This is a genomic window from Lysobacter spongiicola DSM 21749 (assembly GCF_900167055.1).
Taxonomy (GTDB): Bacteria; Pseudomonadota; Gammaproteobacteria; order Xanthomonadales; family Xanthomonadaceae; genus Novilysobacter; species Novilysobacter spongiicola.
Genome location: NZ_FUXP01000011.1, coordinates 1 through 56,152 on the forward strand (window position 1 = coordinate 1; position 56,152 = coordinate 56,152).

A 56,152-nucleotide genomic window follows, 5' to 3' on the forward strand; every position below is an offset into this window, starting at 1 on the left:
TGCTCCAGCACCTGATCCACGATCCGTGGCGCTGTCGCGTGGGGACAGTGCCGCGGTCTCGAGGATCGATCGGTTAACCCGCCCGAACCTTCTTCCTTGAACCGTTTCAGCCACTTGTACGCTGTTCGAACGCTCACGCCGGCGGCGTGTGCGGCTTCTTCCACGCGCAGGCCCTGAATCAAGATGCGGTCCACGAGCAGGGCTCGACCGCGAGGGCTAAGGCGGGCATGTTTATGCAGGTTCATCCGGGGCTCCTGGAGGGGTGGCTGATTCGCACCTCCAGTCTTCCGGGACCACCCCGGATGAACAACCTACTGAGAGATCACATCTAGGGGTTCAAACATGTCCGCTACCCGATCCGCTGCCAAGCCGACCACTCCCGTGCGCCGTGCCGAGGCCGCGACGATGTACGTCTGGGAGGGCACCGACAAGCGCGGTGTCGTGATGAAGGGCGAACAGCCGGCGAAAAACGCGAACTTCGTTCGTGCCGAGCTTCGCCGGCAAGGCATCACCCCGAAAATCGTGAAGGTCAAGCCGAAGCCGCTGTTCGGCAGTGCGGGCAAGCGCGTTACGCCGCTCGACATCGCCATCTTCAGCCGGCAGATCGCCACGATGATGAAGGCAGGCGTCCCGATCGTGGGGGCTCTCGAAATCATCGGAAGCGGTAACAAGAATCCGAAGATGCAGCAGTTGGTCAATGCCATCCGCAGTGATGTAGAGAGCGGATCGTCGCTTAGCGAAGCGATCAGTAAGCATCCCGTCCAGTTCGACGAGCTTTACCGCAATCTGGTACGTGCGGGTGAGTCGGCTGGCGTGCTGGAGACAGTGCTCGATACCGTTGCCACATACAAAGAGAACCTCGAGGCACTAAAAGGCAAGATCAAGAAGGCGCTGTTCTATCCGGCAGCCGTTGTGGCGGTGGCGCTAATTGTTAGCGCCATTCTGCTGATCTTCGTGGTTCCGACGTTTGAAGAAGTGTTCAACGGCTTCGGTGCAGAACTGCCGGCCTTCACCAAGATGGTCATCGCGCTCAGCGATTTCATGGTCGCGTGGTGGTGGTTGATCCTGTTCGGTCTGGTCGCCGCCGGAATCGCCATCGTTATGGCGTTCAAGCGTTCACCAGCGTTCCAGCACTTTTTCGACCGGATGATCCTTAAGGTGCCGGTGATCGGGCAGATCATGCACAACTCAGCGATTGCGCGCTTTTCACGCACGTTGGCGGTGACGTTCAAAGCGGGCGTCCCGTTGGTGGAGGCGCTGGACACGGTCGCAGGGGCAACAGGCAACACGGTCTACGAGAAGGCGGTATTCCGAATCAGGGATGACGTCGCCGTCGGCTACCCGGTGAACATGGCAATGAAGCAGACCAACCTCTTCCCACACATGGTGGTACAGATGACGGCCATTGGTGAAGAAGCCGGCGCGCTGGATACCATGCTGTTCAAGGTGGCCGAGTTCTACGAGCAGGAAGTCAACAATGCAGTCGACTCGCTGTCCAGCCTGCTCGAGCCGATGATCATGGTCTTCCTGGGCGTCGTGGTCGGCGGTATGGTCGTTGCCATGTACCTGCCGATCTTCAAGCTCGGCGCGGTGGTCGGCTAAGCTCCGCGGATGGCATTCCTCGATCAGAACCCCGAAATCGGCTATCCACTGGTGGCCGGTTTCGGCCTCCTGTTGGGCAGCTTCCTCAACGTGGTCATCCTGCGCCTGCCCAAGCGGCTGGAGTGGGAGTGGCAGCGCGACAGCCGGGAGGTGCTGGGCGAGCCGGACACCTACGATCCGCCTCCACCCGGCATTGTGGTGGAGCGGTCGCACTGCCCGCACTGCAAGCACCAGCTGTCGTGGTACGAGAACATCCCGGTCTTCAGCTGGCTGGCGCTGCGCGGCAAGTGCCGTAACTGCAAGGCGCCGATCTCGCCCCAGTACCCGCTGGTCGAGCTGCTGACCATGGTGTTGATGGTGGCATGCGTGTGGCGCTTCGGCTTCGGCTGGCAGGGCTTCGGGGCGATGGTGTTCACCGGGTTCCTGATCTCGCTGTCCGGTATCGACCTGCGCACGCATCTGCTACCGGATCAGCTGACCCTGCCGCTGATGTGGCTAGGGTTGATCGCCGCCGTCGACAATCTGTACATGCCCGCGAAGCCAGCGTTGATTGGCGCGGTGGTGGGCTATCTGAGCCTGTGGGTGGTCTGGTGGGTGTTCAAGCAGATCACCGGCAAGGAAGGCATGGGCCACGGCGACTTCAAGCTGCTGGCGGCCATCGGTGCCTGGACGGGGCTGATGGGGATTCTGCCCACGATCCTGTTCTCGTCGCTGGTTGGGGCCATCATCGGTTCGGTGTGGCTGGCGATGAAGGGGCGGGACCGGGCTACGCCGATTCCGTTCGGGCCTTACCTGGCGATCGCCGGTTGGATCACCTTTTTCTGGGGTGAGCAGATCGTCGGTGGCTATATGCGGTACTCGGGGCTGGGCTGAGGCCGGTCCCTTCGCGACGACTCGGGCTCTTTGTCCCCAAGGGGACTTCCTTCGGGGCGTGGGAGCGGCTTCAGCCGCGATCGGGACCTGGCGGGCGCGAACAATCATCTGATCGCGGCTGAAGCCGCTCCTACAGGGGCGATGGGTCGCGACTTACGTCGCTCCTACAGGTGGTAGGTGCCGCGGGGTTGGCCGGGCGTGGCATCCTGCGCGGCATGAGTGATTACATCATTGGCGTGACTGGCGGCGTGGCCTCCGGGAAGAGCGAGGTCACGCGCCGGTTCGAGGCGTTGGGCGTGTTGGTGGCCGACGCCGATATTGCGGCACGGCAGGCGGTGGCGCCCGGCTCGGAAGGGCTGGCCGAGCTGGTGCGTGTTTTCGGGGCGGAATCGCTGGATGCCACCGGGGGGCTTGATCGCGCGGCGATGAGGCGGCGGGTGTTCGCTGATCCCGCAGCCCGGTCCGCGCTTGAGGCGATCATCCATCCGCGGGTCCGGTCCTTGCTGCGTGCGCAGTGCGAGGCGGCCAGCGGAGCCTATGCGATCGCGGCGATCCCTCTACTGGCCGAAGGCGGCGGGCGCAGCGCCTATCCGTGGCTGGACCGGATACTGGTGGTGGATGTACCGGAGGCGGTGCAGCGCGAGCGGTTGATGCGCCGGGATGGCGTGGACCTGGCCCTGGCAGAGTCGATGATCGCGGCACAGGCGACGAGGGCCGAGCGGCTGGCGGTGGCGGATGACGTGCTGGTCAATGATGGGCCGCTGGAGGCGCTGGATGCGCACGTGGCGGCGTTGGATCGGCGGTGGCGGGTGTTGGCGGAGATGGCGGTTGGCTGACGGCTCGTTGAGCTGTTGTAGGAGCGACGTGAGTCGCGACCGCCCGAGATCGAGAAGAAGGTGCGGGTCGCGACTTACGTCGCTCCTACAGGGGTGGCGGGCTTGCGTCGGGTATGTGGGTTTGGGTCGCGGCTGAAGCCGCTCCTACAGGGGAGGCGTCTCACCGGGCTGGGGTCATCAGGTGGCCCGGGGACCGGCGGAAGTCACTCCGGCCAGAGGGCGCGGATGGCGGCGATGCCTTGGGCGCCTTGTTGACGGGCTGCGGGGATGTCTTCGGGGGTGAGTCCGCCGATGGCGTAGAGGGGGATCGAGACGTGTTCGCGCATCCTGGCGAAGGCGTCCCAGCCGATGCCATTCTGGCCGGGGTGGCTCGGGGTTTCGCGGATGGCGCCGACCACGGCGAAATCGCAGCCCAGGGCTTCCGCGGCTCGGAGTTCTTGCACGCTGTGGCAGGACGCGGCCAAGGGGACCCCAGCCGGGACTGGGCGCTCGCCCTGCCCCGCCAGCTGTAAAGCGGTCAGGTGCACGCCGATACGGTGCTCGTTCGCAAGCTCCGTGTCGGCATTCACCAACACCTCGGCGCCGGCACGGCGACAACGGTCCACGGCTTCTTCCACCAAGCTGCGCCAGTTGCCGAGTTGGGCTTCCGCCGCCACTTGGCCGTCTCCGCCACCGGTTGGATTTGCACCTGCAGCGCGCAGCTGGACCCGCCGCACACCTGCCGCCAAGGCTCGGTCCAGAGCATCCAGCCACGCGTCTTCCTCGCCGTGCCGGGGAGCGGGCGTCACCAGGTACCGGTCGGGCTGCAGCAATGCCGCCACCACCGGCACGTCGGCCGGCGGCATCGAGTAGTTCGGCAGCTTCTGCATCGGCACCCAGGCGAGTGCCTGGTTCTCGCGGCCACGGGCGGGGCCGCGCCAATGCCGGATGTCCCGCACGTCCAGCCGCAGGCGCTTGCCCGGGTAGTCCTGGGGCACGGAGATCAGCGGCTCGCCAATCTCGACGGTAATACCGAGCTCCTCATGCAGCTCGCGCGCCAGTGCCGCCTCGGGCGACTCCCCCGGCTCGACCTTGCCGCCGGGGAATTCCCAGCGGCCGGCCAGGTCACGGCCCTCGGTCCGGCGGGCCAGCAGCACCCGCCCCCGGTTGTCGCGGATCACTCCGGCGACGACGTGGACGGGGCGACTCGGAGGTTCGTCACTCATCGGTGGGGCGCGGGGCTCCTCAGGCCAGCTGGCCGTGGCAGTGCTTGTACTTCTTGCCACTGCCGCACGGGCACGGGTCGTTGCGGCCGACGTTCGCGAACGCCTGCCTGTCGGCCTGCGCCGCCTGGGCCGCCTGGGCCTGTTCGGCTTCCTCGTCGGCGCCGTAGCCGCCAGCATTGGCATGCTGGAACTGCATCTGCCGGGCCTGGGCCTCGGCCTGCGCGCGCTCCTGCGCTTCCAGTGCGGCGACCTCTTCCTCGCTGCGAATGCGCACCCGCGCCAGCATCGTCACCACCTGGTGCTTGACCTTGTCGAGCATGCCGCTGAACAGTTCGAAGGCCTCCTTCTTGTACTCCTGCTTGGGCTGCTTCTGGGCGTAGCCGCGCAGGTGGATGCCCTGGCGCAGGTAGTCCATCTGGGCCAGGTGCTCCTTCCAGGACTGGTCGAGCACGTTGAGCATGATGTGCTTCTCGAGCGTGCGCATGGTCTCCGGGCCGACGTTCTGCTCGCGGGCCTCGACGTGGCGTTGGACCTCGGCCTCCACGTGCTCGGCGATGCCCTCGGCATCGATCTCCTGCCGCCCGGCGACCAGGCCCTGCAGGTCGAGCTGCAGCCCGAAATCGGAGGCCATCGCGGTTTCCAGGCCAGGCAGGTCCCACTGCTCGTCGATCGAGTTCGGCGGCACGAAGCGGGCCACCGTCTCCATCACCACGTCCTCGCGGATGCCGTCGATGTTGTCCTTGACGTCGTCCGCCTCGAGCAGCTCGTTGCGCTGGCCGTAGACCACCTTGCGCTGGTCATTGTTGACGTCGTCGAAGTCCAGCAGGTTCTTGCGGATGTCGAAGTTGTGGGCCTCGACCTTGCGCTGCGCGTTGGCGATCTGCTTGCTGACCAGCGGGCTCTCGATGATGTCGTCTTCCTTCAGGCCCATGCGCTCCATCACCTTCTGCACCCAGTCGGCGGCGAAGATGCGCATCAGGTTGTCTTCCAGCGACAGGTAGAAGCGCGAGGAGCCCGGATCGCCCTGGCGGCCGGCACGGCCGCGCAGCTGGTTGTCGATGCGGCGGCTCTCGTGGCGCTCGGTGCCGACGATGTGCAGGCCGCCGGCAGCCTTCACCGCGTCGTGGCGCTCACGCCACTCGGCCTTCAACCGCTCGCGGGTGGCGTCGTCGACCGGCTCGCCGGTGGACGCCTCGAGCTGCTCGACCTCGTTCTCCCACGAACCGCCCAGCACGATGTCGGTACCGCGGCCGGCCATGTTGGTGGCGATGGTGATCGCCCCCGGACGGCCGGCCTGCGCGATGATGGTCGCCTCGCGCTCGTGCTGCTTGGCGTTCAGCACCTCGTGGGCGATGCCGGCTTCGGTCAGCTGCTGGCTGAGCATCTCGGACACTTCGATCGAGGTGGTGCCGACCAGCACCGGCTGGCCCTTCTCGTTCGCTTCCTTGATCTCGCCCAGCACCGCGCGGTATTTGCCGGCGCGGTTGAGGAACACGGCGTCCGGGTGGTCCTTGCGCTGCACCGGACGGTTGGGCGGGATCACCACCACCTCGAGCGAGTAGATGCTCTGGAACTCGAACGCCTCGGTGTCCGCCGTGCCGGTCATGCCGGCCAGCTTGTTGTACATGCGGAACAGGTTCTGGAAGGTGATGCTGGCCAGCGTCTGGTTCTCGCGCTGGACCGGCACGCCTTCCTTGGCCTCGACCGCCTGGTGCAGACCGTCGGACCAGCGCCGCCCCGCCAGGGTGCGGCCGGTGAACTCGTCGACGATGATGACCTCGCCGTCGCGCACGATGTAGTCGACGTCGCGCTGGTAGATCGCGTGGGCACGCAGCGCGGCATTGAGATGGTGCACGACGCTGAGGTTCTGCGGGGCGTACAGGTCGTCGTCCTCGGACTGCAGGATGCCGGCCTTGCGCAACAGTTCCTCGGCGTGCTCCTGGCCGGCCTCGGAGAGGTGGACCTGCTTGCCCTTCTCGTCGACCCAGTAATCACCGACACCATCCTCGACCTGCTGGCGGGTCAGCGACGGCACGATGCGGTTGACCTTGATGTACAGGTCCGGCGATTCGTCGGCCGGGCCCGAGATGATCAGCGGGGTGCGCGCCTCGTCGATCAGGATCGAGTCGACCTCGTCGACGATCGCGTAGTTCAGGCCGCGCTGGTGGCGGTCCTCCTTCGACAGCGCCATGTTGTCGCGCAGGTAGTCGAAGCCGAACTCGTTGTTGGTGCCGTAGGTGATGTCGCTGGCGTAGGCGGCCTTCTTGTCGCCGTGCGGCATGCCCGGGTAGACCACGCCGACCGACAGGCCCAGCCAGTTGTACAGCTTGCCCATCCAGGCGGCGTCGCGGCGGGCGAGGTAGTCGTTCACGGTGATCACGTGGACGCCCTTGCCCTCGAGCGCATTGAGGTAGACCGGGAGCGTGGCGACGAGGGTCTTGCCCTCGCCGGTGCGCATCTCGGCGATCTTGCCCAGGTGCAGCACCATGCCGCCGATCAGCTGCACGTCGTAGTGGCGCATGCCGAGCACGCGGCGGCTGGCCTCGCGGCAGACGGCGAACGCCTCCGGCAGGATCTGGTCGAGGGTCGCGCCATCCTTCAGGCGCTGCTGCAGCTCCGGCGTCTTGGCCTGCAACTCGGCGTCGCCGAGCTTCTCCATCTCCGGTTCCAGCTCGTTGATCCTGGTGACGGAGCGTTGCAACTGGCGCAGCAGGCGGTCGTTGCGGCTGCCGAAGACACGGGTAAGCAGGTTGTTGAGCATGTGCGGTCCGAAAGAGGGTCCGAAGATCGGTCGCCAACGAAAACGGGGCGCCAGGCGCCCCGTCGTGGCGAAACGTTCATTGTAGCGTGGGGGGGCTGGAGGCGCCTATCAAGGGGGGCGGCGTCGGATGCGGGCTGTTGTAGGAGCGGCTTCAGCCGCGATCGGGACTCGGCGCGGGCAGACGATCATCCGATCGCGGCTGAAGCCGCTCCTACGCCCCGAAGGAAGTCCCCCCGGGGGACAAAGAGCCGGGAAACGAAGCGACGGGGCAGATCGCCACAAACGAAAAAGGCCCGCGATTCGCGGGCCTTCGGGCAACTCCAGGCTCAACCGTACAGCGGCGAGCGCTGGGCGAGGAACTTGCGCGGGTCGACCACCTTGCCTTCCTGCCACACCTCGAAGTGCACGTGGGCACCGGTGGAGCGACCGGTCGAACCGGCCTTGGCGATCTCCTGCCCGGCACGGACCAGCGAACCGACCTTCAGGGTCAGCCGCGAGTTGTGCGCGTAGCGGGTTACGAAGCCGTTGCCGTGGTCGATCTCGACGGTCTTGCCGTAGCCCGAGCGGCTGCCGGCATAGCTGACCACGCCGTCGGCAACCGCCAGCACCGGATCGCCGGTACGGGCCTTGAAGTCGATGCCCTTGTGCATCGCCCGGCCACCACGGAACGGATCGGCGCGGTAGCCGAAGTTCGAGGTGATGTAGCTGTCGATCGGCTCGCGCGAAGGCACCGAGTTCATGTCGAGCTGGCGGTTGAACAGCAGCGATTCGAGTACCGAGAGCTGCTCGCCGGACGCTTTGAACCGCGCATCGAGCTCGGACATGTCGCGGGTGAGCTCCCCGTGCGGCATGTCTTCCACCAGCCCGCCGCCACCGACGCCGACCGGCTTGTTGAAGTCGAACTCGCCGTCCTGCAACTGGCCGATCCGGGTGAGCCGCTCGCCCAGGGCGTTGAGCCGGTTGGCTTCGGCCTGGAGTTCGCCCAACCGGGCGGCAAGTGCGTTGATTTCGCGCTGGGCGTCGGCGCGGGTGGCGTCGATGCTGGCCTGCTGCTCGGCTACCTTGGCCTGCAGCGAGAGGTTGGCAACGATGCCGCCGCCGGCGCCCGCCGCCAGACCCGCGCCCAGCAGGAGGCTGGCGGCGATGCCCGGACGTTGCACGCCCTTCTGGAGCATCCGGTGCAGCAGTGAAGCGAACCTGCCCCGGGAATTGTTTACGATGTCTTGATAGGTCATGTGTACGATGTCTGATTTCAGGTCCAACCCGCCGCGCCGCCCTTCGGCCCCCACCGCCGCGCTCGATGCGCTGCTGGCGGAGCCTGCTGGCGACCCGATTCGTCGTGCCCTCTGGCTCGACGAGCTGGACCGTCGGTTACGCCCCCTCCTGCCGTTCCCGCTTGCCGCGCATGCGCGGCTGGCGAACTACGAGCGCGGCAGGCTCGTGTATGTCGTCGACGCTCCGGTCTGGCGGGCCAGGTTGCGCCTGCTTGCCCCGGAACTGCTCGACGCCACCCGGTCCATCGGGTTGGTCGTGGCCGAATTCGTCATCAAGACGAGCGTGGATCCCATCGCGCCCCCAAGGGAGGCGCCGCGGAAACCGGTGACCATGTCGCCGGCTGCGAAGGAAGCCCTCGAAGCCGCGCTGGCATCACTGAAACCCTCTGGAACGACCGGATCCGGCGACGCCAAGTGACCGCTTGGAATGCCCTTCCGCGTTATCCGCGTGAAGGCCGAGTGATCACCGACGGGGCATCCTAAGACGCACCATGCGGCCGTTTGTTAAGAATCAGGAAGCATTTCGTAAATAAAACGTTACGAGCTCACGGAGGATTCACATCCGTGACGAGGCGCACACTGCCTGTTTTTGACGCCAATGATGTGGTTGTGCCCCGGCGGGGCACCCCCCAAGGGCTTTCAGGCAGCCGGCACCGGAAGATAGCCGACAGGCGCCGGCGTGGCTTCGTCGCCGCTGAAGCTCACCAGCTCCCAGGCGGACTGCTCCGCCATCAGCGCACGCACGAGCTTGTTGTTGAGGGCGTGGCCGGATTTGTAGCCCTCGTAGGCGCCAATGATGGCGTGGCCGGCGAGGTACAGGTCGCCCACGGCGTCGAGGATCTTGTGCCGCACGAACTCGTCGGCATAGCGCAGGCCATCCTCGTTGAGGACGCGGAACTCGTCCAGGACGATGGCATTGTCCATCGAACCGCCGAGGCCGAGGTTGCGCTCGCGCATGTATTCCAGGTCACGCATGAACCCGAAGGTGCGCGCCCGGCTGACTTCCTTGATGTAGTTCGCGGTGGAGAACTCCACCTCGGCCCGGGACTGCGACTCCGGGAAGGCCGGGTGGTCGAACTGCACGGTGAAACCCAGGCGGTAACCGTCATAGGGTTCGAACCGGGCGACCTTGTCGCCGTCGCGCACTTCCACAGGATGCTTGATGCGGATGAACCGCTTGGGTGCCTCCTGCTCGGCGATGCCCGCAGATTGCAGCAGGAACACGAAGGGACCGGCGGAGCCGTCCATGATCGGCACTTCCGGCGCCGACAGTTCTATATAAGCGTTGTCGATGCCCAGGCCGGCCAGCGCCGACAGCAGGTGCTCGACCGTCTGCACCTTGGCCGGGCCGCAACTGAGGCCGGTACACAGGGTGGTCTCGGTGACCAGATCGGCGCGCGCATCGACCTCCACGACCGGATCCAGATCGACGCGTCGGAACACGATGCCGGTATCGGCCGGGGCCGGCCGCATCGTGAGGAAGACCTTTTCGCCGCTGTGCAGCCCCACACCGGTGGCGCGGATGACGTTTTTCAATGTGCGCTGGCGCAGCATGGGCTATTGAAAGGCCTATCGGAAAATCGGCGCAAGATTACCACGCAAGCACCTGAACCTGAACGGAAAACGATTATCCACCGGCGCTACCGGCAGGGATCGTGAAAGCCGGCCGGCCGCCTGCCCCTGAGGGCAGGCACCGGCCGAAACGTGCTCCCCGAAAGGGCCGGGGAGCAAAAGGGACATGGTGGCGCAGCGTCGGGAGGGCCTCAGTCGGCCTGGCGACGCAGGAACGCCGGGATGTCCAGGTAGCTGCTGTCGTTGCCGAAATCAGCCGCAGCCGGTGCGGCCGTTTCCGCGGCGGTGCTCGCGCTGGCGCGCAGGCTGCCTCCGAAGCTCGGGGCCGACGGGGCGACGGCGTCGTCCATCGGGAACTCGGGCTGGCCGGTGGTGGCGTTGCGCACCAGCTGGATCGGGGCGCGCTGGCCCTGCTCGTTCGGCGCACCCTTGCGCACCGCCGCCCGGTTGAGGCCGGTGGCCACCACGGTGACCTTGACCTCGTCCTGCATGTCCGGATCGAGCACGGTGCCGAGCACGACCGTCGCGTCCTCGGAGGCGAAGGCTTCGATGGTGCGGCCGACTTCGTCGAACTCGGCCATCGTGAAGTCCGGACCAGCGGTGATGTTGACCAGGATGCCATTGGCGCCGGAGAGGTTGACGTCGTCGAGCAGCGGGTTCTGGATCGCCGCTTCCGCCGCGGCCTGGGCGCGGTCATCGCCGCGTGCCGAGCCGGTACCCATCATCGCCAGGCCCATCTCGCTCATCACGGTGCGCACGTCCGCGAAATCGACGTTGATCAGGCCCGGGCGCACGATCAGGTCGGCGATGCCCTGCACGGCGCCGAGCAGCACGTCGTTGGCGGCGCGGAAGGCCTGGATCATGGTCGCGTTGCGGCCCAGTACGGTGATCAGCTTCTCGTTGGGGATGGTGATCAGCGAGTCGCAGTGGTGGCTGAGTTCCTCGATGCCCTTGAGCGCGACCTGCATGCGCCGGCGGCCTTCGAACGGAAACGGCTTGGTGACCACGGCCACGGTCAGGATGCCCATCTCCTTGGCCAGCTGTGCCACCACCGGCGCCGCGCCGGTCCCGGTGCCGCCGCCCATGCCGGCGGTGATGAACACCATGTCGGCGCCCTCCATCGCATCCATCAGGCGCTCGCGGTCCTCGAGCGCGGCCTGGCGGCCGACCTCGGGGTTCGCGCCCGCGCCCAGGCCCTTGGTGACGTTGCTGCCCAGTTGCAGCTGCAGCTTGGCGCCGCAGTTCTTGATCGCCTGCGAGTCCGTGTTCGCGGTGATGAACTCCACCCCGTCGACGTTGCCGCTGACCATGTGTGCCACGGCGTTGCCGCCGCCGCCGCCGACGCCGATCACCTTGATGATCGCGTTGGGGGCCATGCTCTCTACCAGTTCGAAATGCGCCATGTCCGTGTCCTCGATGTCTAGTTATGTGGTGCTGTGTTGATGCTTGTCGCTGCCGTCTTGTCGCGTGTCGCGTGTTGCCGCCCCCAATGCGTCACCCGGACATCGTCGTCCGGGCTGTTTCCCCTTCCGTCCCGCGCGGTCCATCAGAATTCCCCGCGGTACCAGTTCTTGAGCTTGTTGAAGAACGAACCCGCGCGGCCGGTGGAGATCACCGGGCGCCGCGGGTTCTCGATCTGGCTGCCCATCAGCAGCAGGCCGACACCGGTGGCGTGCACCGGGTTGCCGACCACTTCGCCCAGGCCGGTGACGTGCTGGGGGATACCCACCCGCACCGGCATGTGCAGCATTTCCTCGGCCAGTTCGACCACGCCTTCCATCTTCGAGGCGCCGCCGGTCAGGACCATGCCCGCCCGCACGTGCTGCTCGAATCCGCTGCGCCGCAGCTCGGCCTGGACCATCTCGAAGATCTCCTCGTAGCGGGCCTGCACCGCCTGCGCGAGCGATGCGCGCGGCATGCGCCGCGGTGGCCGGTCGCCGACGCTCGGCACCTGGATGCTTTCCTCGGCGGTGGCCATCTGGGCCAGCGCGCAGGCGTAGCGCACCTTGATCTGCTCGGCCTCTGGCGTGGGGGTGCGTAGCATGTGCGCGATGTCCTCGGTGACCTTGTCGCCGGCGATGCCGAGGCTGGCCGAATGGGCGATCGCGCCATTGACGAACACCGCGATGTCGGTGGTGCCGGCGCCGATGTCGACCAGCACCACGCCGAGCTCGCGCTCGTCGGAGGTCAGCACCGCGTGGCTGGAAGCGAGCACGCCCAGGATCAGATCGTCCACCTGCAGGCCGCAGCGCTGCACGCACTTGCTGACGTTGGTCGCCGCCGACTGCGCGCAGACCACCAGGTGCGCGTGCACCTCCAGCCGCACGCCGCTCATGCCGACCGGGTTGCGGATGCCTTCCTGCGAGTCGTCGAGCACGTAGTCGCGCGGGATCGCATGCAGGATCTTCTGGTCGGCCGGGATCGCGACCGCCTTGGCCGCCTCCAGCACCCGGTCGAGGTCGCCGAAGGTGACCTCGCCATCGCGGATCGGTGCGATGCCCTGCGAGTTCCGGCACTGCACGTGGCTGCCGGAGATGGAGGCGTAGACCGAGCGGATCTCGCAGCCGGCCATCAGTTCGGCCTCTTCGATCGCCCGCTGGATCGACTGCACCGTGGACTCTATATCCACCACCACGCCGCGGCGCAGGCCGCGCGATTCGTGCGAGCCGATGCCGATCACCTCGATCGGGTTGCCCGAGCGGTTGTCTTCGGCCGTGTACTCGCCGACCAGTGCCACCACCTTCGACGTACCGATGTCGAGGCCGACGATCAACGATTTGTCACCCTTGCGATTCATGACTGTCCTTGCGTGTTCACTGGCGGGGCCTCCGGGAGCGGGGCCCAGCTCAGTGCGAAACCATTGGTGTAGCGCAGGTCGGCGCGTACCAGCCGCTGGACCTGCTGCGCCAGCAGTTGCGGCATCAGCCGGACGAAGCGGCCCATGCGTGCGCGTGCGGCGCTGCGTCCCACCACCACCTCGGCGCCGTTGTCCAGGCCGAGCGTCCAGCTGCCGCGTGCGTCCAGCTTCACCGCGCGCACGCCGACGCCGATCGGCTGGAACATGGACCGGGCCTCGTTGTAGATCTCGACGACTTCACCGGTCCGGGTATCGGGGCCGTCGAGCAGCGGCAGCCCTTCCGGCACTTCGATGCCCTGCGCCGGGAACAGCCGCCCGTGTTCGGACAGCAGCCGGTCCTCACCCCAGCGTGCGAACGGCACGTGCTCGACCACCACCACTTCCAGCACGTCCGGCCAGCGCTTGCGCACTTCGGCACTCTCGACCCAGGGCAGGCGGGCGACGGCGGCCTGCGCATCGTCCAGCCGGATCGCGAAGAAGCCGGAACGGGCGTGCGGCAGCAGGGTCTCGCGCAGCAGCGCCTCGTCGACACGGTCGAACTGCCCGGTCGCGCGCAGCTTGGTCAGCGGCCAGTGGTTCGCGCCGACCCAGCCGTTGAGCACGGCCACGACCGGCAGCACGACCAGCCCGACCGCGAGCAACCAACCCAGCAGGCGCAGGAGTGGCATCACGGCGTGAGGCCCTCCCCCGTGGTCCCTTCAAGTACCCGCCAGCACAGCTCCTCGAAGCCGATGCCGACCTGCGCCGCAGCCTTCGGCACCAGCGAGTGGCTGGTCATGCCGGGGGCGGTGTTGATCTCCAGCAGCAGGAAGGCGCCGCTGGTGCGATCGCGCATCACGTCGACCCGGCCCCAGCCGCTGCATGCGGCCGTTTCGAAGGCGGCCAGCGCCAGCCGGCGGATCTCGTCCTCGGCACGCCCCTCCAGCCCTGGGCAGAGATACTGGTTATCGTCTGCAACGTACTTGGCGTTGTAGTCGTACCACTCGCCCGCCGGCACGATCCGGATCGACGGCAACGTGTGGTGGGTGGTGCCGTCGGCCAGTATGGCGACGGTGAATTCATCGCCCACCACCATCTGTTCCATCAGCAGTTCGCCGGGATAGCTGGTGGCAACCTCCACCGCGTCGTCGAGGTCGGCTTCGGTCAGTACGCGCGAGACCGCCACGCTGGAGCCCTCGCAGGAAGGCTTCACGAATACCGGCAGGCCGAGCTCACGCGCCGCATTGCGGATGTCCTCCGGACCACGGTCGTCACCACCGGGCAGACGTACGTAGCGCGGCGTCGGCAGACCGGCCGCCATCCACACCTGCTTGGTGCGGATCTTGTCCAGCGTCAGCGCCGAACCCAGAACTCCGGGGCCGGTATAGGGCACGCCCAGCGCCTGCAGCAGGCCCTGCAATACGCCGTTCTCGCCGTCACCGCCGTGGAGGATGTTGAACACACGGTCGACCCGGCCCTTGCCGATCAACTCGACGAGCGCGGGCACACCGTCGACCCCGAAGGCATCGACGTCGCGCGAGCGCAGTGCTTCCAGCACGTTGCCGCCAGATGCGAGCGACACCTCGCGCTCGGCGCTGGTGCCGCCCATCAGCACGGCCACGCGGCCGAACACGGCGGGATCGCTCACCCTGCAGGGGCCCGGCATGGTGCTCATTCGGCGCCCTCCCGTGCAGTGAAGCCTTGTGTCGCCACCTGCTGCGCCGCCTGTCCGATGTCGCCGGCGCCCATCATCAGCAGCAGGTCGCCGTCCTCGAGCACGTCGGCGAGGACGGATTGCAGTTCCTCGGCGCCACCGACCACCACCGGATCGACCCGGCCACGGGTACGGATTGCGCGGGCGAGCGCCTTGGCGTCGGCACCGGCGATGGGCGCCTCACCGGCGGCATAGACCTCGGTCAGCACCAGCGCATCGACGGTCGACAGCACGCCGGCGAAATCATCGAACAGGTCGCGGGTGCGGCTGTAACGGTGCGGCTGGAACGCGACGACGACACGCTTGTCCGGCCAGCCGCCACGGGCCGCCGCGAACACCGCCTCCAGCTCCTTGGGGTGGTGGCCGTAATCGTCGACCACCGTCACCATGCCGCCGCGCGGCAACGGCGTCTGCGAGAGCAGGTTGAAGCGGCGACCGATGCCGGCGAAACCTTCCAGCGCGCGCGCAATCACTTCCGGCTCGACGCCGAGCTGCCAGCCCACGGCGGCCGCGGCCAGCGCGTTCTGCACGTTGTGGCGGCCTGGAAGCGCAAGGGTGACGCGGCAGCTGGCGTCGTCGGGCAGGCGCAGGGTGAACTGCATGCGTCCGCCCTGCTGGGTCACGTCCTCCGCGCGCACGTCGGCCTTGGGATCGAAACCGTAGGTCATGACGTGGCGGGGCGTCCGGTCGGCCAGCTCGGCGACTTCCGGATCGTCGATGCAGAGCACTGCGAGTCCGTAGAACGGCAGGCGATGCATGAACTCGGTGAATGCCGCCTGGACCTTGGCGAAGTCGCCTTCGTAGTTGTCCAGATGGTCGGCGTCGATGTTGGTGACGATGGCGATCTGCGGGTTCAGCCGCAGGAAGCTGCCATCGCTCTCGTCGGCCTCGGCCACCAGCCACTCGCCGCCGCCCAGCCTGGCGTTCGCGCCGGCCGCAAGCAGCTGGCCGCCGATGACGAAGGTCGGGTCGATGCCGCCCTCGGCCAGCACGCTCGCCGCCAGCGAAGTAGTGGTGGTTTTGCCGTGGGTACCGGCGACCGCGATGCCGCGCTTGAAGCGCATGAGCTCGGCCAGCATTTCCGCGCGCGGCACCACCGGGATGCGCTGCGCGCGCGCCTCGGCCAGCTCCGGGTTGTCGGGCTTGATCGCGCTGGAAACCACGACGCAATCGGTCCCCAGCACGTTGCCGGGCGCGTGCTCGCGATGCACGGTCACGCCCAGCTTCGCCAGCCGGCGGGTGACGGCGTTGTCGGCCTTGTCCGAGCCGGAAACCTGGTAGCCCAGCGTGCACATCACCTCGGCGATGCCGCTCATGCCGGTGCCGCCGATGCCGACGAAGTGCACCCTCGGGAATGCCTTGGCGAGGTCACCGCTGTGTTGCAGGCGGCGGCGCACGGTACTGCTCATGCAGCCTGCTCCTTGTCTGATTGGGTATCGGGGGATGCGCACTGCAGGACGGCATCGGCAACCCGCGCCGCGGCGTCGGGGCGTGCCAGGGCGCGTGCGGCGCTTGCGAACTGCAGCAGGTCGATGCGCTCGGCAAGGATCTCGAGCGTCGCCGACAGCCGTTCGGCGAGTTCGCCCGTCGAACCGCCTTCGGCGATGAGCTGGGCGGCACCGCGGTCGACCAGGTACTGCGCGTTGCGGGTCTGGTGGTCATCGACGGCCTGCGGGAACGGCACCAGCAGGCTGCCCACGCCCACGGCGCACAGCTCCGCCAGCGTCAACGCGCCCGCGCGGCACACCACGACATCGGCCCAGCCATAGGCTTGCGCCATGTCGGCAATGAAGGGTTCCACGCTGGCGGAGATGCCGGCCTTGCCGTATTCGGCAATGGCGTGCTCCCGATGGCGCTCGCCACACTGGTGGCGCACCTCCACCCCGGCGATGCGCCCGCGCAGGCCTGCCAATGCCATCGGCAGGGCGATATTCAACGACCGCGCGCCCTGGCTGCCACCGAGCACGAGGATTCGCAACGGTCCTTCGCGTCCAGCGAAGCGCTGCTCGGGCGGCGGCACCGCGGAGATTTCTGTCCGGACAGGATTGCCGACCACCACTTCGCCCGGGAAAGTGTCCGGGAAACCGGTCAGCACTTCATCGGCCAGTCTTGCCAGGACCCGGTTGGTCAGGCCGGCGGCCCTGTTCTGCTCGTGCACCACCAGCGGGATCCCCGCCAGTCGCGCGGCCAGCCCGCCGGGCCCCGCCGCGTAGCCACCAAAGCTGATCACCGCCCTCGGCCTGCGCCGGCGCAGCACCGCGCGGGCCGCCTGCACGGCGCCGACGAGCCGGAACGGCGTCATCGCGAGGGCGGCAAGGCCTTTGCCACGCATCGCCTTGATCGAGATGGTATCGATCTCGATGCCATGCTGCGGCACCAGCCGCGTTTCCATGCCCCCGTCCGCGCCCAACCACGTGACCGGGATGCCGCGATCGAGCAGCTCCCGCGCCACGGCCAGGCCCGGGAAAATATGGCCGCCAGTGCCGCCGGCGAGGATGGTCACGGGGCGGCTCATGCCAAGCCTCCGAGGGTCGGTTCGACGCGCTGGCGCAGCCGGCTGGTGCCACGACGTGATGGCGTGGCTGCAGTCGACGGCGTCGCGGCGGCGCCCGCGACCTGGGCACGCGCGGCCGCCGGCGCGACGGGCGCGACAGGAGACGGCGTTTCGCGAACGGCCTCACCACGCAGCCTTGCCACCTGGCGCTGCGCCCGGTCGAGCTCGTAGGACACACGCAGCAGCAGGCCAATGGCGGCGCAGGTCATCAGCACGCTGGAGCCACCGGAAGAGATCAGCGGCAGGGTCAGGCCCTTGGTCGGCAGCAGCCCCAGGTTCACGCCGATCGACACGAAGCTCTGCAGGCCGATCCACAGCGCGATGCCGAAAGCGCAATAGCCGGAGAAGTGCCGGCGCATGTCCACGCACTTCAGGCCGATCCACAGCGCGCGTCCCACCAGCAATCCGTACAGCGCGATGACCACGCAGACCCCCACGAATCCCAGCTCCTCGCCGATGACGGCCAGGATGAAGTCGGTATGCGCTTCCGGGAGGTAGGACAGCTTCTGCACCGAGCCGCCCAGGCCGACGCCCAGCCACTCGCCACGGCCCACGGCCATCAGGGCGTTGGTCAGCTGGTAGCCGGAATTGAAGGGGTCCGCCCAGGGATCCAGGAAGGAGGTGAGTCGCCGCACCCGGTAGGGTTCCGCGATGGCAACCACCGCCAGTGCCGGCAGCAGCACCATCACCGGGCCGAACATCCGCGGCATGTTGACCCCGCCGAGCACCAGCATGCCGCCGGTGATCGCCAGGATCAGCGAGGCGGAGCCGAAATCGGGTTGCAGCAGCATCAATGCCACCAGCGCGACCGCCACGCCCAGCGGCTTGAGCATCGCCGGCCAATTGGCGCTGACCTCCTCGCTGTAGCGCTTGAGGTAGCTGGCGAGCCAGACGATGTAGAGCAGCTTTACCGCCTCGACCGCCTGGAAGTTCGACACGCCCAGGTTGATCCAGCGACGCGCGCCGTTGACCTCGTGGCCGATACCGGGCACGAAGACCGCAACCAGCAGACCGAAGCAGCCCAGCAGCAGCCATTGGCTGTGCTGCTCGATGGTCTTCAGGTCCGTGCGCATCAACCAGATGGCCAGGCCGATGCCGCCGACCAGGAACAACACGTGGCGGACCAGGTAGTGGAACGGCCCGAGGTCGTAGTCGATCGCGATGGCAATCGAGCTGGACCCGACCATCACCACGCCCAGGCACGCGAGCACGCCCGCCACGCCCAGCACCCACGGGTCGAAGCGCCCCGTGATGGCATCAAGTCGTGTCGCCTGGCGTACCGATTCGCTCATCAGCGCACCTTCAACGTGGCCAGGCCGACCAGCACGAGCACGACGGAGATGATCCAGAAGCGCACGATCACGCGCGGCTCCGGCCAGCCCTTGAGCTCGAAGTGGTGGTGGATCGGCGCCATCCGGAACACGCGCTTGCCGGTGAGCTTGAACGAGGCCACCTGGATCATCACCGAGAGCGTCTCGATCACGAACACACCGCCCATCACCACCAGCACCAGCTCCTGGCGCACGATTACCGCGATCGTGCCCAGCACCGCGCCCAGCGCGAGCGCACCGATGTCGCCCATGAACACCATCGCGGGGTAGGTGTTGAACCACAGGAACCCGAGCCCCGCGCCGGCAATCGCGGCGCAGATGATGACCAGCTCGCCGGCGCCCGGCACGCGTGGGATCTGCAGGTATTCGGAGAACTGTGCATGGCCGGAGGCGTAGGCGAACACGCCCAGCGCGCATGCGACCAGCACGGTCGGCATGATCGCCAACCCATCGAGGCCATCGGTGAGGTTGACCGCGTTGGAAAAGCCGACGATCCAGAAGTACGCGACCACGATCAGCCCGGCGCCGATCGGCAGGGCCAGGTCCTTGAACAGCGGCACGTAGAAGGTCGTCAGCGCCGGTACGTCGGCGGTCATGTACAGGTAGACGCCGGCGGCGAGTCCGAACAGCGACTGCAGCGCGTACTTGGTGCGCGACTTCATGCCGTTGGGGTCGCGCCGGACGATCTTGATCCAGTCGTCCCACCAGCCGATCACGCCGAACGCCACCATCACCGCCAGCACCACCCACACATACTTGTTGCGCAGGTCACCCCACAGCAGCACCGAAGCCAGCACCGTGAACAGGATCAGCGCACCGCCCATGGTCGGGGTGCCGGCCTTGGAGAAGTGGCTCTGCGGCCCATCGGTGCGGATCGGCTGGCCGCCCTTGTACTGGGCCAGCTTGCGGATCACGGCTGGCCCCCACCACAGTGAAAGCGCAAGCGCCGTCAGCGCGCTGAGGATCCCGCGGAAGGTGAGGTAGTTGAACAGCCCGAACAGGCTGTCCAGTTGTTCGAGCCAACGGGCCAGCTCAAGCAGCATCGGTGTCGCCCTCCTGCCCCTTCGGGCCCTGTGCCGGCAGGAGCGCCGCCACGATCCTGTCCATCGCGCTGCCGCGCGAACCCTTCACCAGCACCCGGACGGCAGCGCCGTTGTCCCCGGCTTCTGTAGGAGGGGCTTCAGCCCCGATCGACAACCGGTTTCCAACCGGCGCTGAAGCCCCTCCTACGCCCCGAAGGAAGTCCCCTTGGGGGACAAGGGCGAGCGCTTCGCGCAGCGCGGCGATCAGCGCGTCGTGGCTTCCGAACTTGCGGCCGCCCTCGCCAAAAGCCTCCGCAGCGGCAGCGCTGAGCGGCCCGAGCGCAAACAGGCGCTTGATGCCCGCGGCCTTGGCGCGCCGGCCGGCTTCGGCGTGCATCGCTTCCCCGTCCGGGCCGAGTTCGCGCATGTCGCCCAGCACCAGCCAGCCCTCGGCGTTCGCCTGCGCCAGCGTGTCGATGGCAGCGGCGAGCGACCCGGGGTTGGCGTTGTAGCTGTCGTCCACCAGCACGACGCCGTTGCCGAGCTCGTGCGAGGCCAACCGCCCGGCGACCGGCACGGCGGCGTTGAGTCCACGGGCGATGGTTTCGATTCCCACCCCAAGACCCAGCGCCAGGCCAGCGGCCGCCATCGCGTTGCTGACGTTGTGCCGCCCCGCGAGCGCCAGCTGGACCGGCGCCTCGCCCTGCTCGCAGACCAGGGTGAAGCGGGTGCCATCGGCAGTGGCGGCGATGTCGCGCGCGGTGACGTCGGCCGTAGCCTCGAGACCGAAACGGATCAGGCGCCGCCCGTGTGCGCGCTCGGCGAAGAACGGGGCGAAGGCGTCGTCGGCATTGATGACCGCCACGCCGCGCGGCGGCAGTGCGTCGTAGACCGCTGCCTTGGTATCGGCGACGGACAGCAGGCTGCCCATACGTTCCAGGTGCGCCGGCGCCACGTTGTTCACCAGCGCGACGTCGGGGCGGGCCACTGCGGTCAGGTAGGCGATGTCGCCCGGTTTTCCGGTGCCCATCTCGTAGATGGAGAACTCGGCATCCTCCGGCGCGTCCAACACCGCCAGCGGCAAACCGATTTCGTTGTTGCGGTTGCCGGGCGTGGCGTAGGTCTTGCCGGCGAGCCCGAGGATCGCCTGCAGCAGCGACTTCACCGTGGTCTTGCCGTTGCTGCCGGTGATCGCAGCCACCTTGCCGCCGCGTTCGCGCTGCACGGCCGCCGCGAACAGCGCCAGCGCGCGCTCGGTGTCGGCGACGAGGACCTGCGGCAGGTCAACCTTGAGCTGGCGCGACACCAGCGCGGCTGCGACGCCGCTGATCGCCGCAGCCGCCACGTGTTCGTGTCCATCGAAATTCGCACCCTTGAGGGCGACGAACAGCACGCCTTCCCCAACAGGGAGCGCGCGCGTATCGGTCGCCACGGTGTCGACCATGATGTCGGCGCCGACCAGCCGGCCGCCACACATCCGTGCGACATCGGACAGCTTCATCCGCCTCATGGCCGCTGCTCCAGGGCTTCGCACGCCACCTGGGTGTCATCGAAGGGATGGCGCACGCCATTGATCTCCTGGTACGGCTCGTGCCCCTTGCCGGCGATCAGCACCACGTCGCCGGGACTTGCTTCGGCGATCGCGTGGCGGATCGCCCTGGCACGGTCGCGCTGCACCGTCACCGCGTCGGCGCGCATGAAGCCGGCGACGATCTCGGCAATGATGCCGTCGCCATCTTCGGCGCGCGGATTGTCGTCGGTGACGATCACCACGTCGGCGTGGCTCTGCGCGACCGATGCCATCTGCGGACGCTTGCCACGGTCGCGCTCGCCGCCGCATCCGAACACGCAGAACAGACGGCTTTCGACATGCGCTCGCAACGAAACCAGCGCCTGCTCGAGTGCGTCGGGCGTGTGCGCGTAGTCGACCACCACCAGCGGCGCACCGTCGCCACCACCCAGCCGGTTCATCCGGCCGTGGATCGGCTGCAGCTGCGACAACACGCCGGCGATGGTGGCCGGCGCCTGCTCCAGCGCCAACAACGCACCGGCCACGGCCAGCAGGTTGTCGATGTTGAACCGGCCCAGCAGCGGGGACTGCACCGCATGGCGCTCCTCTCCCGCCACCAGCTCGAAGCCCAGCCCCGAACCATCCAGCCTCAGCGACTCGGCACACAACGCGGCACCCTCGGCACCGCGCGATGAAATCCCGAGGACACGCACATCCTCCGGTATCACATCGGGCAGGGAGCGTCCGAACGCATCGTCCAGGTTCACCACCGCCGCCTTCAGGCCGGGCCACGCGAACAGCTTCGCCTTGGCGGCGCCGTAGCCGGCCATGTCGCCGTGGTAGTCGAGATGGTCGCGGCTGAGGTTGGTGAACACCGCCACATCGAAATGCACGCCGTCCACCCGCCCCTGGTCGAGCGCATGAGAGGAAACCTCCATGGCCACGGCGCGGGCGCCGGCCCCTTGGAGCTCGGCCAGCAACGCGTGCAACTGGAGCACCAGCGGGGTGGTGAAGCCGGTCGGCACCACCTGGCCGTCCATGCCGACCCCCAGGGTGCCGATGGTCGCGCCGCGTACGCCGAGCAATTGCCAGGCCTGGGCCAGCAACTGCACCGTGGATGTCTTGCCGTTGGTACCGGTAACGCCCACGACGTCCATCCCGCGCGTGATGCCGCCATGGAAGCGGTCGGCAAGCACGCCCATGCGCGCGCGCAGGTTCGGGACGGCGATCGCGTCCGCGGGCGCGTCGAGCCCTGCCGGTGCCGGCGGTTCGAACAGGATCGCGGCTGCTCCCGCGGCGCGGGCCTGCTCCACGAAATGCAGGCCGTGGGTGCCGAAACCACCGATCGCCACGAAAGCGTCGCCCGGCCCGACCATGCGGCTGTCCTGCACCAGGCCATGGATCACCAGGTCCGGCGCGATACCGTGCACATCAGGGAGCAGCTCGGCCAGGTGGACCACGCCGCCGCGCGGATCACTGCTCATGGCGCGCCTCCCGCCATGACCGGATCCGGAAGCTGCGGGCCTGTCGCGATCGGCGCGGGCGGCAACACGGGCATGGCATCGTCGCGCTTGCCACCGTTGGCCTTCAGCCGTTTTTCCTGGGCTTCCGCCTGCGCTGCCAGCCAGGTCTCGATGTCGTCCGGCGGCACGTCCATGAGCCGCAGCGCGCCGTCCATGACGTTCTTGAAGACCGGTGCAGCCACCGCGCCGCCGCCGTAGCCGTGGCCCTTGCTGGCATCGGGCTCGTCGACCACCACCACCATCGCGAAGCGGGGATTTTCCACCGGCACCACGCCGGCGAACAATGCGATGTACTTGTCCGAGTAGCCGCCACGGCCGCTGAACTTGCGCGCGGTGCCGGTCTTGCCGGCCACGTGGTAGCCAAGGATCGCCGCACCGGTCGCGGTGCCGCCGGTTTCGGTCACCGTCTGCATCATGCGCAGCACGGCACTCGCAATTCCGGCGTCGACCACCTGCTCGGCCTCGTTGGACTGCCCCTTGACGAAGGTCGGCGCCCTCAGCTTTCCGCCATTGGCCAGTGCCGCGTAGGCGGTCGCGATCTGCAGCGGCGTCGCAGACAGGCTGTAGCCGTAGGACAGCGCGGCCTTGTCGGTGCCCGACCAGCGCGAGGGCGGCGCCAGCAGGCCCGACGCCTCGCCAGGGAAGCCGCTGCCGGGCTTCTCGCCGTAACCGAAGCCGTGCACGAAGTCGTAGAAGTAGTCGTCGGGCAGGTTCAATGCCAGCTTCGCCGACCCCACGTTCGAACTCTTGGCGATCACCCCCGCCACCGTCAGGACGCCATAGTTGCGGAAGTCGTTGATCGTGTACCGGCCATTGCGCATGTAGCCGGGGTTGGTATCGACAATGGTGTCCGGCCGCACCTGCCCCGACGCCAGCGCGGCAGCCACGGTGATCGGCTTCATGGTGGAGCCGGGTTCGACCACGTCGGTGACGGCGCGATTGCGGCGCGCGTCCATGCCCTGGCCGCGCAGGTCGTTGGGGTTGTAGCTGGGCAGGTTCGCCATGGCCAGCACCTCACCGGTGTCGACGTCCAGCACCACCGCCGAGCCCGCCGACGCCTTGTGCTCCTGCAGCGCCTTGCGAAGCTCGCGGAACGCCAGGTACTGGATCCGGCGGTCGATCGTGAGGGTCAGGTCGCGACCGGGTTCGGCGGCGCGGATCAGGTCGACGTTGCCGATGAAGCGGCCCTCGCCGTCGCGGATCACCCGCTTGGCACCCGGCTTGCCGCGCAGCCATTCGTCGAAGGCCAGCTCCAGTCCCTCCTGGCCGCGGTCGTCGATGTTGGTGAAGCCGAGCACGTGCGCGAGCGCCTCGCCCTGCGGATAGAAGCGGCGGAACTCGCGTTGGGAAAACACGCCCGGGATGTCGTGCGCGAGGATCCGGCGCGCCTGTCCCGGGCTGATCCGCCGCTGCAGGTACATGAACTCCTTGTCCGCACGTTGGCTCAGGCGCCGCGACAGCTCCTCCAGCGGCACGCCAAGTGCCTCGGCCAGCTCCGGCAGCCGGTCGGGGTGCTTGAGCAACTCGATCGGATTGGCCCACACCGATTCAACCGGGGTGGACACCGCCAGCGGCTCGCCGTTGCGGTCGGTGATCATGCCGCGCGAGGTGGCGATGGGGATCTCCCGCAGCGCTCGGGCGTCGCCCTGGCGCAGGTAGAACTCGCTGTCCAGCACCTGCACGTCGAACGCGCGGCCGACCAGCGCCACCGAGCACAGCGCCAGCGTGCCGCCGACGAGGGCCAGGCGCTGGCGCACGTTGTAGCGCATGCGGCCGCGCGCCGGCTTGCCGTCGCCACGGGTGAACAGCCCCTTCAGCATCGCCCGGGGTGAACGCTCGGCACCGCGGGAAGGTCCGCTGCGACGGTTCATGGGCGGATCACCACGATGTCCTCGCCTTCGGGGAACTTCATCCCCAGGCGTTCACGCGCGACCTGGTCGATGCGGTTGCTCTCGGCCCAGGTCGCCTGCTCCAGCTGCAGGCGGCCGAAATCGATGTTGAGCTCGTCGCGCGCCTTCTCCAGCCGGCTCAGCTCGACGAACAGCACGCGATGGCTGTGCCGCGCGTGCACGACCGCCAGCGCCGACACGATGTTCGCCGCGACCAACACCGTCAGCAGCAGGCGCAGCGTCATGCGGCCACCCCGTCGGCTTCCAGCTTCTCGGCGATCCGGAGCACCGCACTGCGGGCACGCGGGTTGGACGCGGTCTCGTCGTACTCGGCCTTGATCGCACCACCGATGGCACGCAGGGTCGGGGTGAACTCGACCTCCACCGGCATGCGGCGGTTGGCCGGAGGCGCCTTGGCGTGCAGGTTGATGAACTGCTTGGTGATCCTGTCTTCGAGTGAATGGAAGCTGATCACCGCCAGCCGGCCGCCCGGCTTCAAGCGCGCATGGGCGGCGTCCAGTCCGGCCTCGAGGTCGGCCAGTTCGCGGTTAATGAAGATGCGGATGCCCTGGAAGCTGCGGGTGGCGGGATGGATCCGGCTCTTGTCCGAGCCCGGCTTGCCGCGTGGCATGACCGCCGCGATCAGCTCGGCCAGCTGCGCGGTGCGGGTGATCGGCTGTTCGGCCCGGCGCGCCACCACGGCACGTGCGATGCGCCGGCTCTGGCGTTCCTCGCCGTAGGTCCACAGTACGTCGGCGATCTCGCGCTCTTCCGCACTCGCCAACCACTCCGCCGCACTCTGGCCGGTGTCCGGGTCCATGCGCATGTCCAGCGGACCATCCTTGCTGAAACTGAAGCCGCGCTCGGCCACGTCCAACTGCGGCGAGGAAACGCCCAGGTCCAGCAGCACGCCATCGAGGCCGGCAGTGGTGGCCGGCCAGCGGGCGAGTTCGGCGAAGCTGCCACGGAAGATGGACACGCGCGGATCCGCGCCGAACGCTTGCTCGGCGACCGCGATCGCGTCGGGGTCCTTGTCCATCAGCAGCAGCCGTCCTCCCGGTCCGAGTTGATCGAGCACGCCGCGTGCATGGCCGCCACGCCCGAACGTGCCGTCCAGGTAGGTTCCGTCCCCACGCACCCGAAGGCCTTCCAGGACCTGCCGGTACATCACGGGAAGGTGGCCGGAAGGCGCCGAGCGCTCCATGCCACCGCCCGTCATAGCTGCAGGTCGAGCAGGTCCTCGCTCAGATCCTCGTCAGACACGGTCTGGCGGATCTGCGCGTGGTGCGCCTGCTCGCTCCAAAGTTCGAACTTGTCGCCCATCCCAAGCAGCACCGCCTTCTTCTCGATGCCGACCGCGGCGCGGTGGCTGCCGGGCACGGTGATCCGGCCGTTGCCGTCGAGCTCGACGAAGGTGGCGGCGCCGACCAGCTTCAACTGCAGGTTGCGGTTGACCTTCTTGGCCTTGGGCAGCTTGTTGACCTGGTCGCGCACGCGCTCCCAGACGGCCATCGGGTACAGGTAGAGGGAACCGGACTCGAAGGGGTTGTAGGTGATGACCAGCTGGTTGCCGCATTCACGCGCAACGAGGTCACGGTGCGCGGTGGGAACCGCCAGCCGTCCCTTGTCGTCGATGGTGATGGCGGTCTCGCCCTGGAACATTGCGCACCTGTTGTTGGCCCGCCTCTCCGGACGGTTCGCCTTCGGGACAACGGCCGATTCAGCCCGTTGCGGCCACTGGAAACCACGAAAACCCCGGATTTCCCTCTGATGCCCACCTTAGGCACGCCCTTTGGGGTTGTCAACAAGTTCTCCGGCGCAATTTCATCAGGCACATCAATGGCTTGCGAGACACTTGAGAGTCTTATTCAAGACTTATCCACTAAGCGTTGATCCGTCTCATGTTTTGAGATCGAAGGTGTCGCCGATCACGTTGGGACATGAATTGGGCGTGACGGATCCGCCGCGTCGCTTTTGATGTTGCGCCGCAACATCAGCGTGGCATGACCCGACCCCGCCCGTGGATCAGCGCGGGCGATGAAGAAGGAAAAGGTGGCGGAGCCGGCCGATAAGCCGGGTTCTGTCGTGGACAGTCATTCCTCTAGGCGCATCGTCACCGATACGCTCGAGCAACCTACCCGGACCCGACGCGGGCAGCGCCATGAGGTCCCTATTTGGTCTTGCTCCCGGTGGGGTTTGCCGTGCCGGTCTGTTGCCAGACTCGCGGTGCGCTCTTACCGCACCGTTTCACCCTTGCCACGCATCCCCGGAGGGACCGTTCGGCGGTCTGCTCTCTGTTGCACTTTCCGTCGGCTCGCGCCGCCCAGGTGTTACCTGGCACCGTGCCCTGTGGAGCCCGGACTTTCCTCGGCACCCGTCACCACCGAAGTGGATCAAGGTGACGCGACTGCCTGGCCGACTCCGCCACGGGCATTCTATCCGTTGTGGCCGGCTCCCGGTGGTCCGCTTGCAGGTATCAGCTCTGTTCGCCAAAGCAACCTCGTCCAGCATGTAGGAGCGGCTTCAGCCGCGACCGTGGAGTCGGCGCGGACGGTCATGCATCCGATCGCGGCTGAAGCCGCTCCTACAAGTGCTGCCGCAGCCTCGGCCGACTCGGGGCGGACAGTTCGCGACTCGCGTCGCTCCTACGGGGCAGTGTCGGCCGGCCGTGGTCAGCCGCTGCCGTAGAGCGATTTGCGGTGGGCGCCGCTGAGCTCGGCGGCGAGCTTGGCGGCGGTCGACGGTGGCAGGTGCCCGGCCAGCTTCTGGTAGAGCCGGCGGCCTTCCACCAGCCGCGCATCCGTATCGTCACCGGCGCCCTGCACCACCAGGACGAATTCGCCCTTGCGCTGGTTGGCATCGGCCGCCACCTGTTCGCCCAGGCTGGCGAGGGTGCCGTCGAGCACGGTCTCGAACAGCTTGGTCAGCTCGCGGGCAAGCACCGCCGGACGTTCACCTCCGAATGCGGCGCCGAGGTCGGCCAGCGATTCCTCGATGCGGTGCGCGGACTCGTAGAAGATCAGCGTCCGTGCTTCGGCGGCGAGGTGGGACAGCCGCTCGCGTCGCGCCCCGCCCTTCGCGGGCAGGAAGCCTTCGAAGACGAACCGGTCCGAAGCGATGCCGGCGACGCTCAGCGCCGCGATGGCCGCGCATGCACCGGGCACGGGGGACACCCGGACCCCGGCAGCCCGCGCGGCCGCGACGAGGCGGAAGCCCGGGTCACTGACCAGGGGCGTGCCGGCATCGGACACCAGCGCCAGTTGATCGCCGGCCAGCATGCGCGCGACCAGTTGCTCCGACTGCGCCTCCTCGTTGTGCTGGTGCAGCGCCAGCAAGGGCCGCTCCACACCGAAGTGCGACAGCAACTGCCGGGTGTGGCGTGTGTCCTCGGCACATATCGCGTCGACGCCCTTGAGGGTGTCGAGCGCCCGTGGCGAGAGGTCGCCAAGGTTGCCGATCGGGGTTGCAACGACGTGCAGCGTGCCGGGCTTTTGCATGCGGGGATGGTAGAGCCCGCAACCGGCGATGTCGCGCAACGGGGCGATCATCGCTGGCGTAGCGGGCCGGACGCCCACCGCCGGGCCGGTTAGAATCGGTGGGGTCCCCATACACGCCCTGCGCGGCGCCTCCAGATGCCCATGAGCCGACCCGTCCGCCACTCCAGGATCCACTGGTTGCTTGTCCTTGCGCTGGCCACCGTCTTCATCGGCGGCTGCACGATGGTGCAGCCGCGTTCGGAGGTCGACCGCACCGCCCGAACCCAGCACCCGCTGGTCGCGCAGGCGAGCGCCCTGGCGCAGTCGCCGCAGGCGGCCGATGCCGCCGCGATCCAGGCGCTGCTCGCGCAGCTGGACGACGCCACCCTGTCCAGCGAAGCGGCCGCCCTTGCCCAGGGCGACCCGCTGTACAACCACATGGGTCGCGAGCTGTTGCGCCGCGGCATCGCCCTGCCCCGCCCGCTCGAGCGGGCCGCCTGGCAGTTCGATGCCGGCAGCCGCCCGCCCGCTGACAACGACGGCTACCGGCCGCCCATGAAGGTGGCGGTCCTGCTGCCGTTGTCGGGTGATCTCGCCCGCGCCGCCGAACCGGTCCGGGATGGCTTCCTGGCGGGTTACTTCCATGAGCACCGCCGCCGCCCGGAGGTCTCCTTCATCGACACCCATGGCACGTCCGGCGGCGCCCTGGCCGCCTACGACGAGGCGGTGGCCGCCGCCAGCGACTTCATCGTGGGGCCCCTGGGCCGGGATGAAGTGGACGCGCTGTTCCGTCGCGGCAACCTGTCGGTGCCGGTGCTCGCGCTCAACCGCGGCGATGTGGACCCGCCCGCGGGCAACGCGAGCTTCGCGTTGTCGCCGGAGGACGAAGGCAGCGCCGCAGCCGACTTCCTGGCCCAGCAAGGCGCCCGGCGCGTACTGGTGGTCAGTGGGGGGGATGCGGTGCAGCGACGCTCGGTGGATGCATTCCGTACGCGCCTGACCGAACTGGGTGGCGAAGTCACCGACGTGGCCACGTCCGGCATCGCCGACCTCACCCCATTCGCCACGCGGGAGGGCGGCATCGATGCCGTCTTCCTCGCCATCCGCGGCAACACCGCCCGCGAGCTGATGCCACGGCTGGCGATGGCCGGCCTGGCCGGCAAGCCGCGCGTCGCGACGTCCCACCTGTTGCAGGGCACCGGTGAGCCTGCCGAGGACCGCGTGCTCGACGGCACCGCCTTCCCGGGCGAGCACTGGACCAGCGGCGGCCACATCCCGGGCCTGCCCTCGGCCGACAGCGCCGCGCAGACGCTGCCGACGGCGCGTGGTGGCGCGGCCCGCCTGTTCGCTTTTGGCCACGATGCCTGGCTGCTGACCGCATACCTCGAAAAGCTGGCCTTCTCCGCCGCCAGTGAAGTGCGTGGCGCCACCGGGATGCTGAGCATCGACGAGCTCGGGCACGTGCGTCGCAACCCGGCATGGTCGACCTTCAGCGCCGGGGTTCCGGTCACGCTGGACAATGCCGGCCGCTATTGACCGCCGCGCGCGCGGCACGGCCGTCGAGGCCGCCGCGCGCGACCAACTGGCGGCGGCCGGCCTGCGCCCGGTCGCCGCCAACGCCAACTTCCGGCTGGGCGAGCTCGACCTGGTCATGCTCGATGGCGACACCCTGGTCTTCATCGAGGTGCGCTACCGCCGCGACGATCGCTTCGGTGGCGGCGCCGCTTCGGTGGATTGGCGCAAACAGCGCAAGCTGGTGCGCGCCGCGCAGTTGTTCCTGCAGCGACATCCGCGCTATGCCGATGGCCCCTGCCGGTTCGATGTGGTGCAGGCCGAGGGCGATGCCGACGCCCCGGAGCTGACGTGGTTGCGCGACGCCTTCCGCGCCGACGATTGCTGAATCACCCGACGACGAGCCGTGGACCTGCCCGCATCCCTGCTGAGTGAGCTGGCCGAGACGCTCGGCAACGCCGTGTTGCTGGACCCGTCCGAGCGCCTCGCCTACGCCTACGACAACTCCCGCCGCCAGGCACTACCCGATGCCGTGGCGCTGCCGACCAGCGCCGAGCAGGTCGTCGCCCTGGTCAAGGCATGCCGCGCGCACCGCGTCCCCGTCGTCCCCCGGGGCCGGGGCACCAACACCACCGGCGCGGCGGTGCCGGTGGCCGGTGGCGTCGTGGTCTCCTTCGAGCGCATGGACCGCATCCTGCAGGTCCGGCCGGGCGACCGCTGCGCCGTCGTCGAGCCGGGCGTGCTCAATGGCGACCTCCAGGCGGCGCTCGCACCGCACGGACTGTTCTGGCCGCCCGACCCCACCAGCGCTGCGTTCAGCACGGTCGGCGGCAATCTCGCCTGCAACGCGGGTGGTCCGCGGGCGGTGAAGTACGGGGCCAGCCGCGACAACGTGCTCGCCCTCACCGCGGTCACCGGCACCGGCGAGGTGATCCATTGCGGCACCGAGACGACAAAGGGTGCGACCGGCTACGACCTGCAGCGGCTGCTGGTCGGCAGCGAGGGCACCCTGGCGCTGATCGTGCAGGCATCGCTCCGGCTGGTGCCCGCGCCCACCGCGAGACGGGCGCTGAGGGCGATCTATCGCGACGTTTCCAGCGCCGCATTGGCAGTGGCTCGCCTGATGGCGCAGCCGGTGACGCCTTCCATGCTGGAGTTCATGGACGGGCAGGCGGTAAGGCTGGCGCGTGAAGTCGGTGGTGCCGACCTCCCACCGGAGGCCGGTGCACTGTTGATGATCGAGGCCGATGGCGACGAGGCGATCCTGGCGCACGACATCGACGCGTTGAAGCGCGCCGCCACGGGCGAAGGACTGCTGGCACTCGACGATGCCGCCGACGAAGCCGCGCGCCAGCGCCTGTGGGCGGCGCGCAAGGCGTTGTCTCCGGCATTGCGCACGCTGGCTCCCGGCAAGATCAACGAAGACGTAGTGGTGCCGGTATCGCGCATCCCCGAACTGGTGGGAGGCGTCCAGGAGCTGGCGCTGGCCTGCGCATTGCCGATCGTCTGCTTCGGCCATGCCGGCAACGGCAACCTGCACGTCAACCTGATGTATGACCCGGCTGATGAGCTGCAGGCGGCACGGGCCAGCGCCGCGATGTCGCAGGTCTTCGCGCTCGCGATCCGGCTGGGCGGAACGCTGTCCGGCGAACATGGCATCGGCATGGCCAAGCGCGATTTCATGACGGAGGCCGTCGACCCGGCCACGCTCATGCTGATGCGCCAGATCAAGTCGGTGTTCGACCCCGATGGCATCCTCAACCCGGGCAAGCTGCTGCCCCCGTGAGCGATGCGCTCGACCGGCTGCTGGTGGAGATCCGCGCCTGCCGCGCCTGCGAGGCGTGCCTGCCGCTCGGCCCGCGCCCGGTACTCAGTGCCGGCGCCGACGCCCGACTGATGGTGGTGGGCCAGGCCCCAGGCAGGAAGGTCCACGAGAGCGGCATCCCCTGGGACGACGCCAGCGGCCGCCGGCTGCGCGAGTGGATGGGCATCGACAGCGACACCTTCTACGATCCGCGACGCGTGGCGATCGTGCCGATGGGCTTCTGCTATCCGGGCAGGGCGGCCTCCGGCGATGCGCCTCCGCGTCCCGAGTGCCGGTCGCTCTGGCATCCGCGGCTCATGCCGCTGCTGCCCAACATTGGGCTGACCCTTCTGATCGGGCAGTACGCGCAGGCGCACTTCCTGGGCGCACGGCGCAAGCGCAGCCTGACCGACACCGTGCGCAGCTGGCAGGACTACCTGCCGACCCACCTGCCGCTACCGCACCCCAGTCCGCGCAACGTCGGCTGGTTCAAGGCCAACCCGTGGTTCGAAGGCGAGGTGCTGCCGACCCTGCGGGGGCGCGTCGCGGCGCTGGTCGCCGACGATGGAGCTCCCGCCGACGTTTGTAGGAGCGGCTTCAGCCGCGATCGGTGATCCGTTGGCCTGGGGCGGTTCGGATCGCGGCTGAAGCCGCTCCTACAAGGGCTCGCAAGGGCCCGGAGGCGGGCGCGGTCAATCCTGGAAGTGGGTGTAACCGGTCCGCGGTGGCACCCAATCCTGCCCATCGGGCTGGAGGGCACGTACGCGATCGCCCGGCACGATCCGGCCGATCCGGGTAATCGGCACCCCGGCATCGGCGGCGATCGTCTCGATTCGCCCGGCCATTTTCGGCGGCGCGGTGAAGCACAGTTCGTAGTCGTCGCCACCGATGGCCTGCAGCGCATGACGGCGCGGGGGCTGGAAGGCATCGCGCAGTGCCGCCGAAGCCGGCAGCGCATCGAGATCCACTTCCGCGCCCAGACCGCTGGCGGCGCAGATGTGCCCGAGGTCGGACAGCAGGCCATCGGACAGGTCGATGGCCGCGTGTGCGATGCCTTGCAGGGTGCGGCCGATCGCCACCCGCGGCACGGGACGGTCCAGGCGCGCCTGCAACTGCTCGTGCAAGGCTCTCGCCGCGGACTCCTGCCCGGCAGCTGCTGGCAGCATCGGCCCCGCTTCGCAGACCATCGCCAACGCGGGTGTGTGGCGCTCCTGCAGCAGCGCCAGGGCCGCGGCCGCGTCACCGAGGGTGCCGGTCACCCAGACATCGTCACCCGCCTTCGCAGCGTCGCGCCGGAGCGCCCGTCCCGGCTCGACCAGCCCATGTAAGGTCACGCTGATCGACAACGGTCCGCGGGTGGTGTCGCCGCCTACCAGCGCAAGCCCGTGCAAGGTGGCCAGCTCGCCAAAACCGTCAAGGAAACCATCCAGCCATTGCTCGTCCGGCTCGGGCAGCGAGAGCGACAGCGTGCACCACGCGGGCTCCGCGCCCATCGCGGCCAGGTCGGACAGGTTCACCGCGAGCGCCTTCCAGCCGATGTCCGCCGGCGCCGTATCGACCGGGAAATGCACGCCGCTGTTGAGGGTGTCGGTGGCCACCACCAGTTGCCGGCCGGGGGGCACCTGCAGCACCGCGCCGTCGTCACCGATGCCGAGTACCACGTCATCGCGCACCACCGCGCGGGCGCGGATGCGATCGATGAGGTCGAACTCGGCCAAAGGAAGCTACCGGTCCCGCGGCGCCTGGGCTTCGACCGAGCGCCACTCGGCGGCGGCATGGTCGAGCACGCCGTTGACGTAGGTGTGGCCGTGCTCGGCGCCAAAGCGCTTGACGCCTTCGATCGCCTCGTTGATCACTACCCGGTACGGCACGTCGGGGCGATGCATCAGTTCGTAGGCGGCGATGCGCAGGGCCGCCAGCTCGATCGCGTCGACCTGCGCGATTTCGCGGTCCAGGAAGGGCACCAGCGCCTTGTCGAGCTCGGCCCGGTGCTTGTCGACCCCGAGCACGAGATCCTCGAAGTAAGCCAGGTCGGCGACCTCGCGGGCCTGCTCATAGGCGAACTGCGCCACGACCTCGCGGGCCTGGCTGCCGGAAAGCTGCCATGCGTAGACGGCCTGCAACGCACGACGGCGCGCGCGCGAACGGGCAACGGGATCGACCCCATCGGGGCGGCGACGGTTCATGGCAGTTGCTCCAGCAGGTGTGACATTTCCAGCGCGACCAGCGCCGCTTCCTCGCCCTTGTTGCCGTGGCTGCCGCCGGCACGCGCCTCGGCATCCTCGAAGCGCTCGACCGCGAGCACGCCGTTGCAGACGGGCACGCCGGAGTCCAGCGCGACCCGCATCAGGCCGTCGGAGCAGCCGTCAGCCACCTGCTCGTAGTGGCGGGTATCACCGCGCACGACACAGCCAAGCGCCACCACGGCAGCATGCTCGCCGGCGGCGGCGATGCGGGCGGCCGCCAAGGGAATCTCCCATGCACCGGGCACCCGGATCACGTCGACCATGTCCTCGTCGACGCCATTGTCGGCAAAGGTCTTGCGCGCGGCGGCGACCAGGGTGTCGGTGATGCGGGGGTTCCAGCGGCTTGCGATGATCGCGAAACGCGCGCCTTGGGGGCTGCGCAGGTCGCCTTCGATGTGGGGCATCAGTCAGAACCTGTGAGGGACCGGAGCGCCAGAGTGGTCCCGGCGCGAACGGCCAGTTTAGCGTGCGGCCGGGGGCTCGACGTATTCGACCACTTCAAGGCCGAACCCGGCCAGGCCGATCTGGCGGCGCGGCGTGCCCAGCACGCGAAGCTTGCCGAGCCCGAGGTCGGCCAGGATCTGGCTGCCGACACCGTTGCGCCGCCATTCGCTCAGCGCCTGTCCGCGGGCGGGCGCGGTTTCGACTTCCGGCTCCTCGCGCAGGCGCGCCAGCAGGCGATCGACCGGGGCGTGGTCGCTGAGGACCACGAGGGCTCCGCTCCCCTCGGCTTCGATCGCCGCCAGCACGTCGCCCAGCGCAGGACCGAAGTCCGGCCGGCGCCAGCGCAGGGTGTCGGCGAGCGGGTTCTGCACGTGGACACGCACCAGGGTCGGCGTCGCCGGGTCCGGCTGCCCGCGCACGAGTGCGAAGTGCAGCGCGTGGCTGAGCCGGTCGCGATAGGTGAGCAGGCGGAACGGGCCGTGTTCGGTCTCGATCTCGCGGCTGTCGACGCGCTCGACTGTGTGCTCGTTGTCGAGCCGGTGCCGGATCAGGTCCTCGATCGAGCCGATCTTCAGACCGTGCTCGGCGGCGAACTTCTCCAGCTCCGGGCGGCGGGCCATGGTCCCGTCCGGATTGAGGATCTCCACCAGCACCCCGGCCGGTTCCAGGCCGGCCATCAGCGCCAGGTCCGCCGCCGCCTCGGTGTGGCCGGCGCGGTTGAGCACGCCGCCGGGCTGGGCCTGCAGGGGGAAGATGTGGCCGGGCTGGTTGAGGTCGTCCGGCGAGGCGTCCGGGCGTACCGCGGTGCGTACCGTATGCGCGCGGTCGTAGGCGGAGATGCCGGTGGTCACGCCCTCGGCGGCCTCGATGCTGACGGTGAAGTTGGTGTGGTGCTGGGAGGTGTTGTCGCGCACCATCGGCGGCAGGCCGAGCTGCTGGCAGCGCTCGCGCGTCAGCGACAGGCAGACCAGTCCGCGGGCATGGGTGACCATGAAGTTGATGTCGCTGGGCTTGACCAGCTCGGCGGCCATGATGAGATCGCCTTCGTTCTCGCGGTCTTCGTCGTCGACGATCACGACCATGCGGCCGGCGCGGATCTCTTCCAGCAGTTCGGGGACGGGGGCGAAGCTCATCGGGTCGGTTCCTGTGGGAGGGGGGCCGGCGCGGAGGCCGGGATGGCCGCGGCTTCGCGGCCCTGCAACAACCGCTCGACATAGCGGGCGACGAGATCGACTTCGAGGTTCACTGCATCGCCTGTCCGGGTGGCGGCGAAGGCGGTGTGGGCAACGGTATGCGGCACAAGCGCCACTTCGAAGCCCGTTTCGTCCACCTGGTTGACGGTGAGGCTCACGCCGTCGACGCAGATCGAACCCTTCATCGCGACGTAGCGCAGTACGGCGGCCGGGGCCTTGAAGCGCCAACGCTGGGCACGTGCATCCTCCCTGACCGACTCGACCGTTCCGACGCCATCGACGTGCCCGCTGACCAGGTGGCCACCCAGGCGATCGTCCGGACGCATCGCCCGCTCGAGGTTGACCGGCGAGCCAGCCGCAAGCTGGCCCAGCGTGGTGAGGCCGAGGGTTTCCGTGGAGGCGTCGGCATGGAACGAGGTGGCGTCGAACTCCACCACCGTCAGGCAGACGCCGTTGACCGCGATGCTCTCGCCCTGGCTGACGGCGTCGAACGGCAGCGTGCCGACTTCGATCCGCAGGCGGGCGTCGCCACCGCGCGCTTCACGTTCGGCCAGCCGGCCGACGCCTTCGATGATGCCGGTGAACATCAGCGCACCTCCCGCGTTACGCCGAAGCGGGCGCACGGAGGCCGGCCGGAAGAAGACTCTCTGGTATTGGACATGGAACGTTTCCCGCAAGGATGGACCGCGAAAAACGCCACAAGGCAGTGGCAGGCACGGGCAGGCCCGCACCAACCGTCTTCTTTCATCCGGACTGTGACCGTCGGCTCCGGCATCGGACCGGATCTGCTGACCCTTCGCGGCCTGGGCCACGGAGGCGCTCGCGGGCTCGTCGCATCGCGACCTACCGCCGGTGGGGAGTTTCGCCCCGCCCTGAAGACGTTACGTATTGTTGCCGCCTGGGCGGCGCGTGGATTCTAGCACCCGGCCCCTGCGCGCTCCGCCGCAATGGTGGAACGCAGCGTTGGTGGCGCTCCCCTTACCCGCCGGGCTCGGTGCTCCCGGTAAAACCCGGTGCTGTTGTAGGAGCGGCTTCAGCCGCGATCGGATGGTGTTTCGCTAGTAACAACTCCACGATCGCGGCTGAAGCCGCTCCTACAACGGCGGTGGAACCCTGGCTGCAGCGTGGCAGCCCGCCTCAGGCCGCCCCGCCCTTCGGCCGCAGCAGCACCCGGATGTCCTCGCCCAGGCGCCGCGTCTCCACCACGTCCAGTTGCATGCGCTCGGTCATGTGTTGGATGTCGAGGCCGTCAAACAACGGCCGGGCATGCGAGCCCAGCAGGACGGGAGCGACGTAGAGCAACAGCTCATCGACCAGCCCCGCCTCGAGGAACGCCGCCGCAAGCGTCGCGCCGGCCTCCACCTGCACCTCGTTGATGCCGCGCTGGGCCAGCAGCCGCAGCACGGCCTGCAGGTCGAACCGGCCCTTCTCCACCGCCACCACCGCCAGCTGTGCATCGATCGAACGGCTCAGCTTGGTCTGCGGCGCATGGACGTAAAGCGTGGGCGCATCGCCTTCGCGCACCCTGCCGCGGGCGATGGTCGCCAGGCCCGGATCCAGCACGACCCGCAGCGGCGGTTCGAACGGGGTGTCGTCGCCCAGACGCACGGTCAGCGACGGATCGTCGACCAGTACGGTGCCGGCACCGGTGATGATCGCCCCGGCCCGGGCGCGCCAGCGCTGGACGTCATAGCGCGAGGCCTCGCCGCTGATCCACTTGGATTCGCCGTTGGCCAGCGCGCTGCGGCCATCGAGACTGGTGGCCAGCTTGACCCGCACCCACGGGCGGCCCCGCACCATCCGGGAGAGGTAGCCGCGGTTGAGCGCCCGCGATTGCGCTTCCATCAGGCCGCTGGCGACTTCGATACCGGCGGCACGCAGGCGGTCGAAGCCGGCGCCGTCGACTTCGGGGAACGGATCGCGCATGGCCGCCACCACCCGCGACACCCCGGCCTCGAGCAGCGCATCGGTGCAAGGTCCGGTCCGGCCGGTATGCGCGCAGGGTTCCAGCGTCACGTACGCGGTGGCGCCCTTGGCCTCCGCGCCGGCGGCCTGCAGGGCCACCACCTCGGCATGGGCCTCGCCGGCGCGCTGGTGGAAGCCTTCGCCAACCACTTCTTCGCTCTTGGCGATCACGCAGCCAACCATCGGATTGGGACGGGTGGTGAAGGCCCCTCGCTCGGCCAGGCGCAAAGCCCGGGCCATCAGGGTGTGGTCGCTCGGGGAGAAATCAGCCATCGGGTCGCCTCAGCGCTTGCGTGTCTTGGGCGGCGGCGCCGCATCGCCGCCGAGCAGGGGCAACTGGCCCTCGGCGGCATTGTCGTTTTCCAGCCGGTCCAGCTCCTCGCGGAAGTCGGCGACGTCCTCGAACGAGCGGTACACCGAGGCGAAGCGTACGTAGCCGACATGGTCCAGCTTGCGCAGCTCCGCCATCACGAACTCGCCGACCCGCATCGAAGGCAGCTCGCGCTCGGTGGTCCGGCGCAGCTGGTGCACCACCGAGCGCATGGCGGCTTCGATCTGTTCCTCCGAGACTGGCCGCTTCTGCAGCGCGCGGTCGAAGCCCGCGCGCAACTTGCGGGCGTCGAAGGCTTCGCGACGGCCGTCGGACTTGCAGATCACCGGCAGCTTCAGCTCGACCGTTTCCATCGTGCTGAAACGCTCGCCGCAGGCCTCGCAGACGCGCCGGCGGCGGATGGTGGCGCCGTCATCGGACACCCGCGAGTCGATGACCCGCGTGTCCACGTGCTGGCAGAAGGGGCAGTACAAGGCTCAGCCGTAGACCGGGAACTTGGCACACTGGGCGGTGACGCTCTCGCGCACCCGGCTGATGACGTCATCGTCGCCAAGGTTGTCGAGCACGTCGCACATCCAGTTCGCCAGGTCGACGCAATCCTGCTCGCCATAGCCGCGCGTGGTGACCGCCGGGGTACCGATGCGCAGGCCCGAGGTAACGAACGGCTTCTGCGGGTCGCCGGGCACGGCGTTCTTGTTGACGGTGATGTGGGCGCGGCCCAGCGCGGCCTCGGCATCCTTGCCGGTGACACCCTTGGCGATCATGTCGACCAGCACCAGGTGGTTCTCGGTGCCGCCGGAGACGACCTTGTAGCCACGCTCGACGATGGTGCGTGCCATGGCCTGCGCGTTCTTCACCACCTGCTGCTGGTAGGCCTTGAACGAGGGGTCCAGGGCTTCCTTGAAGGCGACGGCCTTGGCGGCGATCACGTGCATCAGCGGCCCACCCTGGATACCCGGGAAGACGATGCTCTGCAGCTTCTTGACCAGGTCGTCGGACGGATCCTTCGCCACGATGATGCCGCCGCGCGGGCCGCGCAGGGTCTTGTGGGTGGTGGAGGTGACGACGTGCGCGTGCGGCAGCGGGTTCGGGTAGACGCCCGCCGCCACCAGGCCGGCAACGTGGGCCATGTCCACGAAGAAGATCGCGCCGACGGAATCGGCGATGCGGCGCATGCGCTCCCAGTCCACGACCCGCGAGTAGGCGCTGAAACCGGCGACCAGCATCTTCGGCTTGTGCTCGTCGGCCAGGCGCTGGACTTCGTCGTAGTCGATCAGGCCTTCGTCGTTGACGCCGTACTGGATGGCGTTGAACAGCTTGCCGCTGATGTTGACCTTGGCGCCGTGGGTGAGGTGGCCACCGTGCGCGAGGCTCATGCCGAGGATGGTGTCGCCGGGCTGCAGCAGCGAGAGGTAGACGGCCTGGTTGGCCTGGGAGCCGGAATGCGGCTGGACGTTGGCGTAGTCGGCGCCGAACAGCTGCTTGAGGCGGTCGATGGCGAGCTTCTCGGCGACGTCCACGTACTCGCAGCCGCCGTAGTAGCGCTTGCCCGGATAGCCTTCGGCGTACTTGTTGGTGAGCACGCTGCCCTGGGCTTCCATCACCCGCGGGCTGGCGTAGTTCTCCGAGGCGATCAGTTCGACGTGGTCTTCCTGGCGCTGGCGCTCGTCGGCGATGGCCTGGGCGAGTTCGGGGTCATAACCTTCGATACGGGCATCGCGCGGGAACATTGCCGCTCCGGGATAGTAGGTGGGAGAACCGCGAGTTTAGCGCCGCGGCAGGGGTGGGAGCCATGGCGCGGGTCTGGATCTCGGGTGGATCAACAGCGAAGAGCTGGCGGGAAGTGGTCTCGCGCTGCGGGAGGCGGGGTGGCGGGGATGGCTCTTCCGCTCGGTAGGACGTCCTGTCCTACTCGCGGCCGCAGGCCATCCATGGCCTGCTCTACGCCATCCCCGCCACCCCGCCTCCCACGTACCGATTCGTGCCATGTTTGGGGGGAGACAGCGGGATACGCTGTGGGCGGGCCGCCCCTGCGCTTAACCGGAGACGTGAAGCCCCTACGGCGACACTTCCGCGTGGTTGTCGGCCCAGGAATGGGCCCGGCTCGAGATATCGAAGGTGTTGAGGGGAGAGCTTCCCGGTTCATCGCGTGGCAGGTGGTACAGGACCTCAAGCTTCGCCGGTGCAACCCAGCGGATACCGACCGGTCCCGATCCGGGCGCGAATCTGTCGACCTGGTGAAGCACTTCGCCGGTGACGGGGTCCCAGATTGCCACTCGATTGGGTCCATAGCCGGCATCAATGTCGTACGAAACCGTCGCAAAGACGCTGCCGTCCGGCGAGAAGAGGGGGCGATTGTCGATCCGGTGCTTGCGACCAGCTCCGGGGTCCAGCAGTAGGACTTCGAAGCCTTCCTGATCGAAGACTTCAACTACAACGTAATGGCCGCCGACGCGCTCCAGGAATGCGTAAGCCAAGCGGTCGTGCGCGGGAAGGCACGCTTCTCCGATCGAACTGGCCAGGCAGAACGCGCGGGCAGTCCGGGAGAGCTCTATTCCGTGTTGGGCAGCTGCCGACGCCTCATGCTGTCGAAGGCAACCCGAAACGCCCGTCCCGGCTTCACAACCGAGACCTTCGGTCGGATCGGATGACTGGAAGCTCCCGGCATTCATCGCCGCCTGTTCTCGGCCGACGGCGCCAACAACAGAAATACACGCGACCAGAACCACCCCGATCAACATCGAACAGAACACTTGCTTCATCGAACTGCCTCCATCCGTGGGACGCGTGGGCAAACTGCGACCTCGCGAACATGGCGCCCAGAACGACCACGTCTCCCCTATTACCTTAAGCCTGTCTCCCCCCAATCGCCGAAGCGGCGTCCTGCTTGGGCCATGCGTAGAGCGGACATGGATGTCCGCGGCGGCGAGTCAGCCATGGATGGCTGACCGAGCCGAGGAGCATCGCCCAGGCAGGGCGCCGCTCCACCCGAAGCCCGCGCTTCCGTGCAGCTTTTGCTTTCCGGCCGGTCCTTGGACCCCGGCTCTGCCATGGCACATGCCATTCAGCCGCACTGATGGCAGCCGCACCCCATATCCGCGATAATGGGCGGTCCCCATTTCCCCCGGCCCTGCCCCGTCGCAGGTCGCCGCCGTACGCCTGCGGAGCATCGAATGTCGCAATACATCTACACCATGAACGGGGTCAGCAAGACCGTTCCTCCCAAGCGCCAGATCATCAAGGACATCTCCCTGTCCTTCTTCCCGGGCGCCAAGATCGGCCTGCTCGGGCTCAACGGCGCCGGCAAGTCGACCGTGCTCAAGATCATGGCCGGCGTCGATACCGACTACTCCGGCGAAGCCCGCGCCGCCAAGGACATCAAGGTCGGTTACCTCGCCCAGGAGCCGCAGCTCGACCCCGAACAGACCGTGCGCGAAGCCGTCGAAGAAGGCGTCGGCGAAGTCCTCCAGGCCCAGGCGCAGCTCGAGAAGGTCTATGCCGCCTATGCCGAAGACGGTGCCGATTTCGACGCCCTCGCCAAGGAACAGGAGCGGCTGGAGGCCATCCTCGCCGCCGGCGATGCCCATACCCTGGAGAACCAGCTCGAAGTGGCCGCCGACGCACTGCGCCTGCCGCCGTGGGACGCCGTGATCGGTAAGCTGTCGGGTGGCGAGAAGCGCCGCGTCGCGCTGTGCCAGCTGCTGCTGCAAAAGCCCGACATGCTGCTGCTCGACGAACCCACCAACCACCTCGACGCCGAGTCGGTGGAATGGCTGGAACAATTCCTCGCCCGCTACACCGGCACCGTCGTGGCCGTCACCCATGACCGCTACTTCCTCGACAACGCCGCCGAGTGGATCCTCGAGCTCGATCGCGGCCGCGGCATCCCGTGGAAGGGCAACTACACCGACTGGCTGACCCAGAAGGAAGAGCGCCTCAAGCAGGAAGAGAGCCAGGAGAAGGCGCGCCAGAAGGCGATCACCAAGGAGCTCGAGTGGGCGCGCCAGAACGCCAAGGGCGGCCGCTCGAAGGGCAAGGCCCGCCTCTCGCGCATCGAGGAGCTGCAGGCGGTCGACTACCAGAAGCGCAACGAGACCAACGAGATCTTCATCCCGCCGGGCGAGCGCCTGGGCGCCAAGGTGGTGGAGTTCAAGGGCGTGACCAAGCGCTTCGGCGACCGCGTCCTGATCGACGATCTCAGCTTCGCCGTGCCTCATGGCGCGATCGTCGGCATCATCGGCCCCAACGGCGCCGGCAAGTCGACGCTGTTCAAGATGATCACCGGGCAGGAGAAGCCGGACTCCGGCGAGATCGACCTCGGCCCGACCGTCAAGCTGGCCTACGTCGACCAGAGCCGCGACAAGCTGGAGGGCGACCACAACGTCTTCCACGAGATCTCCGGTGGCCTCGACATCCTCAACATCAACGGCATCGAGATCCAGTCGCGCGCCTACATCGGCCGCTTCAACTTCAAGGGGCAGGACCAGCAGAAGCTGGTGGGCACGCTGTCGGGCGGTGAGCGTGGCCGCCTGCACATGGCCAAGACCCTGCTGCAGGGCGGCAACGTGCTGCTGCTCGACGAACCGTCCAACGATCTGGACATCGAGACCCTGCGTGCGCTTGAAGACGCGTTGCTGGAGTTCCCGGGCAACGTGTTCGTGATCAGCCATGACCGCTGGTTCCTGGACCGCATCGCCACCCACATCCTCGCCTTCGAGGGCGACTCGCACGTGGAGTTCTTCCAGGGCAACTACCGCGAGTACGAGGAAGACAAGAAGCGCCGCCTCGGCGACGACGCGGGTCCGAAGCGCCTGCGGTTCAAGGCGCTGAAGTAGGTCGCGTCACACGCCGCCCCGACCCGGCTCCCGTCGGGTGGGCGCGGTGACGTGCGGCTTCAGTCGTACTCGATGGTGAAGGTCGCGCGGGCGTTCGCCTTGCCCGGCCCGACGGGCCCGCTGGCGGTCTGGATGTAGCGCGCGCGCAGCGGCAGTTCGAATGTCTGGTTGCCCGGCTGGGTACGGCCCAGCGGGAGCCCATGGCCGAACGACACCGGCGTTTCCGCCGCCCCGTCCACCCTCACCACCTCCACTCCGATACGGGTGGCGGCGTCGGCACCGCCGTCGATCGCGATCACGCCGGGTTGGGACGCCAGTGCCGACGAGCTGTCCAGGCGCACCGCGATATCGTTTTGCTGGCCCTCGACGTTGCTGCCCTGGCAGGTCAGCCGGATCGAGAAGTCACGGGCGTCGGCGCGGGTGCCCGGGCCGCTGAAACGGCTGCTGGGCACCTGGCCGAAGTTCACCACGATGTTCTTGCTGCCCGCATCCACTTTGCAGGTCGGGTAGACGATCGTGGTGCCGCGGCCCTTGAAGGTCGACGTGAGCACCGGGCGCCCGGGCTCTTCTGCGACGTAGTAGGTGGTGAACGGCCCGTTGTTGGCGATGGAACCGGAGCCGGTATTGGCCGCCGTCTTGACAAGCTCGACGATGAACTGGCCGCCGTCCAGACGCCACCGCTTGGTAGAAAACCAGGACCAGTTGATGAGCTCGAAATCATGCGGGTAGAAGGTTGCGACCGTGCTGCCCTGCCGGAACACGCGGATTCCCACGCCTTCCACTTTGGTGGGATACACGTTGTCGAACGTCGTCGAACCAGTGGCTTGCTCCGCCTGCTCGAATCGCCCACGCGCAACAGAGAAGCTCAGCGGCTCGCAGTAGATCGCGTTTTCCCGCTCGTTGATCGGGACCTCGATCCGCTTGATCACCGCGCCAATCGGCAGCTCAGGCGCTATCACGACCTGCCCCATGTCCATCTGGACGTCCTGAGCAACGAGACCCCGCGCCACGCCGCACTTCGCCAAGGCATCGGGCGCGATACTCAGCAGCGCCGCGGCCAGAAAGCCGTAGGCAAGTAGCCCGCCGGGCCAGGACCGGCCAATCACGCGTCTCATCGGCACGCCGCCTCCAGTCGGGTGAATGCCACCGGCACCTCGCCATCGCGCTCCGGCACGGCGTAGTCGATCCGGCATCGGCCGGTATCGCCATCGCTCCACTGCACGAGCAGGCTGCCGGCGTTGTCCTCGGTGCGCACGTACGCCAATCCGCCCTGTCCCACCATGCCGAGCACCTGTCCGTCCCCGTCGAGCACCCGGGCGCCGAAGGGCAGCGGCTCGCCCGACGGACGCGAAGCGTGGATCAGCAGCGCACGGCCCTGGCGGGTCTCGAAGCGCAGCCGGCTGATCGCGCCGGCGTAGGGGGCGATCGTCGCGCTGGTGCTCTGCAGTTCGATGTCGTGCGGCATGTCGTACGGATCCAGGGTGACGGTATTGAGCCGGTAGGGCGAGACGTACGGCACCAGCGCGAATCCGTTGCCGTCCACCCGCACGCCCGGGGCGTTCTGGACCCGCGCGCCCTCCGCGCCGGGAGCCTCGACCAGCACCATCGTGTCGCCACGCTGGGGCGCGAAGGTCGCGCCGCCGGAATGGACCACCACCGTACCCGAGACGCCGGCCGTGGCCTGCCGGTAGTCCGCGGCGTGGCTGTAGGAGCCGCTCAGCGCGGCCACCGGGGTGCGGTAGTCGGCCGTGCCCGAGACGCTGGTGCCGCCCTGCCCGGACTCCGACACCGCGACACCGTAGTTGAACGCATAATCCGGACCGGCCGAGCCGGTGATGCCGATGCGGCTGCTCGACCTGCCATCGCTGCCGGTGCCCACGTCCCCGGTAAGCGAGACCGGATTCACCGACCGCCCCAATGGCACGCTGAAGCTGAGCAGGTACTGCGTGTCCGCCTCGCCACCCGGTTCGAAGCTGCGCACCGCCGAGACCCCGTAGTTCAACCGCTTCCACGCGTTGTTGTAGCCGAACTGGAACTGGCGTGCGCGCTCCCGGTCACCCCAGAACTCGCGCACCGAGCCGGTGAGGTACAGCGCGCCGCGGCCTGGGCCGAGCGGCTGGTTGAGCGTCAGCTGGAACTGGCTGCGCTGGCGCAGCAGCTGGTCGGAGTCGACGCCGCGCTGGACCAGGTCGCGCGCCAGGATCGCATCTTGCAGGCCGAGGAAGTCCCGGGTGGAATACCGGTAAGCGGCGAGCGCGATGTTGGTGCCGGTCGCGCCGACCAGGTTGCTGTAGCCGACCCGGATGCTGCGGCCGCTGCGGCTCTCCGCCTCCTGCAGCGACGCGCGCGCGTGGGTGACGTCCACCGCGAACGCGCCCGCCGGCGTGGAGACGCCGGCGCCGTACAGCACCGATTCGTAGTCCTCGCTGGCCGCGGCGCCGCCGTAGAGCGTAAGCCGGTTGGCGATGCCGCGCTGGTAGGTGGCCTGCGCGACGGCGGGGGGATCCAGCAGGTTCGGGTTGCGTGCGCGGCCCACTGTGATCGCGTACCGCGAGCTGCCCGGCCGCAACATCTGCGCGACCGAACCGTAGGGGACGTTGAAGCCGCGACGGCGCCCGTCCGCTTCGACCACGGTCACCTCCAGGTCGCCGCCGTAACCGGTGGGATAGAGGTCGTCGATGACGAAGCTGCCAGGTGCCACGCTGACCGAATGGATCAGCTGGCCGTTCTGGCGGATCTCCACCTGGGCGCTGGTCTCGGCGATGCCGCGCACCACCGGGGCGTAGCCGCGCAGGGAGTCGGGCAGCATCCGATCGTCGCTGACGAGGCTGGCGCCGCGGTAGGCGATGGAGTCGAACAGCTCGCCGCTGGTGTGGGCATCGCCCAGGGTCAACACCCCGCGCAGCGCCGGCAGCGGCCGCCGCAGGTAGGTGGCGATGTTCTCCCAGTCGCTGCCGTCGCGCTCGGACCAGGACAGGCTGGCGTCGTGGCGCAGTTGCCAACCGGCCAGGTTGAGGCCGCCGTTGAGCCCGAGGTAGGCGGTGCGGTGGTCGCGCCAGGCGCCTTCGCCCCGGCTGCGGCTGTCGATGGCGCTGAACTGGTACCCGAGATAGCCGGCGCTGATGCCCGGGTCCCACAGTGCCGGGCTGACGTAGCCGCGAGGGGTGCGGCGCATGAAGGCCTGGGGGATCTCCAGGTCGTAGCGCAGGTCGGCGGAGTCGAAACGTGCGCCTGCGTCCGGGATCCAGTCCGCCAGCGGCCGGCATGCCTCGCCGTCGGCCGCTACGTCCAGCACCGCGGTCGAATCGACGCCAAGCTCCTCCAGCACCGGCAACGTCAGGCACGCGGCGGCCGCGCCATCCGCGCCCGCCTTGAACTCCAGGTCCCGCCGTCCCGTCCAGCGGCCGTTGACGTACACGTCAACACGGTACATGCCGGCGACCACCGGGTTGCCGCGCGAGAATGCGGTGAGGTCGATTCCCGCCGCGGCGCCCGACAGGAAGGCCGGGTTGAACCGGGCTGCTTCGGGCGCATCGGCGCGTCCGGGATCACCGGTGGGGCCCGACGCCATCGCGGGAAACGCCACCGCCACGAAAATGGCGGCGGCCAACATGCGCGGGGAATGCCGCATTGCCCGTCCGGCCGTCCGCGTGGAGAGGCCGTTGTTCAATCGATCTTCCAAGCCGCCCCCCTTGAACACACCGCTCAGTTCACGGTCCCACTGCCGAGGTGTACTCGGCGCGTCCGCCGTAATCGTTGACCGTCGTGAACGCGACCTGCCGGACCGCCCCGTCCACCGCCCAGCGGGCCTTCTCCCCCGGCGCCAGCATCCGCCCGCGCTCCTCCAGCGTCGCCAGCGCGGTGCCGTCGGCGCCGAGCGCCCGCAGTTCCACCACGGTGACGTGGAACGGGGTCGGGTTGCTGACCTGCAGGGCGCCGCCTTCGCGGCGCCACTGCAACGCTGCCGGCGCCTCGTTCGCGGTGCCGGGCAGACCTTGGGGCCGGTAGAACAGCTTGACCCGCGAACGGAACGCGACCTGCAGGTAGTTCTGCTCCGCGCCGGCCTCGGGCGCCGGCGGCACCTCCAGCACGTTGAGCCAGTACACCGACTCGCGCTGCGGCGGCAGCGCCTCGCCGGCGAAGATGATGCGCAATGCCTGCCCGCGGGCCGGTTCGATCCGGCTGATCGGCGGCGTGATCAGGAACGGCGCGGCGCTGTCTTCCGGCGCCTGGTCCGGGTCGCCGCTGTCGATCCATGCCTGTACCAGCGCCGGGCTGTCGCCGGTGTTGGTCAGCTGCACGGTCACCTCGCGCGCCTGCGCGGGGTAGACCACCCGGGTGCCGTTGATGATCACCCCGGCCAACGCCGGCGCGATGCAGGTCAACAGGAGCGTCGCGGCAAGCAGCGCCCGGGCGGGGAAATGGGTCATCGGGTGCTGTCCGGCGTCGCGCCGGGCGGCACGGCGTCCAGGGACACCGCACCGCCCCGCGCCGCGAATCAGTTGTAGATGATGGTGTAGGCGACGCTGGTGGTGACGCCACCCGCGGTGGCCGCACCGGTGGCGTAGTACTCGGCGGCATAGTCGAGGTTCGCCGAGCCGTCGCCGGCCACGGTGACCCACTGCGAGTTCGCCTGCGCGGTGCCCGACGCCTGCACCGGGATCAGCTGGCCGTTGTCGCCCAGCAGCTGGACCTGCACGTTGCCGGCCGTACCCTGGTTGTTCAGGCGGCCGCTGTCGTTGTCGACGGTGGCGCCGGGCTCGAAGTACGTGGCGACATCGCCACCGGTCGGGCAGTTCGCCAGGGTGATCGCAAACCCGGTGCGACCGGCGGTCTGGCCCGCTGTCGCCAGCGCGCTGCTGGCCACCGTCGGCAGGGTGACGGTGAAATCTTCGCCGCCCGGCGTGGTGATATCGCAGGTCTGGGCGGTGACTTCGCCGTTGAAGGTGATGGTGCCGTCTGCAGCGCTTGCCGAAAGCGGCGCGAGGACAGCAGCAGTAAGGCCAGCGGCCAGGACAATCGACTTACGCATTGGAATTCCCCATTACGGATGATGTGCGATGGCTTCTCCGGCAAGGCGCACTTCGAGCATGCCGGCAGCGAAGGTGAAACTGATCACAGTTCGCCCGGGCAATTGTCACACAAGAAACGTGCCAACGCGCGCAACTTGCCCCACTGGGCTTCGCCAACCCCTCTTTGCTCAAATATGTCAGGAAGTGACGCAATCCGCTGACGCGACTCGTCCCATGCCTTGCGTCACCCGGGCATCGTGCCAAGGGTCACAGATCAACGATCCCGTCCTCCAGCGAAGCACGCCCCGGCCGTCAACCCGGACGACTGACGGAGAGACGCGATGCGAGGTACTGCACTTCTGGTGGGGCTGCTGGCTGCGCTTGCCGTTCCCGCGCCGGTCCTGGCAGACGGCCTGATACGGTTCAGCGGCCGGATCGTTGAAGCGCCCTGTGTCGCCAGCATCTCCGCGGCGAACGAAGTGATGCTCAGCAACTGCCCCATGGCGGCCGCTGGTTCCACACTGGAAATCAGCTCGCTCAGCGGACAGGGGCCAGCCCGGTTGGTGGATCCCGCTTCCGGTGCGGGCGCGGGCGAAGTGCCGGTGGCCGCCGAAACCATCGTCGACAACAAGCGCAACTTCTCGTCGCGCTATCACATCGAACCGGCCGCACAGGCTGCCGGGGGCACGTACATGTTGAGGATCGACTATCTCTGACGGCCACCGGCCGGGATAATGCAGCCCTCGGGGCAGACGGAGTGGTCGATGGAATTCATGCAGGCGCTCAGGCTGAGGTGGAGCGAGGCCGATTCGCTGGTATGCGTCGGGCTCGACCCGGAGCCGGCCCGTTTCCCGGTCGCGCTGGCCGACCACCCCGACGCGGTGTTCGAGTTCTGCCGCGCGATCATCGATGCGACGGCACCGTTCGTCTGCAGCTTCAAGCCGCAGATCGCGCACTTTGCCGCGCTGGGTGAAGAGGATGCGCTGGCGCGGCTGATCGCCCACGTGCACGACGCCCATCCCGGCGTCCCGGTCATCCTGGACTCCAAGCGCAGCGACATCGGCAGCACCGCGCGCCACTACGCGACCGAAGCCTTCGATCGCTACGGCGCCGATGCGGTCACCGCCAATCCGTACCTGGGGCGGGACTCGGTGCAGCCGTTCCTCGACCGGGCCGATCGCGGCGTCGTGATCCTGTGCCGCACCTCCAACCCCGGCGCTTCCGACCTGCAGGACCTCACCGTGCAATCAGGCGGCGGTCCGGGCCGCCCGCTCTACCAGCAGGTCGCCGAAACCATCGCGCAGGATTGGAACGGCAATGGCAACTGCGCGCTGGTGGTCGGCGCGACCTGGCCGGTGCAGTTGCGCGAGGTCCGGGCCATCGTCGGCGACATGCCCTTCCTGGTGCCCGGCGTCGGCGCCCAGGGCGGCGATGTTGAGGCCGTGGTCCGCAATGCCAGGACCGCGGACGGGACCGGGCTGGTGGTGAGCTCGTCGCGTGCGGTGCTGTATGCGTCCAATGGCAGCGACTTCGCACAGGCCGCCGCCGATGCGGCGCGCGAGCTGCGCGACCGGATCAACCGCTTCCGCTGAACTCGCCAGCACCCCGCCTTGTGTAGGAGCGGCTTCAGCCGCGGCTACCGGGCCCCAGGGGATCAGGCGCGGCTACCGGGCCCCAGGGGATCAGGCGCGGCTGCGCCAACGGGCACGGACTGCGGCAATCGGGAAGCGCAGCCATATGGCGAGGAATACCGCCGTGGCGACCCAGGCCCCGCGGCGCTGCGCTTCGAACTTTCGGAAGTAGCGCCAAAGTCCGCGGTGCTTGTGCCATTCGACGAACAGCGGCCGGGAGCGGCTGGACACGCCTCGCACGTGCACGACCCGCACCCGGTTGGCCACGGCGATGTTCGCGCCTGCCTGCGTGGCGCGCCGGCAGAGGTCGAGATCCTCGGCGTGGAGGCGATAGCCTTCGTCGAAGCCTTCGATCCGTTCGAACAACGGACGGGGCATGAACATCAGTGCGCCGGAGATGGCCTCGACCGGCTGCAGTTCCACGCGGTCATCGGCGGGAATCGCCATGCCGGTACGCGCGTCACCGCCCACGCGGCCCACACGCCCGGCGATGGCGCCCAGCATGGCGCCGAAATCGGGATGTCGGCGACGCGCCGCCGGATCCCGCACGCCGTCCTCCCCCACCAGGTCCGCGCCCAGCAGGAAATCGCCGGTGTCACCCGCCAACGTCCGCAACCGCGAGAGCGTGTCGGCGTCGACCAGGCAATCCGGATTCACGAAGGCCAGCCAACGGCAATCCGCGGCGGTCACCGCTACGTCGGTCGCCCCCTGGTTGCAGGCGACCGCAAAACCCGGGTTGTCGGGGTTGCCGATGAAGCGCACGCGCGGATCGGCGCTGGCATGCCGGTGGAGGATCTCCAGGCTGCCGTCGTTGGACTGGTTGTCCACCACCCGGATCGCGCCCATGCCGGTCGCCGCCCGCAGCCGCAGCAGACACGCATCCAGCGTCGATGCACTCTGGTGGCTGACCACCACCGCCGCGATCGCCCCGAGGTCATCGGCGGCGACGTGCTGCCGGCAGTCGTCCGATGGGCTGCCGTTCGGCCGATTGCCGCTCGGCCGGGCCTGGTTTTGCTGGTGCTGGTTTTGCTGGTGCTGGTTTTGCTGGTGCTGGTTTTGCTGGTGCTTGTCCTGCCGGGTCATGGCGCCGCCCCGCCAGGACGATCCGTGCCGTTTCGCGGACCCGGTTCCGGCTCGTCCGGGAACAGTTCCGCCTGCGGCTCCGGCGGACCGGTGGTCGCCAGAAGCTCGGAGAGCCGATCACGCGCGGCACCGAGCGGATCGCGCATCAGGAAGCCGGCGACGCGGGCGTGCCAGTCCGGCCAGCGCACGGCCAGCCGTTCACCGTCGCCCTCGAATGCACTGCCTTCGCCACGCCGGACGACGAAAGCCGATTCGCACAGCGCATTGCGCCAGCCCAGCCCGGACAGCCGCAATGACAGGTCGATCAGCGCGGCATACCAGGAACCATAGCTGGCAGCGTCCAGCCCCTTGGCACGCAGGCGGGCGCTACCGCGCAACAGCACTGCGTGGGCCACGGCGGCGGGCAACTCGGGGTACGACAGGGGCATGCGCGCAGCGGCGCGAGCCAGCCGCTCGACGTCTTCGGGCGGGGCATTGATCTCCCCGATGCGCGGCCAGGCGACGGCTTCTCCTGCATTGCTCCAGGGGGTGGCCGTCGCAATCGCACCGTCAGCGGCCAGGCAGGCCGACAGGCGGACCAGCCACCCCGGCAGCGGCACCGAATCGCATGCGAGCACCGCCACGTCGGCATCGCCACAGGCGGCAAGCACCTCGTCCAGGTGCGCGACCTCGCCAATGCTGCGTTGCCGCCGGGTGTAGTCGGCCTGCAACGGAGTCCGGGCCATCCAGCGCTCGATGATGGCGAACCCACGCGGGCCGGCCTGGCCGTCGTCGGCCAGCCAGACACGCGTCCCTGCCGGCGTGGACGCGTCCAGCGCCGCCAAGCATGCGTCCAGCGCCTCGTCGTCCGCACCCACCGGCACCACCACGATCGGCCGCTCAGCCATGACCACTCCTGCCCCCCATGCCAGGCGTTGCCACGTCTAGGGCTGGCGGTTGAGCGGCTCCAGCGCGCGGAAGCGGCGGCCGTATTCGTCGGTCAGGTCCCGCGCTTCCATCGGGTTGCGCACGATGGTCGGGGTCAGCAACACGATGGTTTCCTCGCGGCGGGTGCTCGATCGCTGGGTACCGAACAGGCCGCCGATGACCGGGATCCTGCTCAGGCCAGGGAAACCGGAAGAGCCGCGCGTCACCGAATCGCGGATCAGGCCGGCAAGCATGACCGTCTCGCCGCTCTGGATCGCCGCCTCGGTCTTGAGCTTGCGGGTATCGATGCGCACGTTGCCGAAGCGGTCCGGCTCGCCGCCCGGCGCACTCACTTCCTGCACCACGTCCAGGAACACCATGCCGTCCTGGGTCACGCGCGGGCGCACCTTCAGGATCACGCCGGTGTCCAGGTACTGCACCTGGCTGTAGCTGGTGTCGTTGCCGATGCCGGGATTGACGGTGACCGACGACACCGGAATCCGGCTGCCGACGTTGAAGGTCGCCTCGGCGTTGTTGCGCACCACCACCGAAGGGGTCTGCAGCATGTTGACGTCGGTCACCTCGTCCAGCGCGCTGATCACCGCTGCGGCATTGCGACCGAGGAAAGTCCAGGCCAAGCCAGCCGGGTCGCCGGCGGCCGACTGGACGCTGCCTGCGATGGTGCTCCAGGTATCGCGGTCCACCGCGTTCGGCAGCCCGGCGTCGGTTACCGCGCGCTCGAAGAACCAGTTGACGCCGTACTCCAGTGCGCCGCCCAGTTGCACTTCGACCACCTGCGCCTCGATGTGCACCTGCATCGGCATCACGTCGAGCTGCTCGATCACGTCCATGATCGACTGCCAGGCACGCGGGCTGGACCGCACCAGCAGCGCATTGGTTTCCTCGACCGCCGAGACGCCGACCCGGTCGCCTTCGATCTCGAGGCTGACGCTTGCGTTGCCGCTCTCCGCGGCACCCAGCGTCATCTCGCCACCCGAGCCGGCGCTGCCGCCGCTGCTGCTGGAACCCCCTGCGCCCTTGCCACCGATGCTGGCGGTGCTCTCGCCATCGCGCCCCGACTCGATCTCCACCGAATCCAGACCCGGCATGAGCGAGGGCGAACGGTCGCCCTCGTCGCTGCCACGACCCGCGGAGCCACCGAACACCTCCGACAGTCGATCGGCCAGATCACGCGCCTTGATGTACTTGAGCTGGTAGGAATACAGCCGCACGCCATCGCCGGCGCCGTCGATGCGCCCGAGCCATTGTTCGATGTCGTCGAGGTAGTCGGCCTGGGTGGTGATCACCATCACCGCGTTGGCGCCCTCCAGCGGCATGAAGCGGAACATGCCGGCCACGGGCGATTCGCTGGTTTCACCGAAGACCTTCTCCAGGTCCGCGACCACGCGCGTCGCCTTGCCCGACTGCAGCGGATAGACACCCACGGACATGCCGGACAGCCAGTCCACGTCGAACACCTCGATGGTGCGCAGGTAGTTCTGCAACTCCGCGCGGGTGCCGCCGACACTGATCACGTTGCGCGACGGATCCACCCCAACGATCGCGTTCGGACGGGCGTAGGGCTCCAGGATCTTCTCCATCTCCGTCGCCGAGACGTAGCGCAGTGGGACCGTGCGCACCTCGAATCCCCGGGCATTGCTGGCGCTGCCGGTGCGCGGGGCGACGTTGCCGCCCAGGGCCTGGTCGGCGGGGACGATGTTGTAGCGGCCATCGGCGTAGATCATGCGGGCGTTGTTCCAGCCCAGCACCTGGTCGAGCAGGCTGATCGCCTCGGCCGGGCTCACCGGCTTGGGCGTGGCCAGGGTGACGGTGCCCTGCACGCCCGGTGCGATGACGTAGTTCTGGCCGAGCATGTCGCCCAGGATCGCCTTGGCCACCGCATGCAGGGACTCGCCCTCGAAGTTGAAGCTCGCTTCGCCGGTGGTGCCGCCCAGTCCGGGCGGCGGCGCACTGGCTGCGGCGCGATTGATGACCTGGCCGGTGCCACGGCGGACCTGCGGGCGCGGACCGGCATCGTCCTGCAAGGGCTGCGTCGCAACGCCGTCGACCACTGTCACCGCGCCCTCAGTGCCTTCGGTCTGCATGCGCACGCCGGCAGAACCGGCCTGGCCGGCAGGATTGAAGGCACCCTCCCGTCGGATGTCGGGCTTGGGCGTACTGGCGCAGGCGGCCAGCATGCCGGCCATCGCACCTGCAAGCAGCAGGCGCGCGAGGTGGCGGCGACGGGCGGCCGCGGGGGCGGCGCCGCTCGGGGTCGGGAGCGAGGGGCGTTGCTTCATTCCATACACTCTATCGGCTGTTGGCCGGCGGTGGGGGTGGCGGCTCCCCGCGCAGCTGGGCGCGGCGGGCCTGGATCCGGCGGCGGATTTCTTCCATCTGCTCCGCCTTGGGTGGCGGCGGGGGCGGATCGGCGCGCTGTTCCGGCTCGGCGGCATCGCGGGCCGTGGCTGGAGAGCCGGTTTCATCGCGAACGGGCGCGGGTGTCGCCGACTCCGCCGCGGCGGGCTGTCCACCACCTGAAGCCGCGCGGCCATCGCGCCTCTGTGCACCGGCATCGGCCGACTGCTGCGGTGTCGGCGCGGCGCCGCCCTCGCCGTCGAACACGCGCAGCACCAGGTTGCGCTGGCCTTCGGGACCTTCGAATACCGCGCTTCGCGGGCTGATGCCGATCAACCGCCAAGCCGGATGCGACTCCGGCGCCTGGTCGAGCCGGACCCGGACGGACTCGCTGCCGTCGGGCGGCTGGATGATCGCCAGCTTGGTGCCAGGCGTGATGAGCACGCTGGTCAGGACGTAATCGAAGGCGGTATCGTCGGCCTGCTCACCCTCTCCCTGCAGGAAGAATGGCTGCGGCTGGCGGTCCGGCGAGAACAACGGACGCGCGGCGATTTCGGCGAACTGGTCCAGCGGGCCGAGCCGGGAGGCGGATGCCGGCGCCGCGGCCGGAAGCGGCTTCAGCAACGACGGATCGTCGGGCAGCGGCTCGATCCGCCCGCCCATGCCGGCGGCTGCCAGCAGCCAGGCCAGCAGCGCCCAGCCCGCCACGCCCGCGAGCAGCCAGGTCGGAGCCCCCGCGTTTTCAAGGCGCATCGGCGGCCTCCGTACGGGTGGGCAGGTAGCCATAAAGGTCGAAGGAGACATCGAGCCCGCCGTTGCCGGTGGGCGCTTCCCGGCCAGGGCTGAAGTACATGCGCTGGGCGAGGATGTTGAGGTTGTCCACGAACAGCCGCGGCGCGCCGCTCTCCAGCGAGTGCAGCACGCTGGCGAGCTCCGGGGTGCCGCAGCGCAGGCGGACCTGCACCACCACCCGTGTGAACTGTTCGCGGCTGCTCGGGTCGAGCGGCGACCGGTTGGTGATGGCGCAGCTGCGGTTGCCGGGGCTGGCCTGCCCGACCACCGTCTCGAGCCGCTGGATCAGGCTGGCGGTCGCGAGCTCGGGGTTCGCCTCTGGCAGGAATCCGGGGCGCTCGGCCTGGGTGGCGCGCACCTGCTCCAGCCGTTGGCTGACCGCGGGAGCCTGTTGCAATTGCATGCGTAGCCGCAACTCGCGCTCCTGCAATGCCTCCACCCGCTCACCGGCCTCGAGCATCGGCACCGTCCACCACGGATGTACCAGCACGGCATAGGCGAGCAACAGCAGGGCCAGCAGCAGCCCCAGTGCCAGCCAGCGGTCCCGCGAAGTCACCGCTTCAGGCGCCCGGGTCGTCATTGTCGACCTCCGGTCCGGGTTTGGCGGCAGCCGGGACTGGCGCAAGGCTGGCGGTCAGGGTGAAGCGGTCACGCCCGCTGGAGGGGTCCGGCTGCAGCGCGCCGGCCAACGCCGGCGACCGCCACAGCTCCGCCCCCTGCAGGCGTCCGATCAACCCGGCGGCCTCGCCGCTCAGGCCGATCAGCATGAGCTGGCGGTCGTCGAGCGAAATCTTCTCCAGATAGGTGCCGTCGGGGATGCGCCGAGTGAGTTCGTCGATGACTTCGGTAGCCGCCGGCCGTTGCGCCCGGGCGTTGTCGAGGAACGCCTGCCCGGCGATCAGGGTCGCCAGCTCCTGGCGTTGCGCACTGGCCTGTCGCCCGGCCCGGGCCTGCGTTGCGATCTCCTGCTCGAAGCGCTCGGCAGCAGCGCGCCGGTTGTCCAGCAACTGCCACATGCACGCCCCGACGCCAGCCAGCGCGACCGTCGCCAGCACCAGGTTCCAGCGCATCCACGGGTCGCGGGTGCGGCTGCGCCGGGCCGCGGGAAGCAGGTTGACCCCGAGCGGCATCCCGTCGGCAGCGGCGACATCGACCCCCGCCAGGGTGGGCGCGATCCGGCCGACGCGCTCCAGTTGGGGCTCCAGCACCTGCCGGGGCACCGCCACCAGTTCGGCATCGAGCTGGCCGTCGTTGTCGCGCCGTGCCAGCACGCGCGCATCGAAGGCGACATCGCCGGCGGTGAACGGCGTCTGGCGATCGATTTCGAAGCCGACCACGTCGCGCAGCCGGTCGCCGGCCGCGGCGGGCAGGCTGATGCGGCGGCGCAGGCTGTGGGCAGGCGCCAGCAGCAGCCACCGGGGCAGCTCGGACAGCCGGGCATCCAGAAGTGACGCCAGCGGGTCCGCGGGAAGGGGAGCGGCGGCGGCATCGTCGATGGCGTTGCCCGCGGCGAGCGGGACCACCGCGAGGTCACGCAATTCGCCTTCCTGCTGCAGGCGCAGGTGGACGGTGTCGCCATCGACCTGCAACAACAGCCTGCCGCGCCCGATGCCCAGCAGGCGCCGCCAGCCGCGCGGCAACAAGGACGCAAGCGAGCGACCCCACCAGGACAGGAAGTCGCCCGTCCGCGGGACGAGCCGCGCACCGATACGTCCCGGACGCGCGCCCGGGCTGGACCCCAACAGACTCATCGTGGTGAAGCTCCCTCCTCCCAGTGCAACGCGGAGTACGCCATCCCGGAACCGGCGAAGCCGCCCGCGCGCACCACGGCCCTCAACATCGACTGGCGACCATCAGCCAGCCGAGCGTGGCTGTCGATACTATACGTACCGCTGTGGCTCGCACCCTGAACCCCCGCACCGGTGGCGTCTTCGCGTCCACGCTGCTCGACCAGCGCCGCGCCATCCAGGCCGATGGCGTCCAGCACCGGGGCGGATGCGAAGGCCGGCTGCGGTCGCGGCAGCTTGCTGTGCACGGTGACGTGCGGCGCCACCAGGGCGTA

51 protein-coding genes, 1 other RNA gene and 1 riboswitch (1 of these 53 cut by a window edge) are annotated in these 56,152 nt (G+C 68.6%); of the genes, 11 read left to right on the top strand and 41 right to left on the bottom strand.

Annotated elements, in window-relative coordinates; genetic code table 11:
- On the bottom strand, positions 1 to 245 hold a 245-nt coding region (locus B5D37_RS11630), incomplete at its 3' end, for a leucine zipper domain-containing protein (RefSeq protein ID WP_143814141.1).
- 97 nt (positions 246 to 342) lie between these two features.
- Between B5D37_RS11630 and B5D37_RS11635 the strand changes: the two genes are divergently transcribed.
- The 3 genes from B5D37_RS11635 (at position 343) to coaE (ending at position 3,311) form a co-directional block, all read left to right on the top strand.
- Positions 343 to 1,602: a type II secretion system F family protein gene (locus tag B5D37_RS11635; RefSeq protein WP_078758910.1), complete on the top strand. Its 1,260-nt coding sequence runs from the start codon at positions 343 to 345 to the stop codon at positions 1,600 to 1,602.
- Positions 1,603 to 1,611: 9 nt separating this feature from the next.
- Positions 1,612 to 2,475, top strand: coding sequence for a prepilin peptidase (locus B5D37_RS11640; RefSeq protein ID WP_078758911.1), 864 nt, complete (start codon positions 1,612 to 1,614; stop codon positions 2,473 to 2,475).
- A 215-nt stretch (positions 2,476 to 2,690) separates the two neighbouring features.
- Positions 2,691 to 3,311, top strand: a complete 621-nt coding sequence (gene coaE, locus B5D37_RS11645) for a dephospho-CoA kinase (protein ID WP_078758912.1) — start codon at positions 2,691 to 2,693, stop codon at positions 3,309 to 3,311.
- 203 nt (positions 3,312 to 3,514) lie between these two features.
- Here the strand turns inward: coaE and B5D37_RS11650 are convergent, their stop codons facing one another.
- From B5D37_RS11650 to B5D37_RS11660, 3 genes are all read right to left on the bottom strand, one after another.
- Complete coding sequence (locus tag B5D37_RS11650; protein ID WP_078758913.1) at positions 3,515 to 4,516, bottom strand: Nudix family hydrolase; 1,002 nt, start codon at positions 4,514 to 4,516, stop codon at positions 3,515 to 3,517.
- Between the two features lie 19 nt (positions 4,517 to 4,535).
- A complete protein-coding gene (secA, locus tag B5D37_RS11655) occupies positions 4,536 to 7,277 on the bottom strand; it encodes a preprotein translocase subunit SecA (RefSeq protein WP_078758914.1) in 2,742 nt (913 codons plus the stop codon).
- Positions 7,278 to 7,603: 326 nt separating this feature from the next.
- Complete coding sequence (locus B5D37_RS11660; RefSeq protein ID WP_078758915.1) at positions 7,604 to 8,512, bottom strand: M23 family metallopeptidase; 909 nt, start codon at positions 8,510 to 8,512, stop codon at positions 7,604 to 7,606.
- Positions 8,513 to 8,519: 7 nt separating this feature from the next.
- Between B5D37_RS11660 and B5D37_RS11665 the strand changes: the two genes are divergently transcribed.
- Complete coding sequence (locus B5D37_RS11665) at positions 8,520 to 8,969, top strand: DciA family protein (RefSeq protein ID WP_143814294.1); 450 nt, start codon at positions 8,520 to 8,522, stop codon at positions 8,967 to 8,969.
- 221 nt (positions 8,970 to 9,190) lie between these two features.
- Here B5D37_RS11665 and lpxC read toward each other — a convergent pair whose 3' ends face one another.
- From lpxC to rsmI, 17 genes are all read right to left on the bottom strand, one after another.
- A complete protein-coding gene (lpxC, locus tag B5D37_RS11670; RefSeq protein ID WP_078758917.1) occupies positions 9,191 to 10,105 on the bottom strand; it encodes a UDP-3-O-acyl-N-acetylglucosamine deacetylase in 915 nt (304 codons plus the stop codon).
- Positions 10,106 to 10,314: 209 nt separating this feature from the next.
- Positions 10,315 to 11,526: a cell division protein FtsZ gene (gene ftsZ / locus B5D37_RS11675; protein WP_078758918.1), complete on the bottom strand. Its 1,212-nt coding sequence runs from the start codon at positions 11,524 to 11,526 to the stop codon at positions 10,315 to 10,317.
- A gap of 143 nt (positions 11,527 to 11,669) precedes the next feature.
- Positions 11,670 to 12,920, bottom strand: a complete 1,251-nt coding sequence (gene ftsA / locus B5D37_RS11680) for a cell division protein FtsA (RefSeq protein ID WP_078758919.1) — start codon at positions 12,918 to 12,920, stop codon at positions 11,670 to 11,672.
- Positions 12,917 to 13,651: a cell division protein FtsQ/DivIB gene (locus B5D37_RS11685; RefSeq protein WP_143814295.1), complete on the bottom strand. Its 735-nt coding sequence runs from the start codon at positions 13,649 to 13,651 to the stop codon at positions 12,917 to 12,919. Before B5D37_RS11685 ends, ftsA begins: the two co-directional genes overlap by 4 nt.
- Positions 13,648 to 14,634, bottom strand: a complete 987-nt coding sequence (locus tag B5D37_RS11690; protein WP_078758921.1) for a D-alanine--D-alanine ligase — start codon at positions 14,632 to 14,634, stop codon at positions 13,648 to 13,650. The genes B5D37_RS11685 and B5D37_RS11690 overlap by 4 nt, the downstream gene beginning before the upstream one ends.
- The gene (murC, locus tag B5D37_RS11695; protein ID WP_078758984.1) at positions 14,631 to 16,070 is read right to left on the bottom strand and encodes a UDP-N-acetylmuramate--L-alanine ligase; all 1,440 of its coding nucleotides are present in this window, start codon (positions 16,068 to 16,070) and stop codon (positions 14,631 to 14,633) included. The genes B5D37_RS11690 and murC overlap by 4 nt, the downstream gene beginning before the upstream one ends.
- 8 nt (positions 16,071 to 16,078) lie before the next feature.
- Entirely contained in the window at positions 16,079 to 17,188 is a 1,110-nt protein-coding gene (gene murG / locus B5D37_RS11700) for an undecaprenyldiphospho-muramoylpentapeptide beta-N-acetylglucosaminyltransferase (protein WP_078758922.1), read from the bottom strand.
- The gene (gene ftsW, locus B5D37_RS11705) at positions 17,185 to 18,519 is read right to left on the bottom strand and encodes a putative lipid II flippase FtsW (RefSeq protein WP_078758923.1); all 1,335 of its coding nucleotides are present in this window, start codon (positions 18,517 to 18,519) and stop codon (positions 17,185 to 17,187) included. Before ftsW ends, murG begins: the two co-directional genes overlap by 4 nt.
- Entirely contained in the window at positions 18,519 to 19,601 is a 1,083-nt protein-coding gene (gene mraY, locus B5D37_RS11710) for a phospho-N-acetylmuramoyl-pentapeptide-transferase (protein ID WP_078758924.1), read from the bottom strand. The genes ftsW and mraY overlap by 1 nt, the downstream gene beginning before the upstream one ends.
- Positions 19,591 to 21,090 (bottom strand): UDP-N-acetylmuramoyl-tripeptide--D-alanyl-D-alanine ligase, encoded by a 1,500-nt coding sequence (locus B5D37_RS11715; RefSeq protein WP_078758925.1) that lies wholly within the window; start codon positions 21,088 to 21,090, stop codon positions 19,591 to 19,593. Before B5D37_RS11715 ends, mraY begins: the two co-directional genes overlap by 11 nt.
- Positions 21,087 to 22,574: a UDP-N-acetylmuramoyl-L-alanyl-D-glutamate--2,6-diaminopimelate ligase gene (locus tag B5D37_RS11720; protein ID WP_078758926.1), complete on the bottom strand. Its 1,488-nt coding sequence runs from the start codon at positions 22,572 to 22,574 to the stop codon at positions 21,087 to 21,089. Before B5D37_RS11720 ends, B5D37_RS11715 begins: the two co-directional genes overlap by 4 nt.
- Positions 22,571 to 24,433: a peptidoglycan D,D-transpeptidase FtsI family protein gene (locus tag B5D37_RS11725; RefSeq protein WP_425478063.1), complete on the bottom strand. Its 1,863-nt coding sequence runs from the start codon at positions 24,431 to 24,433 to the stop codon at positions 22,571 to 22,573. Before B5D37_RS11725 ends, B5D37_RS11720 begins: the two co-directional genes overlap by 4 nt.
- A 47-nt stretch (positions 24,434 to 24,480) precedes the next feature.
- Positions 24,481 to 24,747, bottom strand: coding sequence for a cell division protein FtsL (gene ftsL / locus B5D37_RS11730; RefSeq protein ID WP_078758927.1), 267 nt, complete (start codon positions 24,745 to 24,747; stop codon positions 24,481 to 24,483).
- Entirely contained in the window at positions 24,744 to 25,706 is a 963-nt protein-coding gene (gene rsmH, locus B5D37_RS11735; protein WP_078758986.1) for a 16S rRNA (cytosine(1402)-N(4))-methyltransferase RsmH, read from the bottom strand. Before rsmH ends, ftsL begins: the two co-directional genes overlap by 4 nt.
- Positions 25,707 to 25,717: 11 nt before the next feature.
- Positions 25,718 to 26,164: a division/cell wall cluster transcriptional repressor MraZ gene (gene mraZ, locus B5D37_RS11740; protein WP_078758928.1), complete on the bottom strand. Its 447-nt coding sequence runs from the start codon at positions 26,162 to 26,164 to the stop codon at positions 25,718 to 25,720.
- A 391-nt stretch (positions 26,165 to 26,555) separates the two neighbouring features.
- Positions 26,556 to 26,925: RNase P RNA component class A (rnpB, locus tag B5D37_RS11745), an RNA gene on the bottom strand.
- Positions 26,926 to 27,174: 249 nt separating this feature from the next.
- A complete protein-coding gene (gene rsmI, locus B5D37_RS11750) occupies positions 27,175 to 27,999 on the bottom strand; it encodes a 16S rRNA (cytidine(1402)-2'-O)-methyltransferase (RefSeq protein ID WP_078758987.1) in 825 nt (274 codons plus the stop codon).
- Positions 28,000 to 28,140: 141 nt separating this feature from the next.
- Here rsmI and B5D37_RS11755 point away from each other — a divergent pair, with 141 nt between their 5' ends.
- From B5D37_RS11755 to B5D37_RS11770, 4 genes are read left to right on the top strand one after another with little or no spacing between them, the layout of a single operon-like run.
- Positions 28,141 to 29,514 carry a penicillin-binding protein activator gene (locus B5D37_RS11755; protein WP_159447392.1) on the top strand — a complete coding sequence of 458 codons (1,374 nt, stop codon included), beginning with the start codon at positions 28,141 to 28,143 and terminating at the stop codon, positions 29,512 to 29,514.
- A complete protein-coding gene (locus B5D37_RS11760; protein ID WP_078758930.1) occupies positions 29,498 to 29,878 on the top strand; it encodes a YraN family protein in 381 nt (126 codons plus the stop codon). The genes B5D37_RS11755 and B5D37_RS11760 overlap by 17 nt, the downstream gene beginning before the upstream one ends.
- A gap of 18 nt (positions 29,879 to 29,896) precedes the next feature.
- Positions 29,897 to 31,276, top strand: coding sequence for an FAD-binding oxidoreductase (locus tag B5D37_RS11765; RefSeq protein ID WP_078758931.1), 1,380 nt, complete (start codon positions 29,897 to 29,899; stop codon positions 31,274 to 31,276).
- The gene (locus B5D37_RS11770; RefSeq protein WP_078758932.1) at positions 31,273 to 31,908 is read left to right on the top strand and encodes a uracil-DNA glycosylase family protein; all 636 of its coding nucleotides are present in this window, start codon (positions 31,273 to 31,275) and stop codon (positions 31,906 to 31,908) included. The genes B5D37_RS11765 and B5D37_RS11770 overlap by 4 nt, the downstream gene beginning before the upstream one ends.
- Positions 31,909 to 31,986: 78 nt before the next feature.
- Here the strand turns inward: B5D37_RS11770 and thiL are convergent, their stop codons facing one another.
- The 9 genes from thiL to B5D37_RS14715 all read right to left on the bottom strand — a co-directional run bounded on the left by thiL (position 31,987) and on the right by B5D37_RS14715 (position 40,235).
- Positions 31,987 to 33,012: a thiamine-phosphate kinase gene (gene thiL, locus B5D37_RS11775; RefSeq protein WP_078758933.1), complete on the bottom strand. Its 1,026-nt coding sequence runs from the start codon at positions 33,010 to 33,012 to the stop codon at positions 31,987 to 31,989.
- A 6-nt stretch (positions 33,013 to 33,018) separates the two neighbouring features.
- Entirely contained in the window at positions 33,019 to 33,480 is a 462-nt protein-coding gene (gene nusB / locus B5D37_RS11780) for a transcription antitermination factor NusB (protein ID WP_078758934.1), read from the bottom strand.
- On the bottom strand, positions 33,477 to 33,944 hold the full coding sequence (gene ribH / locus B5D37_RS11785; RefSeq protein WP_078758935.1) for a 6,7-dimethyl-8-ribityllumazine synthase: 468 nt from the start codon (positions 33,942 to 33,944) through the stop codon (positions 33,477 to 33,479). The genes nusB and ribH overlap by 4 nt, the downstream gene beginning before the upstream one ends.
- A gap of 57 nt (positions 33,945 to 34,001) precedes the next feature.
- Positions 34,002 to 35,117, bottom strand: coding sequence for a 3,4-dihydroxy-2-butanone-4-phosphate synthase (ribB, locus tag B5D37_RS11790; RefSeq protein ID WP_078758936.1), 1,116 nt, complete (start codon positions 35,115 to 35,117; stop codon positions 34,002 to 34,004).
- On the bottom strand, positions 35,114 to 35,764 hold the full coding sequence (locus tag B5D37_RS11795; RefSeq protein ID WP_078758937.1) for a riboflavin synthase: 651 nt from the start codon (positions 35,762 to 35,764) through the stop codon (positions 35,114 to 35,116). The genes ribB and B5D37_RS11795 overlap by 4 nt, the downstream gene beginning before the upstream one ends.
- A 145-nt stretch (positions 35,765 to 35,909) precedes the next feature.
- Positions 35,910 to 36,061: riboswitch (FMN riboswitch) on the bottom strand.
- Between the two features lie 253 nt (positions 36,062 to 36,314).
- On the bottom strand, positions 36,315 to 37,415 hold the full coding sequence (gene ribD, locus B5D37_RS11800; protein ID WP_078758938.1) for a bifunctional diaminohydroxyphosphoribosylaminopyrimidine deaminase/5-amino-6-(5-phosphoribosylamino)uracil reductase RibD: 1,101 nt from the start codon (positions 37,413 to 37,415) through the stop codon (positions 36,315 to 36,317).
- Positions 37,416 to 37,424: 9 nt separating this feature from the next.
- On the bottom strand, positions 37,425 to 37,946 hold the full coding sequence (gene nrdR / locus B5D37_RS11805; RefSeq protein ID WP_078758939.1) for a transcriptional regulator NrdR: 522 nt from the start codon (positions 37,944 to 37,946) through the stop codon (positions 37,425 to 37,427).
- 3 nt (positions 37,947 to 37,949) lie between these two features.
- A complete protein-coding gene (glyA, locus tag B5D37_RS11810) occupies positions 37,950 to 39,203 on the bottom strand; it encodes a serine hydroxymethyltransferase (protein WP_078758940.1) in 1,254 nt (417 codons plus the stop codon).
- A gap of 327 nt (positions 39,204 to 39,530) precedes the next feature.
- The gene (locus B5D37_RS14715) at positions 39,531 to 40,235 is read right to left on the bottom strand and encodes a hypothetical protein (protein ID WP_143814297.1); all 705 of its coding nucleotides are present in this window, start codon (positions 40,233 to 40,235) and stop codon (positions 39,531 to 39,533) included.
- Positions 40,236 to 40,646: 411 nt separating this feature from the next.
- On the opposite strand from B5D37_RS14715, the gene ettA reads away from it, so the two are divergent.
- On the top strand, positions 40,647 to 42,308 hold the full coding sequence (ettA, locus tag B5D37_RS11820) for an energy-dependent translational throttle protein EttA (RefSeq protein WP_078758942.1): 1,662 nt from the start codon (positions 40,647 to 40,649) through the stop codon (positions 42,306 to 42,308).
- Positions 42,309 to 42,367: 59 nt separating this feature from the next.
- Here ettA and B5D37_RS11825 read toward each other — a convergent pair whose 3' ends face one another.
- The 4 genes from B5D37_RS11825 to B5D37_RS11840 form a co-directional block, all read right to left on the bottom strand.
- A complete protein-coding gene (locus B5D37_RS11825) occupies positions 42,368 to 43,423 on the bottom strand; it encodes a fimbrial protein (RefSeq protein WP_078758943.1) in 1,056 nt (351 codons plus the stop codon).
- The gene (locus B5D37_RS11830; RefSeq protein WP_143814298.1) at positions 43,420 to 45,939 is read right to left on the bottom strand and encodes a fimbria/pilus outer membrane usher protein; all 2,520 of its coding nucleotides are present in this window, start codon (positions 45,937 to 45,939) and stop codon (positions 43,420 to 43,422) included. The genes B5D37_RS11825 and B5D37_RS11830 overlap by 4 nt, the downstream gene beginning before the upstream one ends.
- Before the next feature lie 79 nt (positions 45,940 to 46,018).
- Positions 46,019 to 46,738, bottom strand: a complete 720-nt coding sequence (locus B5D37_RS11835; protein WP_078758944.1) for a fimbrial biogenesis chaperone — start codon at positions 46,736 to 46,738, stop codon at positions 46,019 to 46,021.
- A gap of 68 nt (positions 46,739 to 46,806) precedes the next feature.
- Entirely contained in the window at positions 46,807 to 47,340 is a 534-nt protein-coding gene (locus tag B5D37_RS11840; RefSeq protein WP_078758945.1) for a fimbrial protein, read from the bottom strand.
- Between the two features lie 342 nt (positions 47,341 to 47,682).
- On the opposite strand from B5D37_RS11840, the gene B5D37_RS11845 reads away from it, so the two are divergent.
- Together B5D37_RS11845 and pyrF are read left to right on the top strand one after the other, a co-directional pair.
- Entirely contained in the window at positions 47,683 to 48,036 is a 354-nt protein-coding gene (locus tag B5D37_RS11845; protein WP_078758946.1) for a fimbrial protein, read from the top strand.
- Between the two features lie 48 nt (positions 48,037 to 48,084).
- Positions 48,085 to 48,912: an orotidine-5'-phosphate decarboxylase gene (pyrF, locus tag B5D37_RS11850; RefSeq protein WP_078758947.1), complete on the top strand. Its 828-nt coding sequence runs from the start codon at positions 48,085 to 48,087 to the stop codon at positions 48,910 to 48,912.
- A gap of 90 nt (positions 48,913 to 49,002) precedes the next feature.
- On the opposite strand, the gene B5D37_RS11855 is transcribed toward pyrF, so the two are convergent.
- The 7 genes from B5D37_RS11855 to B5D37_RS11885 form a co-directional block, all read right to left on the bottom strand.
- Positions 49,003 to 50,034: a glycosyltransferase gene (locus tag B5D37_RS11855; RefSeq protein ID WP_078758948.1), complete on the bottom strand. Its 1,032-nt coding sequence runs from the start codon at positions 50,032 to 50,034 to the stop codon at positions 49,003 to 49,005.
- Positions 50,031 to 50,921 carry a glycosyltransferase family A protein gene (locus B5D37_RS11860; RefSeq protein ID WP_143814299.1) on the bottom strand — a complete coding sequence of 297 codons (891 nt, stop codon included), beginning with the start codon at positions 50,919 to 50,921 and terminating at the stop codon, positions 50,031 to 50,033. Before B5D37_RS11860 ends, B5D37_RS11855 begins: the two co-directional genes overlap by 4 nt.
- Before the next feature lie 36 nt (positions 50,922 to 50,957).
- Positions 50,958 to 53,147: a type II secretion system secretin GspD gene (gene gspD, locus B5D37_RS11865; protein ID WP_078758989.1), complete on the bottom strand. Its 2,190-nt coding sequence runs from the start codon at positions 53,145 to 53,147 to the stop codon at positions 50,958 to 50,960.
- Positions 53,148 to 53,250: 103 nt separating this feature from the next.
- Positions 53,251 to 54,051 carry a hypothetical protein gene (locus B5D37_RS11870; protein WP_078758949.1) on the bottom strand — a complete coding sequence of 267 codons (801 nt, stop codon included), beginning with the start codon at positions 54,049 to 54,051 and terminating at the stop codon, positions 53,251 to 53,253.
- Entirely contained in the window at positions 54,041 to 54,670 is a 630-nt protein-coding gene (gene gspM, locus B5D37_RS11875; RefSeq protein ID WP_078758950.1) for a type II secretion system protein GspM, read from the bottom strand. Before gspM ends, B5D37_RS11870 begins: the two co-directional genes overlap by 11 nt.
- A complete protein-coding gene (locus tag B5D37_RS11880) occupies positions 54,651 to 55,841 on the bottom strand; it encodes a PilN domain-containing protein (protein ID WP_078758951.1) in 1,191 nt (396 codons plus the stop codon). The genes gspM and B5D37_RS11880 overlap by 20 nt, the downstream gene beginning before the upstream one ends.
- On the bottom strand, positions 55,838 to 56,152 hold the final stretch of the coding sequence (locus B5D37_RS11885) for a type II secretion system minor pseudopilin (protein ID WP_078758952.1). The gene runs 555 nt beyond the window's last position; the window shows 315 of its 870 coding nt (coding positions 556–870); its start codon lies off the right edge, out of view; its stop codon occupies positions 55,838 to 55,840. Before B5D37_RS11885 ends, B5D37_RS11880 begins: the two co-directional genes overlap by 4 nt.

What these genes read in the sequence shown, in the direction of transcription:
- B5D37_RS11640 (WP_078758911.1), top strand. Translation starts at nt 1,612, where the DNA reads ATGGCATTCCTCGATCAGAACCCCGAAATCGGCTATCCACTGGTGGCC.
- mraY (WP_078758924.1), bottom strand. Translation starts at nt 19,601, where the DNA reads ATGCTGCTTGAGCTGGCCCGTTGGCTCGAACAACTGGACAGCCTGTTC.
- glyA (WP_078758940.1), bottom strand. Translation starts at nt 39,203, where the DNA reads ATGTTCCCGCGCGATGCCCGTATCGAAGGTTATGACCCCGAACTCGCC.
- coaE (WP_078758912.1), top strand. Translation starts at nt 2,691, where the DNA reads ATGAGTGATTACATCATTGGCGTGACTGGCGGCGTGGCCTCCGGGAAG.
- B5D37_RS11835 (WP_078758944.1), bottom strand. Translation starts at nt 46,738, where the DNA reads ATGACCCATTTCCCCGCCCGGGCGCTGCTTGCCGCGACGCTCCTGTTG.
- rsmH (WP_078758986.1), bottom strand. Translation starts at nt 25,706, where the DNA reads ATGGAGCGCTCGGCGCCTTCCGGCCACCTTCCCGTGATGTACCGGCAG.
- ftsL (WP_078758927.1), bottom strand. Translation starts at nt 24,747, where the DNA reads ATGACGCTGCGCCTGCTGCTGACGGTGTTGGTCGCGGCGAACATCGTG.
- gspD (WP_078758989.1), bottom strand. Translation starts at nt 53,147, where the DNA reads ATGGCCGGCATGCTGGCCGCCTGCGCCAGTACGCCCAAGCCCGACATC.
- B5D37_RS11860 (WP_143814299.1), bottom strand. Translation starts at nt 50,921, where the DNA reads ATGGCTGAGCGGCCGATCGTGGTGGTGCCGGTGGGTGCGGACGACGAG.
- ribB (WP_078758936.1), bottom strand. Translation starts at nt 35,117, where the DNA reads ATGAGCTTCGCCCCCGTCCCCGAACTGCTGGAAGAGATCCGCGCCGGC.
- B5D37_RS11660 (WP_078758915.1), bottom strand. Translation starts at nt 8,512, where the DNA reads ATGACCTATCAAGACATCGTAAACAATTCCCGGGGCAGGTTCGCTTCA.
- B5D37_RS14715 (WP_143814297.1), bottom strand. Translation starts at nt 40,235, where the DNA reads ATGAAGCAAGTGTTCTGTTCGATGTTGATCGGGGTGGTTCTGGTCGCG.
- B5D37_RS11650 (WP_078758913.1), bottom strand. Translation starts at nt 4,516, where the DNA reads ATGAGTGACGAACCTCCGAGTCGCCCCGTCCACGTCGTCGCCGGAGTG.
- B5D37_RS11855 (WP_078758948.1), bottom strand. Translation starts at nt 50,034, where the DNA reads ATGACCCGGCAGGACAAGCACCAGCAAAACCAGCACCAGCAAAACCAG.
- rsmI (WP_078758987.1), bottom strand. Translation starts at nt 27,999, where the DNA reads ATGCAAAAGCCCGGCACGCTGCACGTCGTTGCAACCCCGATCGGCAAC.
- mraZ (WP_078758928.1), bottom strand. Translation starts at nt 26,164, where the DNA reads ATGTTCCAGGGCGAGACCGCCATCACCATCGACGACAAGGGACGGCTG.
- ettA (WP_078758942.1), top strand. Translation starts at nt 40,647, where the DNA reads ATGTCGCAATACATCTACACCATGAACGGGGTCAGCAAGACCGTTCCT.
- B5D37_RS11755 (WP_159447392.1), top strand. Translation starts at nt 28,141, where the DNA reads ATGAGCCGACCCGTCCGCCACTCCAGGATCCACTGGTTGCTTGTCCTT.
- nusB (WP_078758934.1), bottom strand. Translation starts at nt 33,480, where the DNA reads ATGAACCGTCGCCGCCCCGATGGGGTCGATCCCGTTGCCCGTTCGCGC.
- B5D37_RS11870 (WP_078758949.1), bottom strand. Translation starts at nt 54,051, where the DNA reads ATGCGCCTTGAAAACGCGGGGGCTCCGACCTGGCTGCTCGCGGGCGTG.
- gspM (WP_078758950.1), bottom strand. Translation starts at nt 54,670, where the DNA reads ATGACGACCCGGGCGCCTGAAGCGGTGACTTCGCGGGACCGCTGGCTG.
- B5D37_RS11665 (WP_143814294.1), top strand. Translation starts at nt 8,520, where the DNA reads ATGTCTGATTTCAGGTCCAACCCGCCGCGCCGCCCTTCGGCCCCCACC.
- B5D37_RS11720 (WP_078758926.1), bottom strand. Translation starts at nt 22,574, where the DNA reads ATGAGCAGTGATCCGCGCGGCGGCGTGGTCCACCTGGCCGAGCTGCTC.
- B5D37_RS11830 (WP_143814298.1), bottom strand. Translation starts at nt 45,939, where the DNA reads ATGCGGCATTCCCCGCGCATGTTGGCCGCCGCCATTTTCGTGGCGGTG.
- ftsW (WP_078758923.1), bottom strand. Translation starts at nt 18,519, where the DNA reads ATGAGCGAATCGGTACGCCAGGCGACACGACTTGATGCCATCACGGGG.
- B5D37_RS11840 (WP_078758945.1), bottom strand. Translation starts at nt 47,340, where the DNA reads ATGCGTAAGTCGATTGTCCTGGCCGCTGGCCTTACTGCTGCTGTCCTC.
- ftsA (WP_078758919.1), bottom strand. Translation starts at nt 12,920, where the DNA reads ATGAATCGCAAGGGTGACAAATCGTTGATCGTCGGCCTCGACATCGGT.
- B5D37_RS11795 (WP_078758937.1), bottom strand. Translation starts at nt 35,764, where the DNA reads ATGTTCACCGGCATCATCGAAGGCGTCGGCCGGCTGGCCGAACGTGAA.
- B5D37_RS11715 (WP_078758925.1), bottom strand. Translation starts at nt 21,090, where the DNA reads ATGAGGCGGATGAAGCTGTCCGATGTCGCACGGATGTGTGGCGGCCGG.
- B5D37_RS11690 (WP_078758921.1), bottom strand. Translation starts at nt 14,634, where the DNA reads ATGAGCACCATGCCGGGCCCCTGCAGGGTGAGCGATCCCGCCGTGTTC.
- B5D37_RS11825 (WP_078758943.1), bottom strand. Translation starts at nt 43,423, where the DNA reads ATGAGACGCGTGATTGGCCGGTCCTGGCCCGGCGGGCTACTTGCCTAC.
- ribH (WP_078758935.1), bottom strand. Translation starts at nt 33,944, where the DNA reads ATGCCCCACATCGAAGGCGACCTGCGCAGCCCCCAAGGCGCGCGTTTC.
- secA (WP_078758914.1), bottom strand. Translation starts at nt 7,277, where the DNA reads ATGCTCAACAACCTGCTTACCCGTGTCTTCGGCAGCCGCAACGACCGC.
- B5D37_RS11725 (WP_425478063.1), bottom strand. Translation starts at nt 24,433, where the DNA reads ATGCTGAAGGGGCTGTTCACCCGTGGCGACGGCAAGCCGGCGCGCGGC.
- lpxC (WP_078758917.1), bottom strand. Translation starts at nt 10,105, where the DNA reads ATGCTGCGCCAGCGCACATTGAAAAACGTCATCCGCGCCACCGGTGTG.
- murG (WP_078758922.1), bottom strand. Translation starts at nt 17,188, where the DNA reads ATGAGCCGCCCCGTGACCATCCTCGCCGGCGGCACTGGCGGCCATATT.
- pyrF (WP_078758947.1), top strand. Translation starts at nt 48,085, where the DNA reads ATGGAATTCATGCAGGCGCTCAGGCTGAGGTGGAGCGAGGCCGATTCG.
- ftsZ (WP_078758918.1), bottom strand. Translation starts at nt 11,526, where the DNA reads ATGGCGCATTTCGAACTGGTAGAGAGCATGGCCCCCAACGCGATCATC.
- ribD (WP_078758938.1), bottom strand. Translation starts at nt 37,415, where the DNA reads ATGGCTGATTTCTCCCCGAGCGACCACACCCTGATGGCCCGGGCTTTG.
- B5D37_RS11880 (WP_078758951.1), bottom strand. Translation starts at nt 55,841, where the DNA reads ATGAGTCTGTTGGGGTCCAGCCCGGGCGCGCGTCCGGGACGTATCGGT.
- B5D37_RS11760 (WP_078758930.1), top strand. Translation starts at nt 29,498, where the DNA reads ATGCCGGCCGCTATTGACCGCCGCGCGCGCGGCACGGCCGTCGAGGCC.
- B5D37_RS11635 (WP_078758910.1), top strand. Translation starts at nt 343, where the DNA reads ATGTCCGCTACCCGATCCGCTGCCAAGCCGACCACTCCCGTGCGCCGT.